This window comes from Sphingomonas sp. 179-I 2A4 NHS, from assembly GCF_045369135.1.
In the GTDB taxonomy this organism is placed as follows: domain Bacteria; phylum Pseudomonadota; class Alphaproteobacteria; order Sphingomonadales; family Sphingomonadaceae; genus Sphingomonas.
This window is the reverse complement of the sequence record NZ_JBIQFL010000012.1, coordinates 1-54,549: the sequence shown is the minus strand read 5'-3', so window position 1 is coordinate 54,549 and position 54,549 is coordinate 1. Positions and strand designations below refer to the sequence as shown.

At 64.6% G+C, this 54,549-nt stretch carries 60 protein-coding genes and 1 pseudogene (1 of these 61 only partly in view); 18 read left to right on the top strand and 43 right to left on the bottom strand.

What is annotated here, in order from left to right:
• From ACH0CP_RS16220 to ACH0CP_RS16115, 22 genes are all read right to left on the bottom strand, one after another.
• On the bottom strand, positions 1-290 hold the 5' portion of the coding sequence (locus tag ACH0CP_RS16220) for a hypothetical protein (RefSeq protein ID WP_197419142.1). 238 nt of this gene lie to the left of the window's left edge; the window shows 290 of its 528 coding nt (coding positions 1-290); the start codon lies at positions 288-290; its stop codon lies off the left edge, out of view.
• A gap of 113 nt (positions 291-403) precedes the next feature.
• Positions 404-922: a hypothetical protein gene (locus ACH0CP_RS16215; RefSeq protein WP_024310585.1), complete on the bottom strand. Its 519-nt coding sequence runs from the start codon at positions 920-922 to the stop codon at positions 404-406.
• A gap of 23 nt (positions 923-945) precedes the next feature.
• On the bottom strand, positions 946-1,203 hold the full coding sequence (locus tag ACH0CP_RS16210) for a hypothetical protein (protein ID WP_156444631.1): 258 nt from the start codon (positions 1,201-1,203) through the stop codon (positions 946-948).
• A gap of 29 nt (positions 1,204-1,232) precedes the next feature.
• The gene (locus tag ACH0CP_RS16205; RefSeq protein WP_231729953.1) at positions 1,233-3,053 is read right to left on the bottom strand and encodes a reverse transcriptase domain-containing protein; all 1,821 of its coding nucleotides are present in this window, start codon (positions 3,051-3,053) and stop codon (positions 1,233-1,235) included.
• A gap of 827 nt (positions 3,054-3,880) precedes the next feature.
• On the bottom strand, positions 3,881-4,075 hold the full coding sequence (locus tag ACH0CP_RS16200; protein WP_024310583.1) for a hypothetical protein: 195 nt from the start codon (positions 4,073-4,075) through the stop codon (positions 3,881-3,883).
• Positions 4,072-4,620 (bottom strand): hypothetical protein, encoded by a 549-nt coding sequence (locus ACH0CP_RS16195; protein WP_037447332.1) that lies wholly within the window; start codon positions 4,618-4,620, stop codon positions 4,072-4,074. Before ACH0CP_RS16195 ends, ACH0CP_RS16200 begins: the two co-directional genes overlap by 4 nt.
• Positions 4,621-4,644: 24 nt before the next feature.
• Positions 4,645-5,766 carry a phosphoadenosine phosphosulfate reductase family protein gene (locus ACH0CP_RS16190; protein WP_037447334.1) on the bottom strand — a complete coding sequence of 374 codons (1,122 nt, stop codon included), beginning with the start codon at positions 5,764-5,766 and terminating at the stop codon, positions 4,645-4,647.
• A gap of 6 nt (positions 5,767-5,772) precedes the next feature.
• Positions 5,773-6,489 carry a hypothetical protein gene (locus tag ACH0CP_RS16185; protein ID WP_037447337.1) on the bottom strand — a complete coding sequence of 239 codons (717 nt, stop codon included), beginning with the start codon at positions 6,487-6,489 and terminating at the stop codon, positions 5,773-5,775.
• A gap of 44 nt (positions 6,490-6,533) precedes the next feature.
• Positions 6,534-7,043 carry a hypothetical protein gene (locus ACH0CP_RS16180; protein WP_010409093.1) on the bottom strand — a complete coding sequence of 170 codons (510 nt, stop codon included), beginning with the start codon at positions 7,041-7,043 and terminating at the stop codon, positions 6,534-6,536.
• A 64-nt stretch (positions 7,044-7,107) separates the two neighbouring features.
• Complete coding sequence (locus tag ACH0CP_RS16175; RefSeq protein WP_010409090.1) at positions 7,108-7,422, bottom strand: hypothetical protein; 315 nt, start codon at positions 7,420-7,422, stop codon at positions 7,108-7,110.
• A gap of 16 nt (positions 7,423-7,438) precedes the next feature.
• A complete protein-coding gene (locus tag ACH0CP_RS16170) occupies positions 7,439-7,732 on the bottom strand; it encodes a hypothetical protein (protein ID WP_024310661.1) in 294 nt (97 codons plus the stop codon).
• Positions 7,733-7,809: 77 nt separating this feature from the next.
• Positions 7,810-8,616 carry a hypothetical protein gene (locus tag ACH0CP_RS16165; protein WP_037447341.1) on the bottom strand — a complete coding sequence of 269 codons (807 nt, stop codon included), beginning with the start codon at positions 8,614-8,616 and terminating at the stop codon, positions 7,810-7,812.
• Between the two features lie 11 nt (positions 8,617-8,627).
• Positions 8,628-9,632, bottom strand: a complete 1,005-nt coding sequence (locus ACH0CP_RS16160) for a hypothetical protein (protein ID WP_024310660.1) — start codon at positions 9,630-9,632, stop codon at positions 8,628-8,630.
• 50 nt (positions 9,633-9,682) lie between these two features.
• Entirely contained in the window at positions 9,683-10,042 is a 360-nt protein-coding gene (locus ACH0CP_RS16155) for a DUF3768 domain-containing protein (RefSeq protein ID WP_024310659.1), read from the bottom strand.
• A gap of 43 nt (positions 10,043-10,085) precedes the next feature.
• Positions 10,086-11,051, bottom strand: a complete 966-nt coding sequence (locus ACH0CP_RS16150) for a hypothetical protein (protein WP_051749606.1) — start codon at positions 11,049-11,051, stop codon at positions 10,086-10,088.
• Positions 11,048-11,242, bottom strand: coding sequence for a hypothetical protein (locus ACH0CP_RS16145; RefSeq protein WP_024310657.1), 195 nt, complete (start codon positions 11,240-11,242; stop codon positions 11,048-11,050). Before ACH0CP_RS16145 ends, ACH0CP_RS16150 begins: the two co-directional genes overlap by 4 nt.
• Position 11,243: 1 nt before the next feature.
• Positions 11,244-12,941 (bottom strand): ATP-binding protein, encoded by a 1,698-nt coding sequence (locus tag ACH0CP_RS16140; RefSeq protein WP_037447345.1) that lies wholly within the window; start codon positions 12,939-12,941, stop codon positions 11,244-11,246.
• Positions 12,942-13,034: 93 nt separating this feature from the next.
• Positions 13,035-13,220 carry a hypothetical protein gene (locus ACH0CP_RS16135; protein WP_024310655.1) on the bottom strand — a complete coding sequence of 62 codons (186 nt, stop codon included), beginning with the start codon at positions 13,218-13,220 and terminating at the stop codon, positions 13,035-13,037.
• A complete protein-coding gene (locus ACH0CP_RS16130; RefSeq protein ID WP_051749607.1) occupies positions 13,217-14,491 on the bottom strand; it encodes a hypothetical protein in 1,275 nt (424 codons plus the stop codon). Before ACH0CP_RS16130 ends, ACH0CP_RS16135 begins: the two co-directional genes overlap by 4 nt.
• Positions 14,488-15,693, bottom strand: a complete 1,206-nt coding sequence (locus ACH0CP_RS16125; protein ID WP_010408937.1) for a helicase HerA domain-containing protein — start codon at positions 15,691-15,693, stop codon at positions 14,488-14,490. The genes ACH0CP_RS16130 and ACH0CP_RS16125 overlap by 4 nt, the downstream gene beginning before the upstream one ends.
• Positions 15,694-15,709: 16 nt before the next feature.
• A complete protein-coding gene (locus ACH0CP_RS16120) occupies positions 15,710-16,264 on the bottom strand; it encodes a hypothetical protein (RefSeq protein WP_010408935.1) in 555 nt (184 codons plus the stop codon).
• Between the two features lie 11 nt (positions 16,265-16,275).
• Positions 16,276-16,944: a DUF7007 domain-containing protein gene (locus ACH0CP_RS16115; protein ID WP_010408933.1), complete on the bottom strand. Its 669-nt coding sequence runs from the start codon at positions 16,942-16,944 to the stop codon at positions 16,276-16,278.
• Between the two features lie 171 nt (positions 16,945-17,115).
• Here ACH0CP_RS16115 and ACH0CP_RS16110 point away from each other — a divergent pair, with 171 nt between their 5' ends.
• The gene (locus tag ACH0CP_RS16110) at positions 17,116-17,298 is read left to right on the top strand and encodes a CsbD family protein (protein WP_010408931.1); all 183 of its coding nucleotides are present in this window, start codon (positions 17,116-17,118) and stop codon (positions 17,296-17,298) included.
• On the opposite strand, the gene ACH0CP_RS16105 is transcribed toward ACH0CP_RS16110, so the two are convergent.
• Positions 17,250-17,705: a hypothetical protein gene (locus ACH0CP_RS16105; protein WP_126059502.1), complete on the bottom strand. Its 456-nt coding sequence runs from the start codon at positions 17,703-17,705 to the stop codon at positions 17,250-17,252. The genes ACH0CP_RS16110 and ACH0CP_RS16105 overlap by 49 nt on opposite strands.
• 43 nt (positions 17,706-17,748) lie before the next feature.
• Positions 17,749-19,056, bottom strand: a complete 1,308-nt coding sequence (locus ACH0CP_RS16100) for a hypothetical protein (protein ID WP_037447350.1) — start codon at positions 19,054-19,056, stop codon at positions 17,749-17,751.
• A 75-nt stretch (positions 19,057-19,131) separates the two neighbouring features.
• Here ACH0CP_RS16100 and ACH0CP_RS16095 point away from each other — a divergent pair, with 75 nt between their 5' ends.
• On the top strand, positions 19,132-19,656 hold the full coding sequence (locus tag ACH0CP_RS16095; RefSeq protein ID WP_016510268.1) for a hypothetical protein: 525 nt from the start codon (positions 19,132-19,134) through the stop codon (positions 19,654-19,656).
• Positions 19,657-19,719: 63 nt separating this feature from the next.
• Here ACH0CP_RS16095 and ACH0CP_RS16090 read toward each other — a convergent pair whose 3' ends face one another.
• The 12 genes from ACH0CP_RS16090 to ACH0CP_RS16035 form a co-directional block, all read right to left on the bottom strand.
• A complete protein-coding gene (locus ACH0CP_RS16090) occupies positions 19,720-20,238 on the bottom strand; it encodes a thermonuclease family protein (RefSeq protein WP_037447358.1) in 519 nt (172 codons plus the stop codon).
• Positions 20,235-20,480 carry a hypothetical protein gene (locus ACH0CP_RS16085; protein WP_081873262.1) on the bottom strand — a complete coding sequence of 82 codons (246 nt, stop codon included), beginning with the start codon at positions 20,478-20,480 and terminating at the stop codon, positions 20,235-20,237. Before ACH0CP_RS16085 ends, ACH0CP_RS16090 begins: the two co-directional genes overlap by 4 nt.
• On the bottom strand, positions 20,477-21,100 hold the full coding sequence (locus tag ACH0CP_RS16080) for a DUF6927 domain-containing protein (protein ID WP_037447360.1): 624 nt from the start codon (positions 21,098-21,100) through the stop codon (positions 20,477-20,479). The genes ACH0CP_RS16085 and ACH0CP_RS16080 overlap by 4 nt, the downstream gene beginning before the upstream one ends.
• 37 nt (positions 21,101-21,137) lie before the next feature.
• Entirely contained in the window at positions 21,138-21,782 is a 645-nt protein-coding gene (locus tag ACH0CP_RS16075; protein ID WP_037447363.1) for a hypothetical protein, read from the bottom strand.
• A gap of 76 nt (positions 21,783-21,858) precedes the next feature.
• Positions 21,859-22,344, bottom strand: coding sequence for a hypothetical protein (locus tag ACH0CP_RS16070; RefSeq protein WP_037447366.1), 486 nt, complete (start codon positions 22,342-22,344; stop codon positions 21,859-21,861).
• 34 nt (positions 22,345-22,378) lie between these two features.
• Positions 22,379-22,576: a hypothetical protein gene (locus ACH0CP_RS16065; protein WP_037447380.1), complete on the bottom strand. Its 198-nt coding sequence runs from the start codon at positions 22,574-22,576 to the stop codon at positions 22,379-22,381.
• Positions 22,573-23,061, bottom strand: a complete 489-nt coding sequence (locus ACH0CP_RS16060) for a hypothetical protein (protein WP_037447383.1) — start codon at positions 23,059-23,061, stop codon at positions 22,573-22,575. Before ACH0CP_RS16060 ends, ACH0CP_RS16065 begins: the two co-directional genes overlap by 4 nt.
• A 15-nt stretch (positions 23,062-23,076) precedes the next feature.
• Entirely contained in the window at positions 23,077-24,015 is a 939-nt protein-coding gene (locus ACH0CP_RS16055) for an ArdC family protein (protein WP_037447385.1), read from the bottom strand.
• A 125-nt stretch (positions 24,016-24,140) separates the two neighbouring features.
• Positions 24,141-26,189: a ParB/RepB/Spo0J family partition protein gene (locus ACH0CP_RS16050; protein WP_037447387.1), complete on the bottom strand. Its 2,049-nt coding sequence runs from the start codon at positions 26,187-26,189 to the stop codon at positions 24,141-24,143.
• 164 nt (positions 26,190-26,353) lie between these two features.
• On the bottom strand, positions 26,354-30,568 hold the full coding sequence (locus ACH0CP_RS16045; protein WP_037447389.1) for a strawberry notch family protein: 4,215 nt from the start codon (positions 30,566-30,568) through the stop codon (positions 26,354-26,356).
• A gap of 58 nt (positions 30,569-30,626) precedes the next feature.
• On the bottom strand, positions 30,627-31,466 hold the full coding sequence (locus tag ACH0CP_RS16040; RefSeq protein WP_037447391.1) for a toprim domain-containing protein: 840 nt from the start codon (positions 31,464-31,466) through the stop codon (positions 30,627-30,629).
• A gap of 456 nt (positions 31,467-31,922) precedes the next feature.
• Positions 31,923-32,552 (bottom strand): ParA family protein, encoded by a 630-nt coding sequence (locus ACH0CP_RS16035; protein ID WP_029623217.1) that lies wholly within the window; start codon positions 32,550-32,552, stop codon positions 31,923-31,925.
• A gap of 222 nt (positions 32,553-32,774) precedes the next feature.
• Here ACH0CP_RS16035 and ACH0CP_RS16030 point away from each other — a divergent pair, with 222 nt between their 5' ends.
• Positions 32,775-33,692, top strand: coding sequence for a lytic transglycosylase domain-containing protein (locus ACH0CP_RS16030; RefSeq protein WP_171007652.1), 918 nt, complete (start codon positions 32,775-32,777; stop codon positions 33,690-33,692).
• Here ACH0CP_RS16030 and ACH0CP_RS16025 read toward each other — a convergent pair.
• The 3 genes from ACH0CP_RS16025 to ACH0CP_RS16015 form a co-directional block, all read right to left on the bottom strand.
• Positions 33,659-33,934 (bottom strand): hypothetical protein, encoded by a 276-nt coding sequence (locus ACH0CP_RS16025; protein WP_010408871.1) that lies wholly within the window; start codon positions 33,932-33,934, stop codon positions 33,659-33,661. The two genes, ACH0CP_RS16030 and ACH0CP_RS16025, sit on opposite strands and share 34 nt — an antisense overlap.
• Positions 33,935-33,968: 34 nt before the next feature.
• Positions 33,969-35,762 (bottom strand): thiamine pyrophosphate-requiring protein, encoded by a 1,794-nt coding sequence (locus tag ACH0CP_RS16020; RefSeq protein ID WP_037447408.1) that lies wholly within the window; start codon positions 35,760-35,762, stop codon positions 33,969-33,971.
• Positions 35,763-36,014: 252 nt separating this feature from the next.
• Positions 36,015-37,154 (bottom strand): tyrosine-type recombinase/integrase, encoded by a 1,140-nt coding sequence (locus ACH0CP_RS16015; protein ID WP_010408866.1) that lies wholly within the window; start codon positions 37,152-37,154, stop codon positions 36,015-36,017.
• A gap of 116 nt (positions 37,155-37,270) precedes the next feature.
• Between ACH0CP_RS16015 and ACH0CP_RS16010 the strand changes: the two genes are divergently transcribed.
• A complete protein-coding gene (locus ACH0CP_RS16010; protein ID WP_205499236.1) occupies positions 37,271-38,293 on the top strand; it encodes a hypothetical protein in 1,023 nt (340 codons plus the stop codon).
• A 1,574-nt stretch (positions 38,294-39,867) separates the two neighbouring features.
• The gene (tnpA, locus tag ACH0CP_RS16005; protein WP_010408862.1) at positions 39,868-40,287 is read left to right on the top strand and encodes an IS200/IS605 family transposase; all 420 of its coding nucleotides are present in this window, start codon (positions 39,868-39,870) and stop codon (positions 40,285-40,287) included.
• A gap of 363 nt (positions 40,288-40,650) precedes the next feature.
• On the opposite strand, the gene ACH0CP_RS16000 is transcribed toward tnpA, so the two are convergent.
• The 3 genes from ACH0CP_RS16000 to ACH0CP_RS15990 all read right to left on the bottom strand — a co-directional run bounded on the left by ACH0CP_RS16000 (position 40,651) and on the right by ACH0CP_RS15990 (position 44,118).
• On the bottom strand, positions 40,651-41,766 hold the full coding sequence (locus ACH0CP_RS16000) for a replication initiator protein A (RefSeq protein WP_029623214.1): 1,116 nt from the start codon (positions 41,764-41,766) through the stop codon (positions 40,651-40,653).
• 79 nt (positions 41,767-41,845) lie between these two features.
• Positions 41,846-42,925, bottom strand: coding sequence for a ParB/RepB/Spo0J family partition protein (locus ACH0CP_RS15995; protein WP_010408848.1), 1,080 nt, complete (start codon positions 42,923-42,925; stop codon positions 41,846-41,848).
• Positions 42,922-44,118, bottom strand: a complete 1,197-nt coding sequence (locus ACH0CP_RS15990; protein ID WP_037447415.1) for an AAA family ATPase — start codon at positions 44,116-44,118, stop codon at positions 42,922-42,924. The genes ACH0CP_RS15995 and ACH0CP_RS15990 overlap by 4 nt, the downstream gene beginning before the upstream one ends.
• 537 nt (positions 44,119-44,655) lie before the next feature.
• Between ACH0CP_RS15990 and ACH0CP_RS15985 the strand changes: the two are divergent.
• The 6 genes and pseudogenes from ACH0CP_RS15985 to ACH0CP_RS15960 all read left to right on the top strand — a co-directional run.
• Positions 44,656-44,982, top strand: a pseudogene (locus ACH0CP_RS15985) (virulence-associated protein E); the annotation flags it as partial.
• A 71-nt stretch (positions 44,983-45,053) separates the two neighbouring features.
• Positions 45,054-45,314: a hypothetical protein gene (locus tag ACH0CP_RS15980; protein ID WP_164522010.1), complete on the top strand. Its 261-nt coding sequence runs from the start codon at positions 45,054-45,056 to the stop codon at positions 45,312-45,314.
• A gap of 81 nt (positions 45,315-45,395) precedes the next feature.
• Positions 45,396-45,977 carry a hypothetical protein gene (locus ACH0CP_RS15975; RefSeq protein ID WP_137787967.1) on the top strand — a complete coding sequence of 194 codons (582 nt, stop codon included), beginning with the start codon at positions 45,396-45,398 and terminating at the stop codon, positions 45,975-45,977.
• A gap of 3 nt (positions 45,978-45,980) precedes the next feature.
• The gene (locus ACH0CP_RS15970; protein WP_125962616.1) at positions 45,981-46,397 is read left to right on the top strand and encodes a hypothetical protein; all 417 of its coding nucleotides are present in this window, start codon (positions 45,981-45,983) and stop codon (positions 46,395-46,397) included.
• On the top strand, positions 46,397-46,807 hold the full coding sequence (locus tag ACH0CP_RS15965) for a hypothetical protein (protein WP_037447418.1): 411 nt from the start codon (positions 46,397-46,399) through the stop codon (positions 46,805-46,807). The genes ACH0CP_RS15970 and ACH0CP_RS15965 overlap by 1 nt, the downstream gene beginning before the upstream one ends.
• 99 nt (positions 46,808-46,906) lie before the next feature.
• Positions 46,907-47,617, top strand: a complete 711-nt coding sequence (locus ACH0CP_RS15960; protein ID WP_156444654.1) for a S1 family peptidase — start codon at positions 46,907-46,909, stop codon at positions 47,615-47,617.
• A gap of 379 nt (positions 47,618-47,996) precedes the next feature.
• Here the strand turns inward: ACH0CP_RS15960 and ACH0CP_RS15955 are convergent, their stop codons facing one another.
• Positions 47,997-48,314, bottom strand: coding sequence for a hypothetical protein (locus tag ACH0CP_RS15955; protein WP_125962618.1), 318 nt, complete (start codon positions 48,312-48,314; stop codon positions 47,997-47,999).
• Positions 48,315-48,557: 243 nt separating this feature from the next.
• On the opposite strand from ACH0CP_RS15955, the gene ACH0CP_RS15950 reads away from it, so the two are divergent.
• From ACH0CP_RS15950 to istB, 7 genes are all read left to right on the top strand, one after another.
• Complete coding sequence (locus tag ACH0CP_RS15950) at positions 48,558-49,127, top strand: MobA/MobL family protein (protein WP_051749614.1); 570 nt, start codon at positions 48,558-48,560, stop codon at positions 49,125-49,127.
• A complete protein-coding gene (locus ACH0CP_RS15945; protein ID WP_231729951.1) occupies positions 49,090-49,482 on the top strand; it encodes a type II toxin-antitoxin system RelE/ParE family toxin in 393 nt (130 codons plus the stop codon). The genes ACH0CP_RS15950 and ACH0CP_RS15945 overlap by 38 nt, the downstream gene beginning before the upstream one ends.
• 122 nt (positions 49,483-49,604) lie before the next feature.
• On the top strand, positions 49,605-49,910 hold the full coding sequence (locus ACH0CP_RS15940) for a HigA family addiction module antitoxin (protein WP_205499322.1): 306 nt from the start codon (positions 49,605-49,607) through the stop codon (positions 49,908-49,910).
• A gap of 294 nt (positions 49,911-50,204) precedes the next feature.
• Positions 50,205-51,545, top strand: coding sequence for a S1 family peptidase (locus tag ACH0CP_RS15935; protein ID WP_156455409.1), 1,341 nt, complete (start codon positions 50,205-50,207; stop codon positions 51,543-51,545).
• Positions 51,546-51,562: 17 nt separating this feature from the next.
• A complete protein-coding gene (locus ACH0CP_RS15930) occupies positions 51,563-51,970 on the top strand; it encodes a hypothetical protein (protein ID WP_037447536.1) in 408 nt (135 codons plus the stop codon).
• A 178-nt stretch (positions 51,971-52,148) separates the two neighbouring features.
• Complete coding sequence (gene istA / locus ACH0CP_RS15925) at positions 52,149-53,660, top strand: IS21 family transposase (protein ID WP_406893929.1); 1,512 nt, start codon at positions 52,149-52,151, stop codon at positions 53,658-53,660.
• On the top strand, positions 53,647-54,375 hold the full coding sequence (gene istB / locus ACH0CP_RS15920; protein ID WP_406893928.1) for an IS21-like element helper ATPase IstB: 729 nt from the start codon (positions 53,647-53,649) through the stop codon (positions 54,373-54,375). Before istA ends, istB begins: the two co-directional genes overlap by 14 nt.
• Positions 54,376-54,549 lie beyond the last annotated feature (174 nt).

Here is a 54,549-nt window from a genome sequence, read left to right as displayed (position 1 = left end):
ACGGGCGCGACCGCGGGGGTCAGCAGCACGGTATCGCGCGGCGTTTGCGCCTGTGGGACCAGCGCGGGTGCGGGCGGCTTGCCGAGCGACGGCATCTTCGGGATCGGCACGAGGCCGTTCACCGCGTCCTGCGCCATGTCGGCCGCCATTGCGGTCGCCATGAAGATGGCGGTGCGCGCGAGATCCTGGGCGATGGCTTCGCGGTGCGGCTCGGTCAGCGTCGGCAGGAGGTGGCAGAGTTTGGTGTCGAGCGCGAAGGCGACGGGCTCGGCGTTGGGATCGATGCACATGATCGTGACCTTTCGGCAAAATGCCCGGACCCCATGTCCAGGATGCCGATCCGGTCCCTCTCTCCTTCCGGCGCAGCCGGTGCCGGCATCGTCGCGGGGCGATGCCGTGTCGTTCAGCGAGGCGGTCGCGGATGTCGCATGAGGCGCTTCCTGGCGCTCGACAGGTGATCGATCGAGCGTTGCAGGAAGAAGGCGTGCGCGCTGTCGGATTCGAGTGAGCCCAACCGGTTTTCGAGCGTCTTGATGCGGTGGTCGATCGCGTCGATCGTCAGCATGATGTCGTCGAACGAGAGCGCGACGACGGTCTGCGGATAGGGATAGGGCAGCGCCGGCGCGACGAAGGCGAGGAAATGGGGCTGCACGGGCAAATGGTGCAGGAGGGCGGTCGCGACCGCGCGGCGGATCTGGGAGGCGCCGTGGACGAGTTCTGCTAGCAGCACGTCCATCGCCATCGGGCGGACGATGCGCAGTGCGCCGGGGTCTAGGGTGACGGCGATCGGATCGGTCGAGGCGAGACCGATGACGCCCTCCGACAGGATGGCGAGAACGTCGCCTTCCTCGATGCAGGGACCGTCATCGAGACAGGCGTCATGCGCGGCTTCGCTGGTGTCGAAATAATGGACGCGGTACATGCGCTGGTCCTTTCTCGCTGGGATCAGGAATATTGCGGGCGACGCGCGGGAAACCGCGCGGGCGGGAGGCCGGAGAAGCTGAAGGCGCGGAAGCGTCCGCCGGTGTAGGCGGCCGAATCCACCGGCGGGCGATGCCGCTGCAGGCGGTCGAGCAGGCGATTGGCGCGGCGCATCGCCGCGACCGCGGCCTTGTCATGGTAATGGAGGGCGATCACGCGGACGAAGGTGCCGGTATCGTACCGTAGGGTAGGCAGGGTGGCGTCTACGAGAGAACACCCCACTGCCCCCCTCCGAACCGGACGTGCAACTTTCACTGCATCCGGCTCTCCGCTCCGGGCACTGTAGAACGAAAGTCCGGCAGCTTCCCTGCATGAAGGAGTTGATGACAGGGCGCGCAAAGCGGCCTCGTCTTCCGGGCCCGTTCGGCGTGAAGCCTCCGGAACACCGGCCCATCCCTCATGCGACGCACGGGGTTGCTGTGGTGAAGATGGAACGGTCCATCGGTGCCGCCACATGCGGAGCATGCTTGGGCGAGCACTCGGTCAGTCAGGTTGGTCCTGCTTAACCGAAGAGCTTCCGTGCGAGGCGTGTTGTCGACCGACGGCCAGAACACCGGCCTACGATCGAGTTCCGCCAGTCGCCAAACCGCGATCCTCCTCTCATCCCTCCCAACGCCGATACGCACTACGTACCTGCCCGGGCCAACCCTGAGGCGCCGGAGCGAAGCCATTAGGCTTGTCCGATGCTTGTGCGCGAGCGTCTTGAACAGACTACCGCGCCAGAGAAACTCGAGCTTGTTGAGTGCGCCTTTCACATCCACGGCCAAGGCATAGTAATTTGCAAAGCCGCGAAGTTCGGCGTTGTAGACCTTGACGATCTCCGCATCATCCATGTGAAGCAGGCCCGGACGGTGCACAGCCCGTCCCAAGTCGAACTGACCATAGCCGTGCCTCTGGCTGAACGATTGCACCTTGTCGCGCGGGACCAGCAACTGAATTTGATCCGTCACCGTCCGCTTGACTGCGACGATGCCCGTCCGTGCCCGTTGTTTGACGAGCCGGTCGGACGCCGTGCGAGTGCGCACGTCGTAGCCAAGGAACCTTGCTCCCTTCCGAGCCTCGCGGATCCCGCTTTTCAACGGGGACGTTCGGAGCTCAAGCTCGCTCGCGAGGAAGCCCTCGATGGCGGCCTTGATCTCTTCGGCCTCGGCCCGGCTGCCGATAACCCCCAGAAGGAAGTCGTCGGCGTACCGGACGTAGCGAAGGCGTCGAAAGTCTGGATCGAACGGGTCCGTCGCGGGTAGCTTGCGCATCGCCGCGAGCGTCTCCTTTATTCGGTCCAGCCATGGTTGGATTTCATCAACCTGCCCTTTGTCACGCAGCGCAGCCACGCGCTTCCGGGCGTACTCGGAACGGCGCTGAAGGTGCCTGTATTCCGCCGATTTGCGACGTTGGGCACCCTTGTCGAAGCCAGCGACGAGCCCTTCCACATAATGGTCAAGCTCGTGCAGGTAGACGTTCGCGAGCAGAGGCGAGACGATGCCTCCTTGCGGCGTGCCACTATAGGTTTCGTGGAAACGCTGCTGCTCCAGATACCCTGCCTTCAGCATCGCACTGATGAGAGCGGTAAACCGCCTATCATCAATGCGACGTTCAAGCAGGCTCAACAATTTCTCGTGAGAGATGTTGTCGAAGTATCCTTCGACATCGACTTCGATCAGCCACTTCACGCCCTTCCATGTCTTGCGGACATGGTCGAGCGCCGTGTGACACGACCGCCCCCGTCGAAAGCCGTGTGACCGATCAGAGAAGATCGGTTCATAGACTTCGTTCAGGATCATCCTGACCACTTCCTGCACCAGTCGGTCGGTTGCAGTCGGGATGCCGAGCGGTCTTGTTTTACCGTTGGTCTTGGGGATGTGGACGCGCCTGACCGGCTGCGGGCGATACGTGCCCGCCGAGAGTTGCGCGATCACCGCATCGATCCGGCTTTCGTCGAGATCGGTTACGGCCTCACGGTCGATGCCGGGGGTCTCTGCCCCACGGTTCTGTTGGATGCGGCCCAAAGCTTCCACCCACAAGGAGCGGGATAGCAGCAGTCGGAACACACCGTTCACACGTTTGCCGGTCAAGGCAATCGTTCCAAGTGATTCCAGCCTTTTCAAGGCGGCACAGGGTTGCATCAGCAGACCTCCGCCCTGGTTCGATGCTGGATCGAAGCTGCCGCACTTCCCCCGCTCGGTTGCGCTTTCGCTCGGGTCACCCCGAACTTATACGGCCGACCGTCCCTCACCGAGGCAAGGGCTGTCCCGGCAATTACGCCGGGTGTTCGGGTAATATTGCGGCTCCGCCGCCATACAGGTCGATAACTCGACCAGCTACAGGCGGTCCCGTAGTTACGCGTGAAAGGAGATAAGCTAACGGTCTTAGGTGGCCTTTTCATCTCTAGTCCTCCGAAGGAGGTCACGCCGACAAGGTTGGCCGGTCAAGTCGATGGTACGGACTTGGCCGCTTCTCGGGTCCGAGCTGGTAGAGTGGACCCGACGCGTCGGTGCGGGGTTTCAGTCGCTTTCCTCGCCGCCAAGGGTTTAGGCCGCGAGAGATTGGGCTTCACGCAGTGTAGCGTTCACCATAACCGTCTTGCCCTGACCCGTTGCTTCAATGCGACTATTCACTTTGGGCCTTTTCCGAGCATGCTATGGTCCCGTTCTCCTTTCGAAGTTTCAGCCCGAGGGCACCGGTAAGCTCGGTGGGCAGATGCCATTGCCAACAAGCATCACGTCATCAGACGCACTCCTTTCTCGCGCCACAACGGCGCACACCAGCCCCCCTCCTCGGGGCCACCCCACTCACGGTCGATTTCGTAGAAGGCGAGGATGCTGCGCATTGGGTTAACTCCGGTTGTCACCGGGTCGGATGATCCTCCCGGTTCACAACAGCCGGTCCGCCTTCCCCTTCCTCAGACGTCCGGTGCGTCGTCGGGACGCTGGTGGCGCAGCGCACGCGCGAGCGCCCGCTTGCGGGCGGTCGCCGCGGCGCGCGACGGATAGGCGCCCGAGAGGCGCGAGGGGTGCGAAAGGCTGTTGTCGAACACGACCCACCCCGTTGCGGTATGGGCGACGTGCATGCCGTCGCTGCGCGAGGGCGCGGTCATGACGGCCGCGCCCGCCTGACCGCGGCCTCGGCCGTGAGTTGGCCGGCAAGGGCGTTGCGATCCGAGGCGATCCGGCTGTCGGGCGCAGCCACGACTTCGGCCGCGCGGGTCAGCAGAGCCGCGAGGTCGGTGTCCGACATCGGCGCCGGTTTGGTCGCGGATCGCGCGGGTTCTTCCCCAGCCTTGTCGAGCATGAGCACGAGGATCGAGGGCTTGATGTCCTCGTCGAGCGGGCGACTGTCGGCGACGAACCTGCCGCCACGCGTGATCGCGAACGCGTTGAAGGTGGGTGATACCCCGTTATCGGCGTTGGGGATCGTGGTGCCGCGATCGTGGAACTGGATGTCGATGAAACGCGGCGGGCCACCATAAGTCTTTTCGAGAAAGCAGAAGGTCACGCGGCGACCCTCGCTGGTCTTCGCCGTGATCGTGAACGCGCCGTCAGGCACGTCGATGGGCTTGTGCGGCACGTCGTTGTAACCGGCGAAGCCCGCGGCGATCGCGTCGTCGCGCGTCATGACGGGGAGATCGGTGATATCGGCCATGTCGGGACTCCTTGATGATGGGGATCAGGCGGCGCGTTTGACCGTGATGAGGTCGGCGAAGCGGTCACGGACCGCGCAGGCATCGGGATAGAGGTTGGCGAGACCGTGCCGAGCGAGGATCGGCGCGCGCGAAGCGGCGACGACACCGGCCTCCTCGATGGTGGGGACGCGCGGTGGCCAGCCTCTGACGTAGCGAAGGTCGGGCGGCATCGCGCTTTCGAGCCGTCGCCGTTCGGCCGCATCGGCCTTGGCAACGGTAATCCGGTTCCTCAAATTACCTGGTATGTGGCGCGGTGCGACGTCGGCGAGCCAGCGCGCGGGCTGGAACGAGAAGGTCGAGGTCGCCTCGAGGTCGACCAGGTGAAGCAGCGCGGGACGATTTGCCGGTGCCGAAGCCGATGCCTGGGCGTCGCCGAGCGACTGGAGGACGCAGAAGCGGCACGACAGTCGCGACGACTGGTAACAGGTGTAGGCGACGTGCAGCGGGATGCCGAGCGTATCGTGCGCGGCGAAGACCTGTGGTGTCGTCCAGTGCGCGATCGGGTTCCACAGCATCATCGCGGTGCCGTGGGGATTGCCGGCAGCGGCGTAGCGCGCGTCTGCTTTCCATTCGGGTGTGCGTGACCGAGCGATGCTCTCGTCGCGGCGCAGTCCCAGCACGTTGATGATAGTCTGGCCGCGCAGCAGTCTGGCGAGGTGCGGCCCGATGACATGGGCCTTCATCTCTGAGGTGCAGAAGCGCAGCGCCGAGGATGACCAGGGACCGATCAGATTATAGGTTTCGAGTGCCTCGTAGCGCGCCTTGCCGTTGGCAAAGCGCGTGGCCCAGCGGTCGAACAGGTCGCCGGCGTTGCGCCGGACGATCGTCAGCGGGACGCCGGCGTGGGCCGCGAGATCCTCGACCGTCGCGGGCGTTTCGTCCCATTCGGCACGGCCGAGGTCGGCGTGAATGGCGATACGCCGCTCGCGCGGATGGCCGAGCGCATCGAGGATCAGGTTGACCGCGAACATCGCGGCCGAGCTGTCCTTGCCGCCCGAGAGGTTGAAGACGATCCATGCGCCGCGTTCGACCGCGTCGAGGATGGCGGGCGGCAGGGCGAGGGCCGGAAGGCCGGCGACCAGGCCGCGTCCGATGTCGATGAACATGGCCGTTCAGGCCGCGAGCGGCGCTGGCAGCGCCAGCCACTCGGGTTCGTCGTTGGCGATGACCGGATCGTGTGCGCGGGCCTCGGCTTTCGAGAACACGGTCGCGCTGGCGAGTGCCCCGAAGCCGTCGTCGTTGTTCCAGAAGACGGCGTGGCCGTTCTGGTCGCGCGAGGCGAGCACGAAACCGAAGCGACCCTCGTGACCATGGGTGTCGGGATCGGCTGCGGCGCTGCGCGCGGCGCGATCGAGGATGTCCTGGGTGCTGTGGAACGTCAGCCCCGCGTCGGTAATGATGACGCAGCCGCCTCCGAACTCGCCGGGGCGCAGCCGGTCGCAGTCGGAGATCCATGCGAACCCGCAGGGGAGCGCGGACTTGCAAGCGCGGAAGATGAGCTGGGCGACCTGTTCGACGCCGAATTGATCGCCGCTGAAGAATACGCGCGCGTTCCCGTCTTCGCCTTTCCAGTCGATGTCGATCGCGCAGTCGAGATAAGGGAAATGCCAATCGTCGAATATCTCGAGGAAGCTTTCGAACTTCATCGGCCCCTTCGCCGGGAACACGGCGTGGAACGCGGGATCGAGCGCGTCATATTCGTGGGCGAGGTCGGCATCGTCGCCGTTGGTGTCGAGGATATCGACTGCCTGTTCGGCAATGGTCAGCAACGCCGCGTCGGCGTGGCTCATGGTCAGCGTGAACGCGGCCTTGGTGTAGGTGTTCGCCATGGGAATGCTCCGAAATGATGGGAAATCGCTCTGTGCGGTCGCGCTCAGGCGTCCGCGGCCTCGGCGAGACGCGCGTTGGCGGCCGCGGCCTCGGCGGGGTAAGCCTGCGTGAGATTGCCGTGCAGGACCGCGAAATCCGGGATCGGGAAAAGACCGTTCGGCCCGGGCCGGGTAATCAGCAGCGCGCTGATGACGGCATCGGCCGGATCGGCATGGACGATGGTGGGCGTCTCGCCGTTATACTCGACCGGCGCGGTGAAGCCCGCCTCGCGCCAGGTGGCGAGTCCCTCCTCGACGCGTGTCGCATAGTCGGCGACGGCCTCGTCGAGCTCGTTCTCGATATGGAGGACGAGTTCGACATAGCGACCGAAATCGTGTCGGTTGGACAGGCCGGCGAGGCGGCATCCCGGGGGCGGCGGGCCGTAGCGTGCGATCAGCGCGGACTTGTAGACCGCGATTTCGAGGCGGTTGAGGCTGTCGAAGTTGGGCGACTGGCCGAGTTGCGCGCAATCCTCCTCGGCGGGACCGGCACCGAGATCGATGAAATAAGGCATGGGGCTCTCCGTCGATCGTCATTGATCGACGCGCCCCATCCCCCTCCCCTTTCTTGTCGGGTACTCAGTCGCCGAAGAAGCGGCGCTTGATGGCGATCTGCGCCTCGCCATCGGACTGGCCGAGGGTCATCAGCCGGTCGGTCTCGAGCGTGATCGCGAGATCGGCGGGAAGATCGGCCCAGCGTGAGGCGATGGTGACCGCGGCGGCCGCTGTGGTCAGCTCGCCGGGGTGCGCGCCATGCCATGCGACGGTTTCGTCCTCACCCGTGAGATGCGGGTGCGGGCGCAGCACCTGGACGAAGAAGGTGCCAAGCGGGCGGTCCCACCCGATGCTGACGCTGGTGCCGGGTTCGATACCGGGAAACTGGTGGCGGCTCATGGCGATCCTTTCAGGGTCAGTGCAGCGAGATCCACTCGGCGTGCCAGGGGCGCGGGTGCGGGTAGAAGCGAAGAACGCCTGGAACATCGGTTTCGCCGCTGGCGAGGCGTTCTTCCAGCCAGAGGATGTAGAGCGCGGCGTCGGCGAGATCGCCGGCGAGCAGATCGTCGAGCATCGCGGCCTCGCGCGCGGTCTGTTCGTCGAGCGCGGACCAGTCCAGCGCATCGAGGAAACGGTCGCGTCGATCGGTGTAGCGCGCGATGCGGGCAGCGTCGGCCTGGACGCTGGCGATGGCGAGATGGATATCCACGGGCGGTGCTCCTTCCGGCATGTCGGTGACATGCCGCCCGCTCCCGCTCCCCTTCCCTCGCGCCGCTGGCGCGGGGATCATGCCGCGAGGATTTCGCGGATCGCGTCGCTCCGGCGCGGATAGGCAAGCCGGGGCAGATCGCGCGCGGTGCGCCGGGCGTCGCGCGTCAGCTCGAAGCAATAGGTGAACAGCGGGCTTTGCCGGTGCGGGCGGAGCAGATTGTCGGCACGGAGCCGCGCGAGCCAGTCGGCGGGGTGTTCGTGCGCCTCCGGCCTCGGCGCACCGAGCCGCACCAGCTGGTCGATCGCCCCGGCATGGCCGGATTCGAGGTTGCGGATCTTCGACAGCGTTCTCTCCGAGATCATCTCGCCGGCGATGCGCAGCACCGTCCGCGGCCTCGTGCGGCCGCGATAGGCGCCCGACAGCGCGGCATAGACGACGCCGCAATGGCCGAAGGCGGGATCGGAGAAGCTGACGACAGCGTCGATCCGGGGCTTGGCGAGGCGCAGGAGGCGGAAGGCGCGCGACGTGAAGAAGCTTTCGCCGTTCGCGGCGACCGAGGGCAGGCAGATGAGCCGTTGCAGTACGCAGCCCCGAGCGGGATCGGCATAGCCGGTGTGCCGGGTGATGACCGCGCCGGTCGCCGGCACGCCGAACACGATGAGACCGACCAACGCGGATCTGCCCGGGTCGCCCGGACCGAACAGCCCGCAGGCGAGCTGGGCGGCGGGATAGCGCGGGAGGTAATGATGGTCGGCGAGGAATGCGCGGGCAGTATCATGGGCGACGACATCGACGGCGTAGCGGCGCGGGTCGATCACGCTGTCGCCGGCAACGAACAAGCTGCGCCGGTCGCGCCAGCGCTGGGAGCGGTCGGTGAGCATGGTTACCTCCGTCAGGCCGCGTCGGCGTAGATCTCGGCCGCCCAGGTCTCGATCCATCCGGTGGTGATCTCATCGTGATCGAGGTCGCCGCTCTCGATCAGGGCGCGGATCTCGGCGCGAGCCTGCGCGATCGCGCGTTCCCAGGGGTCGGCGGTTGGTGGCGGTGGAGTAGACGCCGCGGCCTCGGGCAGGTGTCGCGGTGTTTCGAGCGTTCGCGCGCATTGCGTGCGATACCAGCGTTCCATGAAGTCGGCGCCGAGCGCGTCGGTCTTGGCGATGCGATGCCTGAGCGCGTGCTGTCGCACGCCTACGCCCCATCCCTGGCTGTCTATCGAGGCGATCCAGCGTGCGAACGGCGTGAGGTACGGCAGGGCATCGCCTTTCACCCCGAAGAGGTGCGCCTTGACGCCGATCGGCAGGATGCGGGTCAGCCGCTCGACGACGGCGATCAGCCCTTCGGGACCGTGGATCGGTCGCCGGCACATGCTGCCGATGCCGACGACGGTGCCGGGCAGGATCAGACCGCCGATCGCGTCGAGTGAACGGACGTAGTCGTCGGGCACGCGGCCCTGCAGCACGGGCATCAGCCGGTCGCGGATGGCCAAGTCGTCGGCGCGGGCAAAGCATTCTCGGTTGGTGGCGGTGGTGCGCGCGATGCGGTCGAGCACTTCCTCGCGGTCGTGGGCAACGCCCTCTTCGCAGCAGTAATCGACCGACGAGATGCGTCGGAACGGCCATGACGCGGCGAGCGCCATGTAATCGGCGATGCTCCAGGGAAGCCCGCCATAGCGGACCATCATGGTGTAACCGGCGGAATCGAGGTCGACGCTGGCGAGCGGTCGCGCGTTGGCGAGCGTTCCGGTGCGCCATCCCGACCACTCGCGCCAGCCATCGGCCTTGCGCCAGCGCGACAGACAATTGGCCGAGATCAGCACCGGTGCTTGCAGCGCGACCGCGCGCTGAAGGATAGGCCCGTTTGCGAGATGCGGCAGGCCGAGGATGATCTCGATCGTCATCGTCTAGCGGCCAGCTAGCTGATAGCTGTCGGCCATTCCGACAATACGCATCACAGATCCTCGCGCAGCATGAGCGTGAGAACACGGCGCGTGATGCTGGCGTCGGCGGGGTCTTCCGATCCCCATTCCAGCGCCACGTCATAATAATCGATACGGAAGTGTATCGTCTCGCCTGACAGCTCGAACTGGCCGCGATCGCGCTCGGGACAGTCGGCGGGGAAAGTGTAGCGGCGCAGCGCCTGCAGGACATGCGCCTGGGCGACGGCTTCCGAGGCGAGCGAGCCGTTCGACAGCGCGCCGAGGCACGCGCGGGTCATAACGATCTTCGCGGTGCGGTCGAACCCCTGGCGGCAACGGTCGTTGAGCCTGGCCACGGCTTCGAGGCGCGTTTCGGTGGCGGTCAAAATCATGTGACGATCCTCCGTTGGGTCGATAGCGATGGTGGCGGGGACTTCAGGCGGCGAGCGCGTCGCTTTGTCCCCGGCCTCGTTCGGGAAAGGCCGCATGGAAGCGGTCGAGCCAGTCGCCCATCGTCGGGCGCTCGCCGAGCGGGATGACCGCCGCGACGTCCTGGAACCGTATGAGGTCGAGTGGCGCATCGCGGATGATGCGGTCGATCTCGTCGGCCGGCAGGAGGTGTTCGTCGCGGATGAAGGCGGTCATCGATCCGGGGCGCGCGCGGGTCGATCTGCGCCACAGGCCCTCGACCGTGTGCAGCCGCGGGGCTGCGCGTGCCTCGACCAGCACGATGAGCCGCAGGCACCATTGCGGGAGGCCGCGGATTTCGTCCGGATGATTGGCGATGCACAGCCAGCACGCCGATTTGGGGGGCACCGGCAGACCCTCGGCCTGGATGCGGGCGACGCAGTCGGGCCGGTCCCATCGCCATTCGCGCAAGGGATATTGGCAGTCGTACAGCGGATCGTCGATCGACAGCGCATGGTTGGCGCGCGCGGTGTCGCGCGGACCGGCGTCATAGCCGATCAGGCGGACGACGCGCTGCCCGCGCGCCCATGCGTCGACCGCTGGTTGCCAGGTCGACAGGAATTTGTCCTGCGGCGCCTTCTTGTATTTGAGGCTGCAACTCGACCCGCCGAGCGACTTGCTCGGCAGCGTGGCGTTGGTCAGGCACATCTCGAGGATGCCGTAATAGGGCGGCCAGTGCTTGAATCGCCTCGGGACATAGCTGACCAGCTCGAACCGGATGCCGCGATCGCGCATCCAGGGCCGGATCACGTCGAGATATTCGTAAGTGGCCGGTTTCTCGACCGAGGTATCGGCGGTGAGCACCAGGTCGGGCGCTTCGCCGCGCGCGTGCTTTTCGATCAGCAGCGCGGTGCTGTCGACGCCGATGCCGTAGGCCAGCACCACTGGTGGTGGCGGCGGCAGGGGCGCGACCGGAACTGCCGCGCCGGTCATGGTGCATCCTCCGGTTCGAGATAGGTGTCGTAGGGCGCACCGGCAGACTCGACCCAGCTACCTTCCTCGTCGAGGTTCTCGATCCGTGCGAGCAGCGCCTCCTTCAGCTGGCGCGCGTCGACGTCGTGGCCCTTGTCGTCGTTCGAGACGAGGCTGAAGGCGATCGTATAGGCGTGGTTGTAGCGTGCCATGTCACGCGCCCTCCGCTGCGGCCTCGGGCGCGGCAGGCACCGCGCGGGCCGTTATCGTCACGTCGAGCCTGTCGCGATCGATGACGACGGTGACCGTCCGGTCCTCGGGGACGAGGAAATAATGCCCCGCCAGCTTGTCGCGAATGCGGTTCTCAAGCGCGGCATCGTCGCCTTCGAGCAGGCCGATGATTCGTTCGGCGGCATCGGCCTGGAAGCGCTCGAGCTGCGTATCGTAGCTGTCGGCATCGCTGTCGTCGCTGGCATAGAAGATCGCGCTTTCGAGGATGTCGGCGACGCCGAGCGCGGTGATTTCGCTGCCCCGGCGGACGAAGACGGACGTCTCGTCGACCGAGTTGCACGACCATTGGTCGGGTGCGAAGGCGACATCCGCGTCGGTCGATACCTCGATGAATGCGCCGGCGTGGCTCATCGTCGCCTCGAGCGTGATAGCCTCGACCCAACCGTTTTCCGCCTCGGCGGGCGCTTCGCGGCTGTCGGAGACGATGAAGGTGCGGTCGCCCTGGGTGACGCGGAACCGCATATCCTCGACACGGGCGAGGATATCGTACCAGCCATAGCCCTTGAACGCGTCCTGGGCCTCGACCAGCGGACCACCGAACGGATTATGCTTCGCGATCGCCGCCTGCGCGGGTTGGCCGATCAGCGCATCGAAGTCGGGCATCAGCACCATGCCGGTGTCGGTCACGCGTGCGCCGCTCTCGTAGTTGCGCGAGCTGTCGGCCGCATAGGCGGTCCATGCGAACAGATAGGGCTCGGCTTCGGGTAGTGCGATACCGAGCGAGCGCGCCTCGCGCCAGTCATGCGCCGACAGCCGGTGCGTCCCCGCGGCCTCGATCGCGCGGTAGATCGCGAGCCGGACCGCATCGCGCAGGGCGGCGATGCCGGTGTTCTCGACCACTTCCTTGCGCGCCGGGAGGACGAGCTGGATTTGCGGCGCGTCGAAGATGTCGACCCGCGCGATCCAGTGGCCGCCCCGGTCGACTTCCTGAACATACGGCAGGTCGCACGGGATGGTCAGCCCGTGGAAGTTGAGGCGTCCGTCGCGCGAGGAATAATGCGAGGGGTGTTTCTGGAACACGCCGATGCGCACGCCGTACCATTCCTCGACATGGACCGCGTCCTTCAGCCAGTCCTCCTGCGGAAGGACCGCGCCGTTCCAGGTCACGGGAACCGGATAATGTTTGGCGGCGCGGGCCACGTCGCGCTCGAGCGTCTTCAGCCACTCGTCGGGCACGCGCACGGTGATCGCGGTGCCGCGCATGATCGGATCGGGTTCGATCGCGATCGGGCGGCTCGTCTCCCACGCCGAGGCCGGGATATGCGCCATCCAGCCCTGGCGGTCGGGTTTCGAGAAGGAGCGGATGATGACGTCGCGGCCTGCGAGGCTGAACACGCCCATGCCGGCGGGATCTTCGGCGCGGCGCGTCTCGTCGGACCAGCCCGAGCGGCCGAGCGTGACGATGCTCACCGGATCGGCGATGCCGTGGCCGTCATCGGTGATGTGCAGGAAGTGCTCGGCGCCGGCGCCGTTCAGCGCGAGCGCGACGCCGGTCGCACCGGCGCGGCGCGCGTTCTGGAGGAGTTCGCAGATGACGTCGAACGCGGTATTGTTGAACAGGCGCGTGACCTTGGCGATCGTCTCGGGGGCGACCGCGGTCGCGATGGTGGCGGGAATCATGGGAGTGCGCTCCTGGAAAAGGGCTCAGGCGTCCGTCACGCCTTCCCTCCCCGCTCCCTCTCTCCTTCATCGGCGCATCGGGCCGAGCCCTGGTCAGCCTGCCTTGCCGTCGCGGAACGCGCCGACCACGGTGCCCGCGTCCCAGTGACCGCTGAGGATACCGCGACGCGGGACCGAGTTGATCGCATAGCGCCGCGCCGCGAGGAGGCGGGCACGCCGGGTGTCGCGGTCGATCGGCGCGCCGGTTGCGATATCGCGGGCGAGGCGAAGCGGCGTCATGGCTTTTCCTCATCGATTGTGCCGGGGATGGCAACATGGTCGGTGACGCCCGTTCCCGAAGGATCGAGCGCGATAATTTCGGCGAGCGTCCAGGGGGTTGCGCGGCGCGGGCGACGCGAGAAGCGAAGCCCGTGCTTTTCGGCATATTTGTGGACCGCTGGATATTTGCGGTCGATCGCTGCCGCAAAATCAGGCAGCGCGACGCCGAAGTCATGCGCGATGCGTAGCGCCCGGATTTCCTCGTCGGTCCATTTCCGGTGATAGCCGTGGATCAGGCCCAGGATGTTCGCGCGCGTGAACAGCGAGGCCTTGGTGCGGCCCATTTTCGTCGCCAGGGCGTCCATCGGCATCGTGCCGTAAAGGTCGCGCAGCATGGCCAGATCGTTGTCGCTCCACACCGGGCCGCCCCGGAACCCGTCACGGTTAGCATGGGTGCCGCGCAGCCCGAGATAGTCAGCGCGCCAGCGGATCGAGCACGTCGTGCGACCTAGCCGGGTCGTGAGCGGGGTCAGGCTTGCCCCGTTGGCATAGGCGCGGGTGAGCAACGTGTCCTCGTCGGGCGTCCAGTTGCGTCCCCAGCCCCGGCCATAGCCGAGCTTGCGCAGGTGCGGCCCGAAGCCAGCCTTGGTTCGACGGGGAAAGCCCTCTGTGGCGAGTATGTCGATGATCGCGAGATAGCGAAGCCCCTCGCTGGCGAGCGTCAGCGCCCGCGTCGCCTCGGCCTCGGTCCAGTCAGCCGGCTTGTTCGGGTGGCGCAGGCCGAGTGTGTTGGCGCGGGTCGCCGTGCCCGACAGCGGGCGACCGATCAGCGTGGCGATCTGTGCGATCGGGATCGCTCGCGAGTAGCCGGCGCGCAGCTGGGCATCCTCCCATTCGGTCCATCTTGGAGGATTTCCTTCGGTCAGCCCGAGCACGCCCGCGCGGGCATAGACGCTGGTGCAGGCGCGGCCGAGATCTCCAGCGAGATCGGCCGTGGGGCGAAGGCCATATTCGCGCGTGAGCCATGCGTCTTCGTCGGGCGACCATGGACGCGACGAATTGCGGCGCAGGCCCAGTTTGGCGATCTTGTCGCGCACGCCGGCACGGCCGCGGCCGATCGCGGCGACGATGTCGTCGATCGCGGCGTCATCGCGGAACATGCGTTCGACTGTGGCGATCTCGTCGGGAGTCCAGGCATCGTGCCGGAACGGCATCTCGCGCAGGCGCCCGCACGGCTCGGGCAGCTTCGGACACGCGACCAGCTCGACGATATCGGGCGCGAGGTCGGTCACAGCGACACCACGGCGACGTCGCTCAGCCGCGCGCGCAGCCGTGCATGCAGGCGGGCGATGCGGTCGTCGCCCTTGGGCATGGTGTCGACCGCGGCGATCGCCGACAGGAGGTTGAGCGCGCGGTCGGTGCGCTCGGCGTCGAGCGACAGGTGCCGTGCGAGGTCGCGCGCGGTGCTGGCGTTGGGGGAGATGCGCTTCAGCGCGTCCATGATCGCGGCCGCGTCGGTCGCAGCGGGATCGAGCAGGAACGCGTCGAGCGCGCGCGTGCCCTTGAGGGCGATGGCGGGGCCGTGGTCCGCGACCTCGGCCAGGCCCGCGAGATCGAGCAGCTTCGCCGCCTCGTCGGCATCGACGGACGCGGCGGCACGCAGTTCCGGGGTCTTGCCGAGATGTTCGGTGATGGTGGGATCGATATGCGCCAGCACCGGGGTTGCCGACAGCGCCGGACCCATCGCGAAGAAATCGCCGGGGGCGAGGTTGCGCAGCAGGTCGGCGTCACGCGCGGGAAAGCCGAGCAGGTCGGCCGCGCGCGCGATGTCGCGGTCGAAGACGTTGAGCCCGACCAGCACGTTCTGCAGCTCGGACACGACCGAGGTGGAGAGCTTCGCGAGGCGCTGGGTGGCGATGACGGGGGCGAGACCGCGCTTGCGGCCGCGCGCGCACAGGTCGGTCAGGGTGGCGACGCCGAGCCGGCGGGCATCGGCATCGAGCGCGGAACCGGCGACATGCGGTGCGAGCAGATGGCCCTCGTCGATGCACACCAGCATGGTATGCGCCCAGTCCTCGCGCGGTGCGCCGACCAGGCCGGCAAAGAACGCGGCTGCCTTGATGATCCGCTGGTCGGGATCGAGGTCGGTGAGGTCGATGTGCATCGACAGCCGATGTCGCCGGCTGCGCGTCGCCGCGGCCGTCAGCCCGTCGGCGGTGAGTTCGACCGCGCGGATCGTGGTCGCGCCGATATGGCGGGCGAGGTTCTCGAATTCCCCCTCGGGGTCGACGATCGCAAGCGTCGTATAGTCGAACGCCTCCTCGATGATCCGGCGCAAGGTCCTGCTCTTGCCCGCCCCGGAGCTGCCCTGGATGAGCAGGCGTCCGGCAAGCAGGCGATCGAGGTCGAGGCTGAGCGTGCCGGTCGAATGATGGCCGAGCGGTACGCGATTGTCCGCGGCCTCGGGCGCGCGAATCGGGGTGACACAGGTCATGGCGTGGTCCTCCGGGTCAGGCGGCGTCGGCATCAGGGGGCGCCGGATCGTTGGCTGGGATGGCGGGAGCGTCGGGATCGGGAGCGGGCGCACCATCGAGCGTCCGCCATTCGAGCATGTCGTCGCTTTCGCGCTCGCAGTCCTGGCAGGTGGTGGAATCGTAGGTGCTGAGCAGCACCCAGGCCTGTTCGGGCTCATCCCAGGCCGCGACGGCGTCCTTGGTGACGTTGTCGCTGCCGCAGTCGTCGCACACCGGCTTGACCCGGGAGGCGGCAGGCGAGCACAAGCGATCCCCGGTGCAGATCGACCAGTCACCGTAGAATTTGCCGTCGTAGGGCAAGCAGTCGCCGGCGAGCTGAATGGCGTGTTCGCCGTAGCCGTCGTGGAAATGAATTTCCGTATCCGGGAAGAACTTTTCCAGGATCGCCTCCGCGCCGCGGATCTTCACCTCGCTGCCGTAGGTGGTATGGACATAGTCGAGCGGGCCGATCGCGGGGCCTTCGCAGCCCCAGCTTTCGACGTCCTCGTCGGGCGTGGCGCGGCCGTGGAACAGATAGAGATAGACACTCATGGCGTGTCCTTTCAGCTGGTTGGGAGGAGATGCGCGAGCGCGCTCGCGTCGACCTGCTTGGAGATCGGAGCGGTGCTCTCGACGCGGACCGCGCCGAGACTCTGGAACGTCTCCGGCATCTGGCGGCGTTCGTAGCGATCCTTGTCGACGAGACCGTGGATCGGCTCGCCTTCGTGGCGCGCGAAGCCGAGCGCATCGACGCTGACGACACGGCGGAAGACGCAGCCGACCTTGCCCTCGGGCACCCAGTCCGCCCAGGAACCTGAGGCCGAGACGCTTTCATACTGGCCGATGACCGCCTGATAGGCGGCGCGGCGGCGAACGACATGGCTGTCGTGGATCGACACCTCCTCGCCGGTCAGCGCGGTCCAGCGATCGGGATGCCAGCAGCGGACCGAGCGGCGCGCATTCTCGACCTGCAGGGCGATGCCGGGAATGGGCAGGCGGCGAAACTCGCTGCCAAAGCCGTACAGCACCAGCGCATAATCGACGTCTTCCTCATAGAAGGGATCGTCGCGGCGCAGCGCGTCGGGCATCGCGGCCTGGCGTTCGTCCGACAGGACATAGCCGCCATGACTGGGCGTCCACACGCGCCAGATACCGGGGAGCACCTGGTCGGCGCGATCGGGCGCGTCCCAGGGGGTCGTGTCGGGCTGGGGGCTGGGCTGGAACGGGGTCATCTGTCGTCTCCCTCAATGGAATCGACAGATCCCCTCCCTCTCTCCTTCATCCGGTCGCCCGGATTGCCGGCGGCGGGCAGGACCGATCATGGTGCAGCCGTGGGGGGCAGCGCGGAACGCGGCACGCGCAAATTGTTATCTATCCCGACAATTCACGACAGGAGATCAATCATGGGCGAAGCGACTGACAAGCTGAAGGCGGCGGGTAACAAGCTGGCCGGCAACGTCAAGGAAGGCATCGGCAAGGCGACCGACAATGCGAGCCTCGAAGCCGAGGGCAAGGCCCAGAAGCTGAAGGGGTCCGCTCAGGACGTGAAGGGTTCGGTCAAGGGCACGCTCGGCGACGACATCTGACGCTCGACCTTCGATGACCCGATCGGGCCGCTTCGGGAAACCGGGGCGGCCTTTTCCTTGCGCGGCGGGAATGCGGGATTTCGAGCGCCACCTTTGAAGATCGGCTTGAGACTGCGGGGGCGATCGGCGAGCCGCGCCGCGACCACGGTCATCCAGATCGCATCGCACCCCGTCGACGGCCTCGCGCCCCGTGCCTGATTGCAGCGCAGATGCTTCAGCAGGCCGTTCGACAGTAATCGTCGTCCACCCGCGCTGCGCAGCGTGACATGGTCGAATGTCGGGTAATCGGGATGATAGCGGACGAGGTGCCGGGGACTCGGCAGGGGCATTCCGCATCCGGCGCATAGCGACGACTGCGCCCAGCGCAGGATCCGCCGCTGGTTTCTGGCCTGGGTGGTCGATGCCATGACGCGAGGATGATGGCCCTCGATTAAATTCCTGTGAACGACGTCATCCGATGTGCAGCTGGTCGAGCACGGCGGCCTCGAGCCTGTCACCTTCGAGATCCTCGGCATGGATCGTCACGACGGGGGCGATCTCGCGCAGCTTTTCGACCTGACGCAGTTTCAACCCGAGCGTGTCGGCGTCATCGCCGGTGACGACTTCGAGTGCCGCCTCGATCACCTCGCCGGTGGTGAAGTCGCGCAGGTCGAGAAGAAGGTCTGGACGCATCTCCCCGATCAACGTCGCGATATCGAACAGGAGCCGTTTGAAGCCGACGCCGATGCCGCGCCGGCGAAGCCGGTACTGGAGATCGAGCAGGCCGACGATCGTCTTGCGCTCGGCGAGATTGTGGATCGCGACAAAGTTGGCGGGGCGCGCGATCGGCTGCGCATAGGCGCGCAGGCAGGCATAGCCCTCACGCGGGTTGTGCTCGCCGACGACGGCCAGGACCAGATAGGGTGGCCCGATGTGGCGCTGGTGGACGCCGATGTGGCGGATGCGGTTCTTGACGATCAACTCGCGCCCTTCGGCAAGCGTGATGGTCGAGCCGGAGACGTCGATCGCATAGAGCAGGAGGAAGGCCTGCGGGGCGTGCTCGGTCGGCCATTTCTTCGCCGCTTCGCGCAGTTTCGCGAATACGATGCCGCGTTCGTAGGGGTCGATATGGGTGTAGAGATGGCGCGCGAGCGGGATGCCCGGTGCGATCTGGACCCGCTCGGCCGCGGCGCGCATCGCCGCGAACTCGCTCGCCATCGATGTCGTGCGCGGCTCGCCGACCTCGAGTGGTTCGACGACGTTGACCTGCGCCATTTCCATCAACTGCCACAGCAGGCGCGCGAGGCGCGGGATCGCGACGCCGCGGGTGCGATCGTCGGGTTCGCTGTCATCAGGGAGCTGCGCCAGCTTCTCGGGGGCGAGCCGGTGCGCCGAGAACAGCCCGTCGGGCTCGTGGATCGTGCGCGGGGTGGTGGTCGCCTTCTCGCGGATGCGGGGCGGCGCCTGCTCCCGGAAGAACGGGCAGTCGACGTCATGTTCGGGGCGACGCTGGCGGATGCTGGTGAGCCGGCGCAGGTAATAGGTTTCGGCTTCGGAGAGATAGGCCGGCGAGAGTAGCGGCGGGTCCGTCCCCTCCCCCAGGCAGTCGCAGGCTATCCACTGGTGATGATCGCGTGCCTTGACCACCATGATGACCGAGGCGCGGTGATCGCTGTCCTCGCCTTCGCCTGTGTACCAGCGCACCAGCGCCTCGCGCACCACGTCGGGTACGGGCGAGCGCAGGGTAAGACCCCGGGTATCGCGTGGGACGAGCCACATGGTGGTGAAGCTACTCCATAATGCTTGCCTTGTCGCCTTTGTTCACGTTACGTTCAATGAACAAAGGAGCTGGCCATGAAGCGTTCGGAATTTATCGGAGAGTTCGACCTCGATGCGGTGCTCACCGAATTGTCGGTCGATCTGGATATTCGCGTTACCCGGCGCATGCTCGCGGGGGCGTGCATCGGCAGCAATCCGGAGGATGCGTATCTCTCGGCGCGCGAGTTGCGGGAATCGCTCGAATGGATCCACGAGGGCGAGAACGAGGGCAAGGTCAAGCTGACCACGATCCTCAGCACCGCGTGCGACGATTTCCAGCGGTGCCTCTATTATTGCGTCGCCGGCAAGGGCGTCGTGACCATGCTCGACGATCTCGTCTGGCTGGAGAAGCTGCTGGAGGCGCGCGGTCGCATCGCCGGGCACATCTATCGCAACAAGCTGCCGGTGAAGCCGCTGGTCAATCCGTATGTCGCGGCCGAGCCGGATGGTCCGTTGGGCCGCTTCGACCCCGCGTTCGCGATCGGCGCGTCCTGGTCGCATGACCCGGGACCCGATTACGATTCCGACGATCGTGGCCCCGGTCCGAAGCTCAAGGGCTGACGACAAAAAGAAAAGGCGGTTCGGCAAGGGAGCATGCCGGACCGCCTCTTCCAGGGGGGGATATCAGTAACGCGCCTCGCACGCGAGCCGTTCCCCGCGCCGCCAGCGCGCCGGATCGATGAATTCTCCCGCATAGGCGCCGCGGCCCGCTGATCGCGCCTGTTCGGCCGCAGCGACATAGCGCGCGGCGCGCTGCGGATCGCCGCGCAGATATTGCGTCGCCGGCACCGCCAGACCCTGCAGGATCAGTTGCTCGCCCAGGTCGTAGCCGTCGACCGTGACGATGGCGATCGGACGGCCGTAGCTGCTCGCGCCGGTCATGCGGATCGTGGCGACACTGCTCTTGAGGATACGCGAGGCGGAATCCTGCGCGAACTTGCCGCACGGATAGCAGGCACCGTCCTTCGAGCACATCTGCTTGCGCTCGAAGGCGTCGGCCCCCGACAGGCGGAAATCGACCGAGACCGTGTCGCCGTCGATCGCCCGCCCCTCGCCGGTGATCGTCGCCCCGTCGCGGCCTTGGGGTTCCCCTGCCCCGCAGGCGGCGAGCGCGGCGATGCCGAGGAGCAGGGCGCCCCTCATGCGTAGCGCAATTCGACTTCGACGTTCGGTCCGTCGACGATGATCGGCAGAACGCGGAAGGGTTGCAGCGGATCGCCGGTGCGCACGATCGAGACCTGGCGTGCGCCGGCATCGAACATCCGCATGGCGACGCGCTGGGCATGGGCGCGGCTGCAGAGCTGCGACCGCTTGGGGCTGGGCGTGACGGGGGGATACGGGGCGGACATGGCGATGATCCTGACGTGGGGGATGTCGGCGATCAACCGAACACCGTCTTGTGGACGCGGGTTTCGGGCTTGGGCGGCACGAGCGTCCACGCCCATTTGCGAAGGTTGCCGATCCGATATTTCGGGTAGCCGTTGCCGGGGATCGCGAGCGAGATCTTGCGGCCGCGCTTGTGGACGATGAACTCGTCGCCCTCATAGCCGTCGACGAAGGTGACCTTGCTCGGCAAGCGGATGTGCATGCCGTGTTCGAGCGGGCGTACCGGCGTCGCGAGCCGCTCGAGGCAGCGTCGGCGCCAGTTCAGGGCACCGGGATCGTCGGTGTCGCCGAGCAGCGACAGGATGCGCTCGGGGCATTCGGCCTCGCATGGCCCGGCGTGTTCGGTCATATCCTTGTAGGCGAACACAAATCCGTCCTTGGCGCGCGGGTTCCAGCTGACCATGCACACGGCCGCGAAGGCGGGTTCGTCGTTGCCATCGGTGGACGGCACCACGGCTGCGTACCAGACCTTGTTGCGCAGGCACGAGGAGGCGATGACGCGCAGCGCCTTCCCCTTTCCGTCCGCGTCGCGGTTGTCGTAGGTGAATTGCGCGTCGAGATAGGCTTTGGGGCCTGTGTGCGGGAACATCGACGACAGCGGCATGCTGAGCCAGCCCATGATGGCGGTCCTTTCGCGGGTGTGGATGGGTGATCGATCAGCCGAACAGGCTGACCGGCTCGGCGACCGGCGCTGTGAGCCGCAATTCCTTGCGCAGCCGCACGGCGAACCGCTCGGGTGCGAGCAGGTCGCGGATCGAGGCGTAGCAGTCGCGCTCCCCGAGGTGGTCGTGACGGCCGCTGACGCGGCGGTAGATGACCTCGCGATCGGCCATGGTGCCGTGGAGCGATAGCTGCATCCACAGCTCCTCGCCGTGTAGGGTGATCTCGCCCGATCGCGACGCGTGGCTGCGGTTCGAGCGCAGGTCATAGTGCGCGGGGTCGAGTCCCAGCGTGTCGGCGAGCCGGCGCAGCGCCTTGCGTCCGTCGCTGTGGAAGCGATCCTTGGCGGCCGCGTCGTGCGCGACGCCCCGCACCGCGAGTGTCAGCAATGCCGGGTGCTGTCGCAACTCGGCGATGCGGTCCATGCAGCGCCGCTTGAGCAGCGCGTCCTCGGACTGCGGCGCGGTAACGCTCGCGAGGTGACGGGCGAGCAGGATGACCGCGGGATCGGTTTCGAAGGCGATCCCGGCGTTGCGGCAGTCATCGATCGCGCGGGTAATGGCGTGGAGGCTCGCTCCGATCGTGACCAGCGCGCTCGGGTCGAGCGCCTGCTGGTGGCGGAAGGCGACGTCGTATGGCATCGATGGGCTCCCTGAGCGCCCTATGCGCTCAGCCCATCCCGTCCCTCTTTCCTTCTTGCCTGGAGTACGGTCAGGATCAGTCCGTGTGCCCGCGATGCCGACCCAGGCCATCCCTGAGCATCGAAACGCAGGTGGCAACCAGCGTCACATTGAGCGCCATCGACACGATCACGGCGATGACGCCCATCGTACCCGACTGGATGCCGCAGAGATTGCGCACGTCCCAGAATTGCGGTTCAAGGCTGCGATTATAGGCCCACATCGCATATTGCATCCGTGGGCTCTCCAGCGTCGCGTGCGCGAAGACCGTCAGGGCGGCGCCGATGGCGAGCAGGGCGAAGCGCAGCCAGAACAGCGACGCTCGGCCGAGCAGCGCGAACAGCAGGACGGGATAGGCGATGAGGCTGAAGGTGAACGGTGTCACCATCGCGCGGAACGGCCATCCGCTGTGATCCACGCGCAGCACATGGTCGGCATGGTGAATGACGGCCAGCACGATCGCCAGAAGAAGGAGATTGCGTGTCGACCGCGAAAGGCCGGTTGTCGGGTCGAAGCTCCGCATCGCATCAGCGCCCTCGGGTGGTAATACGGTCTGGCTATAGCATAAGCCGTCCGGCATCGCCCGACCGACATGCGGCGTCGAACCCGCGTTGCCATGCTGCTTCGAGTCGGCTGCCGCGTCGATGGCAGCAGCCGGTATTGCCCATCACGAAGCACCGCCAGCCCGATTTCTCGGCCTCCCACAGTGGATCGAGCGGCGCCGGCGTCAGCAGCGCCATCAGATCGAGGATCATGCCATGTCCCCTTCGGACTGCGCGATCATCAGCGTGACCGCCTCGTCGATCGCGGAATCGTCCCCATTGACCATTCGGGCCGTCGGCGTGCGCCGCTGGACGTTGGCGAACACCGTTGGCGCTGCCCTGCCCTTCAGCGGATAGCAGAACACCTGGTCGCCCTCGATCGTCACCAGCTTCGTCCGGCATTGCCGGCGCAGCCGCTTCGCTTCCTCGATCCGGGTGATAAGCGCCGCCACCTCGAACTCGAGGCAGTGCGGCATGACGCTGTCGCCGAGCCGCGAGACGGGACGGTTGGCGGCGAGCCAGGCATCGACCGCCTGTTCGGTGACGCTGCCGACGGCATGGTAATCGTCCGCGGCGCCATGCCCGCGGTTCGACGCGAGGAAGGCGCGCTGCCCATCGATCCAGATCTCGGCCGAGTAGCAAGTCGTTTCCTCGGACAAAGCGTCGACCACCTTCAGCTTGCGCAACTCGATGTGCATGGTGAGATCTCCGGGTCATGCCGCGAGGGCTTCGGGTTGGTCGACCTCGGCCGCGCCACCCACGGCGGCGTTGTGGAGCCAGGTCACCGCCTGCTCGGCTTTCGCCGCGGCCTTGATGATCGCGCTCGAATCGCCCTTCAGGATTTTCAGCCAATGGTCGACGTAGCTGGCGTGATTGTCGTGCAGCTCGCCGGGCAGATTGAGGTCGGCGCACACCAGACACTGGCCGATGCAGGCGACCAGCTCCTCGAACGCATAGGCGTTGTCGCCGAACTTCTTGCCGAACTCGCGGTTGAGGCGCTGCGGCGCGCCCGAATAATGGACATATTCGTGCGCGAGCGTGCTGGCGTAATGATCGTCCGAGCGAAACGCGCCGCGCTGCGGTAGCTGGATATAGTCGCCGATCGGCGAATAGAATGCCTGATCGCCGCCATGCCGCACGGTCGCCGGCAGGCCTCCGAAGAAGGCATCGATCGCGGCGCGGTGCCGGCTCTCGATGCGCGGTTCGGGCGGTGCGGGCACCGGATAATAATACGCCGGGAGACCGTCGATCTGATCGACGTTGAACACCGTGTACGAGCGCAGGAACCGGATATTCTTCGTCGCCGCCTCGCCGGTGACGCGGTCCGCCTCGGTTTTCGAGAAGGTTGAATAATAGACGCTGTGCGCGCCATGCTCGCCGCGCCGTACCTGTCCGCCCAACTCGGTCGCCTGTCGGTAGGTCATCCAGTTGCGGCCAGAGAACCCCTGGGCGTCGCCGATCGCCCAGAGATAGAGCGCGTTGATGCCGGTGTAGGGCGTGCCGCAATGCCGCAGCGGTCGCCCCCCTGCCCCGGTCAGTCCCCAGGGGCGCGACCAGGGCAGGACGCCGGCTTCAAGCTTGGCGATTATGAGGTTGGTGATCTCGGCCGCGACATCGCGGCGTGGCGCAGTCGATTTGCGGTGAAAGGTCATGGGAAAGCTCCCTCGATGCGCGGGCCACGCGTGACGGTCCGCGGGTAAAAAGAAGGCGGCCGCCCCGGTGAGGGACAGCCGCCAAGGTGTGCCCGGGAGACGAACGGGCCGGGGGTATCGGGGGGCTATTCGGCCGCGATCAGCGCCTCGTCGCTGTCGATCCCGGCATCGTCGGCACCGAGATCATCGGTGTCGCCGTAGTCGTCGTCGTCGAAGCCCTCATCGCCGGGCTCGTCGTCGATTGCCTCGTCGGCACCGGCGACCGACACGAGATCGAACCGCATCGCGTCGGGCACCCAGGCCAGCGCCGCGTCCTTGGTCTCCGCCTCGGTGATCGCTTCGCCGGCGAACAGCTTCTCGCAGCTGGTCGAGATCTCGCCCTTCTTCGAGGCCATGTAGCGGGCCGCGAGCGGCGCGCCCCCGACGTTGGTGAGCAGCGCCAGCAGCGTACCCTTCGACACGCGGTCGAAGAAGTTCGCCGAGGTAGGGCGCCACCATTTGGCGGGTTCGATCTCGAGGATCGAGGCGAGCCGCGCATGGAGCGGGTTGGTGGTGACCGAGCTGTAATCGGGCTTGGCCTCGAGCGAGGTCGCCACCACGACCGCGAGCCAGGCCGCCTTGGCGTCGTCGCTGAGCGCGCGGAACGCCTCGAACCGCTCGACCGGGTTCGACCCTTCCGTCCACGACGTGTCGAGACCCTCGCGGGCTTCGGCGATCGCGACCTGCGCCTGCGTGGCGGGCTGATCCTTGGGCATCTGCGGGTCCTGCGGACGCCCTGCCCGAACCGTCGTCCCGTAGCGGCCGTAGCCGTGGCTGGGGTCGGCGAGGCAGAACAGCATATAGTCGAGCGCGAGCCCCGGATCGCCGAGGATCGAGGCGGCGAGGATGTCGCGGCGCTGGACCGCCAGTTCGTCATGGAGCCGCGCGCTGAGCGGCTTGCCGCCAGGAGCGACCGCCTCGGGCGGCAGGTCGGCGGTGCGACGCGACGACGGCGACGACGGCAGCGGCCGATCGTCCCCGGGCAGGCGGATCGGCGTTTCGCTGTAATAGGTCGTGTCGAGCGTCATCTTGCCGTCGCGGCCGAGCGTCAGGAAGACGCCGACCTGGCCCTTGACCTCGTCGGTCAGCTCGGGCGCCTTGTCGTGGATCGCCTGATATTCCTCGCGCAGCCGATCCGATTCCGCATCGAGCGCGGCATAGGTGTCGTCATCGATACCCTCGTCCTCCATATCGCTCTCGATGACCTGCACGCGCTCCTCGATCTTGTCGCAGCGCGTCTGTTCCTCGTCCGTCAGCGGCGCTGCCGGCAGCGTCACGCGGTGGAGGTCGGACGTGATGCCGTAGAGGCTGGTCGTGGCGACGGGGCGCACCCATGCGACGCCCAGTTCCTCGCCGAGCCGCTTGGCCTCGGCCTCCATCAGCGAGGCAGCGAGCGTCTGCGCGAGTTCCGGGTCGGTCCAGCGGTCACCGTCCTCGCTGAACAGTTCGCGCTCGATGCGGCCGCCCGCGGCGACATAGGCATCGGCACCGACCAGGATCGCGATCGGATCCGTCGCCTTCATCGTGTCGTTGGCGATCGCGCGACGGATCTGGTCGGCGTTGACGTAGGACGAGTGACCATACTGCTCGAACACGCGCTCCTGCTTGGCCTTGTCGGCCGTCGAGCCGTAGGCCTTGGCCATCTCGTAGGAGATCTTGCCCGCGGCCAGGGCTTCGAAGATCGGTTCGGCAAGATCGGCGAGGCGCAGCCGTCCCTCGATGAAGCGGCGGGTCTGGCCAAACCGTTTGGCGACCGCGTCGACGTCACCGTCGGTCTTGAGGAAGTGCTGGAACGCGACGCATTCCTCGGCGACGGTCATCTGCTCGCGCTGGAAATTCTCGGTCAGCGACACCTCGCGCAGGTCCGCCTCGTCGCCGGTGATGATCTTGACCGGCACGTCATAGTCGGCGGCAACGATCTCGCCGGCTTCGGCCAGCATCATCGCACCGAGATAGCGGCGATCGCCGGCGATTATCTCGAACATGCCCTTCGGGCGGGCGGCGGTCACCAGCAGGTTCTGCATGATGCCGCGAGCGCGGATGCTGGCGGCCATCGCCTCGATATTCTTGGGCGGGGTGGTGCGCACGTTCTTCTCGGAACGCTTCAGCTTCGCGAGTTTGACGGTCTGGGTCATCTATCGTCTCCATGAGCGGGAAAGTGTCCGGTGCACGGGTGTTTCCCCCGACCCGGACACCCTCCCCGCTCCTTCTCCCCTCTCGTTTCCCGCTTGGGCGGGAGGGCGACTGGGGCTCGCCGACAAGCGGCTACCTTGCTGCTAGCTGGCTGTTATCGTGCCGGTCAGGCCATCAGCTTTGCGAGAACCGCATCGGCCGTCTCGACGGGGATGAAGACGCGCGTCTTGTAGGCGATGATCTCTGTGAAGCAGCCGATCGACTTGAGCCACGCGAGCTGGTCGGCCGGTGCGCCGCTGATCTCGATGCGCGGCTTGGCGTTGACGCGTACGCGCTTCACCTCGCACACGAACGGTCGCCGGATCGTGACCGTCCCGCCCTCCATCGCGGCGCGCGCGACCTCGGCCGGGCTGAGCACGTCGTTGCTGTCGAGGCCCATCTTCGAGAACAGCGCCGGCACGTCGCCCGGGAACACCATGCGCCCGAGCCAGGAGCGACCCTCGGCATCGACCACGCGGTTGACCACGAGATGGTCGCTCGGCAGCGCCGACCAGATCGGCAGCAGAAGGCCGGTCGCGAGCCGGATCGTCTCGACGTCGAGCTTGCCGCGGATCTCGTCGACCTCGGCCGACCATTCCGCCTCGAACCGTGCGCGGCTGCATTCCTCCCAGGCCGTCTCGTAGAGATCGTCGAGTGCGAGATATTCGTGCCGGGTCGGACGCATCAGTTCGATGCGCGACACCGCCACCCCGTCCTCGGTCAGCCAGGAGCGCGCGTTGGTGCGCAGCGCGACCTTGCCCGACTTGCCGTTGCGCACGAACACGGCGGTCTGGTCGGTATCGGCGATGCGCAGCACGCGCTCGAGCGACATGGGGTTGCGGCGCCGGGTCACCTCGATCGTCAGCAGGTGCGAGGTCGCCTTGCTGACCGGGTCGGTGCGCAGGATCGTATCGTCGAGCACGGTCGCGGTCTCGACCGTCATCGTCTCGACGCCGACATCGAGTGTCCCCGCCTCGCGCGCGGCCGCGACCCGTGCCTCGACCAGCGCCAGGAATTCGTCAAAGATGCAGTTCTGGAGCCCGATCGGCAGCGCCAGCAACCGGTTGAGCCAGCGCTGGATGGGCGGGAGATCCTCCTTCAACACGCCGTCGGTATCGAGCAGTTCCAGGCCGGTGCGATGCTGGAAATCGGTGAGGTTGGTGCTGGTCAGCTTCCCCGCGACGAGCAGGTGATACCAGCTGATGAGCGCCGCCTTGGCGTAGTCGCTTTCGAGATTATCGGCCGGGTCGAACAGATTCTGCCCCCCGGTCTGGCGCTGGCCGCGCGTCAGAGCGCCGAGGCTGTCTAGACGCCGCGCGATGGTCGAGGTGAACCTGAGTTCGCCCTTGCAGTCGGTCGTGACGGGCCGGAACAGGGGCGAGCAGGCCTGATGCGTGCGGTGGGTACGTCCCAGGCCCTGGATCGCGCGATCGGCCCTCCAGCCCGGCTCCAGGAGCAGATGCGCGCGTTGCTGCTGGTTCTTCGCATCGAGGCTGGCATGATAAGACCGCCCGGTCCCGCCGGCGTCGGAGAAGACCAGGATGCGCTTGGTGCCTTCCATGAAGGCGGCGGAATCGGCCTGCGTGGCGCGGGCCGAGCGCGATTCGAGCTTCTGCCCTCCCCCGCTCACCGTGATGAGGCGCTTGGTGCGCCCCGTCACCTCGGCGACCATCTCGGTGCCGAACCGGGTGATGATGGCATCGAGCACGGCCGCGATCGGCGGCAGCGCGCAAAGCTGCTCGACCAGATTGTCGCGCTCGGCTTCGGCTTCGGGGTTGGTGACCGGGTGGCCGCTCTCGTCGAACAGCGGTCGCGAGCGCACCTCGCCGGTGTCATCGCGGAAGAAGGTCATCTGCTGGACCGGGAATGCCCGCGTCAGATAGTCGATCACGGCCTCGCGCGGGGAGAGATCGATGTCGAGGTCGGCGCGCTCGTCGGGCGACAGTTCGCCCAGGCGGCGGTCGAGGATCGCCTCGGCGGTGCTGACCAGCTGCAGCACGACCGACTGATCGGCCGCCAGATGCTGTTCGATCGCCGCGATGACGGTCGGGAGCTTCGCTGACAGGAGGAGCGCCCCGAAGAACCGCTGCTTGCAGCTTTCGAACCGCGAGCGCGCCGCGGCCTTCGCGCCCGAGTCGAGCGTCTTGCCCTCGTTGCCGTCGACGACGCCGGTGAGTTCGAGCGCCTTTTCAAGGCCGCGATGGATGATCGCCCAGGCATCGGCATAGGTGTCGTACACCGCGATCTGTTCAGGCGTCAGCTCGTGGCGGAGGATGTCATATTCGACCCCGGCGAAGCTCAGCGCGCGCGCGGTGTAGAGGCCGGTCGCCTTGAGATCGCGCGCGACCAGTTCCATCGCCGCGATCCCGCCCTGCCGGATCTGGGTGATGAACGCCTCGCGGTTGGCGAAGGCGGTCTCCGGCCCCCACAGGCCGAGCCGCACGGCATAGGCGAGGTTGTTCACCTCCGACGCGCCGGTCGCCGAGGCGTAGAGCACGCGGGCGTCGGGCAGGTGGTTCTGCAGGAGAACGCCGGCGATGCCCTGCTGCGAGCCCTTCTTGGTGCCCATCGACCCTTCGCCACCCGCGACGCCGCCCATCTCATGCGCCTCGTCGAACGCGATGACGCCGTCGAAGTCGGCACCGGCCCAGGCGATGATTTGATCGAGCCGGGTGGCGTCGCCGCGGTTGGAGCGCAGCGTCGGATAGGTCACGAACAGGACGCCCTCGTCCATCGTGACGGGCTCGTCGATCTTCCAGCGCGAGAGCGGCTGCACATCGGCCGCGAGACCGCCGAGCGCGGTCCAGTCGCGGATCGCGTCGGCATGGAGCGCCTCGTTCTTGCTGATCCAGATGTTCTTGCGACGACCCGCCAGCCAGTTGTCGAGGATGACGGCCGCGACCTGCCGCCCCTTCCCTGCCCCGGTGCCGTCGCCCAGGAAATAGCCCTTGCGGTACGCGCGTCCGTCGTCGGAGAGCACCAGCCCCACGCCCTCCTTGTCTGGCTTGCTCAGGCCCGGGATATACTGGGTCCAGGCATGGCCGGCGTAAACGACGGTCTCGAGCTGCGAGGAGGACAGGAGGCGTTCGGTGACGGTGCGTTCGGGCAGCGACGGAACATGGACGGGGATCGGCGCGGGGATCGAGCCCATCGCGATCGATTCCACCAGCGCGGTCGGATGCTCGCCGGCAGCGTCGAACACGATACGGCTCGGCCGATAGGGCAGATAGACGCCGGACTGCTCGGCGAGTGGCGCCGGCGTCTCGAGTACCTGGTAGCCGACCGGGAGAACCTCGTTCCTGGCGAGAGCGCGGAAGATGCGCGGGGTGGCAGCGGGCTTCGATCTCACGCTGCGCAGGAGGGACAGCCCCCCGCCCCGCTTGACCGGCGCCGGAGTGGCGGCCTCCGGGATCAGATCCTGCCGGGGCGGGATGACCAGCGCCTCGACCAGGTCGCTTACGGCGCCGCGCTGGAGCGTGACCGTCGTGGTATCACCCACCGTCTTGTCGATGACATAGAGTCGCACCGCGACTCCGGTGCCGTGCTTGCCATAGGCATGGGTCAGCCGGATCGAGGTGCGCAGCGCGACGCTCGCCAGCGTCGTCGACCAGATCGTGCCCATGCGCGCGGAGTTGAAGAACCAGTCGGGCATGATCGCGACGACGCGCCCGCCAGGCCGCACACGCTTGATCGCCGCCTGCAGGTGGCGGACCGCAGCGAGCGCGTCGGCACCGCGGCCGAGCGAGCGCGAGAAGGGCGGGTTCATCAGGATGAGGCTGGGGCGCTCCGCGGATGCCATGACGCTGGCGATCTGCGCGCCGTCGTGGCCGGTAACGCTGGCTTTCGGGAAGGTGGCCGACAGCCGCTCGCGGCGCGCGGGATCGATCTCGTTGAGCTGGAGCGCCGCGATCGGCGGGAGGCCCGCTACCAGGAGACCGTTGCCGGCGCTCGGTTCGAGTACGATGTCATCCGCGCGTGCGTTCGCGAGCATGACCGTGATCGTGGCGAGATCGAGCGGGGTCGAGAATTGCTGCCAGTCGATCTGCTCCTCGCTGCGCACGGTCTGGGTAGGAAGGCGCGCCATAAGCCCGATCGCGGCGTCGACCGCCGGCGTGGTGCCTGCTGCGCATACCGCCAGCGCGGTCGCATGCTCCAGCACCTCGAAGCTCTCGCGCTGGGTCCAGTGACCATCGGCGTCGGTGCCGCCATAGGCGCGGATCATCGCGTCGTTGAGCATCGCTCGGGTGATCTTCGCGTCGCCGGCGATCGCGGGGAGCAGCAGGCGGGCGGCAGCGGTGGCATGGTCGGCGCGCGCGGGCGCAGGGTCGAACAGGTCGGTCATGGGGGTCTCCGGGTCTGTGGCTGCTCGTGCAGCTCACGACCCCGACCCCCCTTCCCTCTCAGGCTCCGGGTTTCACGACGTCGGCCCAGTCGCCATAACGTGAGGGTGGCGGTATCCGCTTCAGCGTCAGCCCGCGCGGCCGATAGGCGGCCCACGCCTTGCGTCGTGCGCGTCGGCCCTCGAAGTCATTGTCCTCGGCGAAGATCAGCGTGGTGACGCTATCGGGGATGTGGACACGGTCGAGCCGCGCCGCGCCGAGCGTCGCCCAGCACGGGATGCCGTGGATCTGGGTGAAGGCGGCCGAGGTCTCGAACCCCTCACCAAGCGCCAATGTGTCGGTGACGCGCATGCCCTGCCAGGTCGCACCTCCCGGCGTGCCGAGCGTCGCCTTGTCGAGATAGCCGCCATGCGCGAGGTCGAGGAAGATGCGCTGAATCGAGCGCAGCGTGCGCCCCTCCCGCGCCGCGATCAGCAGCGCCGGGAGGAACCGGGTATGCGGTTTCGGTCCCCACGGACAGCGCGGGTGGTAGCTCAGGTCGTCGAAGGCGCCGGTGATGCCGCGAAAGCGGAGATAGGCTTCCGCGGGCGTTCCGGCGATCGGCAACCCCTCGTTCCACAGCCGTTCGATGTTGGCGGGTCTGCCGGTGCGCTGTTCAGCGGGTGGGTCGTAGGTGCGTCCGGGTCTGATGCGCGCGATCTCGCGGAGCACGTCCTCGGCGGTGCAGCCGGCGAAGCAGTGAACGAGGATGCCGTCATGGCCCTGCCGGATCGAGAGGCTGGGATCGCTGTCGGCGTGGGCCGGGCAACGGCACATGGCGTTGTAGCCGTGCCAGGTGCCGCCGAGGGCGCCGACGATGTCCACGATGGTCTGGGTGGGTTTTAGCGCAACGAGGGGCATGACCGATCCTTTCTCGCTGCCTCTGACCCCCTTCTCTCTCTTCCTAGGTGACTCAGTAGCTGCTGGCTAGCAGCTAGCGGAAGATCCCCGTGTTAGCAGTTAGACCTCCGCTATCTAGCGTTGAGATGGCTGGTATCTAGCGGCTAGCTACCTTTGAGCTAGCAGTTTCTCATAAGCGTCGAGTGCCTTCTCGAGCACTTCTGTAAGAAGCAGACCCTCACGTTGAGCTATTTCGCGGATTCGATTGTCCCATTCGGGTGTGACCCTAGTCGCAAATTGTTGAGTGCGGTTAGTCTTGCGCGAACTGCGGGCATCAATGCGGGTTGCGGTTATCAGCGGTGCAGCCGGAGGGGCGGGGGCTACTTCGGGTGCATCCAAATTCTGGCTCGCCTCACTGATTGGTGGGGGTGAACCCAAACGAGTAGCCTTCTTTAGCTTCGAGATATCGGCCATCATTCACCCCGCTACTTTGTCGATTAGGGATTGGATCAGAGTATCAGCACGCTGGTTAAGGCCGGAGAATTTGGTTTCGGTAATTGACAGGCCTTGGTTCTGCGCTTGCCGGTATGCTGGTCGTTCCACGATCGAACCGTCGAGGACATTATACCCCGCTTCGGTCAAATACGCCCGCGCGTCATTTTCTTCAGCCGAAGTTCCAATGCGGTTGAGCGCAAAAACGAGCCGTCCAGTCGGGATACCCTCCTTAACAAGGGCATGGTATTCGCGGACGGCAGGCCTGAGATCGTCCAAGGATGCGCCGGTGGGTTGAACCACGAGTGACGATGACCGTGCAATTTCAAGTGTAGCTTTGCTGGTCCGAGCGGGGCCGTCGATGATAAGCAGATCGAAGCCGTCTGCAGCGGCCAGGGCCTGAGACGCGGTTTTGAATGCCTCAACCGACACAATCGGCTCGATGGAGATGCCAAGGCGTGCTCGGTGCCAATCGACCGAAGTGCCCTGTTGAGTATCGAGATCGGCGATTTTAACCCGCAGTTCGCCTGCCGCCGCCTCGCGAGCAAGGGCTCTTGCCAAGGTGCTTTTTCCTACACCGCCTTTTTGTGAGACGAATGCTACGACAGCAGCCATGACCGATCCTGTGATAGTTCGAACGACTGGATAGCTAGCCGCTCTCTAGCAGTTTGGCAACCGCTACCTATGTGATAGCTAGCTGATACCCAACCAGCAGATATCTGTGAGCTAGCTGCTACCCACGGGGGTTTGCCTGACCTAGTCTGGATCAAGCACTGGGAGATAGTGGAATTTTTTTCCACGTTGTGCGGTTGATCGAAACATGATGTTCAATGATCGATGAACACGCGATCGAACTCGAGCTTATGCGTAGTGGGTAGTGTTATGGCACTGCTATGGGCGCAAACATCGGCAGCTAAGCAGGCCGAGGTAATGACATTTGATGGGCAGGCAGTTGAAGCCGTCATCGATGTGGGCCCGAGAATGCGGGGTATGCCAACAGACGGAACGCCGCCAGTACCAAGCATGGAAGCCGTTTTAGGCAATGACTTCAGATCATTCGGCAGCCCCGTAATGGAACCCCAAGAGGAGGCAATAAGCACGTCGCATATATCGGTGCCCCTTTGGATGCAGACTGGCCAGGTTTCGGGGGGAGCTGGCCGGGCAGCGATGTCCGATATGGCAAGTTATCTCTACACCCCACAGGCTTGCTCAATCACACCCTACCGTCCACGCGGCGATTTTCCAGGCTGGCTCGAAGCTCGGCGGGCTCAATATTACCCCTTGATCCAGGCCGTGGCGTGCGAAGCTGGTGTGCCAGTCGGGCTTTTCGATGCACTGGTGGCCCAGGAAAGCCGCTATGACCCATTGATCGTATCACCGAAGGGCGCCGTTGGCCTTACCCAATTGATGCCCGGTACAGCGCGTGGACTTGGGGTTTTCAATTCGAGAGATCCGTTGTCGAACCTGAGGGGAGGGGCCAGATACCTCCGCGCGCATCTGGATGAGTTCAAGCGGGTCGATCTAGCCTTGGCCGCGTACAATGCAGGTCCAGGACGCGTTCGATCGATGCGCCGTATTCCGCCGTTTCGCGAGACGATGGACTATGTCGCAGCGATCACTCGAGGGTGGAGCACCGGATCGTTCAGGACAGCATCGATTCAGACCGCCGGTTTGGCAGTGGGTCGACAGGAATTCCGGGGCAGGGGGGTCCAGTTACTCGCTTACACATCTACAAGAGTATCGAACCCGAGGTAGTGCGCGTAATAGATCGCAATTCCGAGGATCGCCGGCGCGCCGAGCAGATAGTTGATCTGCCAACGTATCCACAACCGGGGTGCAACGAGTACCTTATCGAGGACGGTCGCAGTTGGGAGTTTCCTAGTTCCCAGACGATAATCGTAGGCGGTCTTTATCATCGCGAGGACAGCGCACAGCGCCACCATGACGCCGACCGCGGCATAGAGTGAAAGCCAGGCCTGAAGTGTCGCTTGGGGCATGCCGACCACCTAGCAGCAAGATGCTGACGGTCCATTAACCGCTGAATCGCGCATTAGTTACCAGGAGCTGGCGCGCCGTGTCGGCGATCATCGTGCCCAGGCCCTTGTCTCCCATCACCATCGAACTCATCAGACCCTTGGCCTGCTCGAGCGTCAGTTGCGGTGGAAACGGCACGACCTCGGGATCGGTCTTCACCTCGATGAGCGTCGGGCGATCGGCGGAGAGCGCAACTTCCCACGCCGGCCCAAGCGCGGATGGATCATCGACGTAGATGCCGCCAAGCCCCAGCAATTCCGCGAAGCGCGCGTAGGGGACGTCCGGAATATCCTGCGTCGTCGGGAAACGCGGATTGCCTTCCATCACCCGCTGTTCCCACGTGACCTCGTTGAGATCGCCGTTGTTGAAGACGCAGACGATGAAGCGCGGATCGCGCCACTGCTTCCAATATTTCTGGACGGTGATGAGTTCGGCCAGATTGTTCATCTGCATTGCGCCGTCGCCGACCAGCGCCACGACGGGCCGATCAGGATAAGCAAACTTGGCCGCGATCGCATAGGGAACCGCAGCGCCCATAGAGGCTAAACCGCCCGAGAGAGAGGCACGCTGCCCGACCTTCACGCGATAGTCGCGCGCGTACCAGTTGGCGCATGAGCCCGAATCCGAGGTGACGATCGCGTCGGCGGGCAGACGCGGCGACATTTCCCAGACCACGCGCTGGGGATTGACGGGCTTTGCTTCCGCCATGGCGCGTTCCTCGAGCGTCTGCCACCACTGCGCAGTCGCCTTCTCGATGCCTTCGCGCCAACTGCGATCATCCTTGCGCTGGAGCAGCGGGATCAGCGCTTTCAGCGTTTCGGCCGCATCTCCATGCAGGTTGACCTCGACGGGGTAGCGCAGCCCCAGCATCGATGCGTCGATGTCGACCTGCACGGCCCTCGCCTGCCCGTCTTTCGGCAGGAACTCGGCCCAGGGAAAGCCCGTGCCGATCAGCAGAAGCGTGTCGCACTCGCGCATGAGGTCGGACGATGGCTTGGTCCCGAGCAAGCCGATCGCCCCGGTCACGAACGGCAGATCGTCAGGCAGGACATCCTTGCCGAGCAACGCTTTGGCGACGCCGGCGCCAAGCAGGTCGGCGACCTCGGTCACCACGGCCGACGCGCCGCGGGCTCCCGCCCCAATCAGGATAGCGACCTTGGCGCCTGCATTCAGTACCTCCGCCGCGCGCGCGAGATCGGCGGGCTGCGGGACGACGATCGGATGTGCATAGCCGGTGCCCGAGCGGGTGAAGCCGTGCGCCTGGCCCGGCTCCTCATATTTCGTATCCTGTATGTCCTTGGGCAGCACGATGGTTGAGACCGCGTTGCCCGCGACCGCGATCCGGATCGCGCGATCGGTCACATGGCGGACCTGCGCCGGCGCGCTCGCCTCCTGCACATAGGCGGCGACGTCGGCAAACAGTCGGTCGAGATTGAGCTCCTGCTGATAGCTTGCACCGCGCACGGTGCTCTCGGCCTGGCCCGCGATCGCGAGGACCGGGACATGGTCGAGCTTGGCGTCATAGAGCCCGGTGATCAGGTGGGTCGCGCCCGGACCGCCGGTCGACAGGCAGACGCCGAGCTCGCCGGTGAATTTCGCATGCGCCGTCGCCATGAAGGCCGCCATCTCCTCGTGGCGGACCTGGATGAACTCGATGCCCGAGCCTTCCTTCTCGGCGCGCTGGAGCGCCCCCAGCACGCCATTGATGCCATCGCCAGAATAGCCGTAGATTCGGCTCACGCCCCAATCCTTGAGGCGCTGGACGAAGAAATCGCTCGACATGCGGGCCATGCCGCCCTCCACTTTGGGATTTGGTTTCGAGCCGGAGAGGTTCAGTCACGCATGCTCGCGCTGACGAGAAGAACGTCGCAGTGCGCACAGGCGTTCCCGCCGGTCGGCGGCTTCGCCCCCATCGGTGCGCGCTAGGGCCGGCCCGACGGCGAGCTCGCTTCTTCGGTCGTTGAGGCATGTCGGTGTCGCTCACTGCCCAACCGCGCCAGGTCATCGGTTTGCGACTGTCCAAACGCGGACAGCTAAAACCTGTCATTCACCGCCGAAACGCTTCGCGAGACGCGCACTCGCTCCGCTCTTGGCCGCCAGCTTCGCGCCATAGCGCATGACCGTCTTGGGATCGCGCCAGCGATAGGCCTGCATGATGGCGGGCAGGCTCTCTCCTGCCGCAAAATTGTCTTGCGCCACGCCAACCCGGATCGAATGGCTCGACACGGCCGCGACCCAGCGCTCGAGCTCGGCCTCGCTCATCGCCCCCAGCAGTTTCTTGTCGAATGCCTGGCGGATCAACCGCTTGTAGATGAGCGTGATCGTGCCGGGGTTGAGCGCCTCCTCTCCCACACCGCGGATCGAGCCATCGAACCAGGTTTCGACGCGCCGGAACAGGGCCCCGCGCGCAATCCCGGCCTTGTCGCACCATTCAGCGATCGCGCGCATGGTCGCGGGCGAGAGATAGGCGAGAGCCCCCTGCCCTTCCTGATCGGTCTTGCTGCGGCCGATCTCGACCACCCCTGCCCCGTCGACGTCGGGCCCGTCGATATGCTCGATACGCATCGCCGCGAGTTCGGAGCGCCGGCAGCCGGTATCATAGTTGACCTGCAGTAGCGCGCGATCGCGCGCGCCCAGGAGATCGCGGCGCGTGGCCTTGAGGAGGACCGCGAGGCTCACGCCGCTCGCCGGCGCGTCGAGATCGCTGACATCGCCCTTGTAGCGGATACCCCGCGCCTGCGTCTGGCGGGTGCCGAGAAGCTTGCGCGCCGCCTTGTGCTCGAGCTGCACGAGCGGGGCTGCGGTCGGATCGTCCAGCCCCGCCATGCGATAGGCCCAGCCGATATTGACGAGATAGCGCGCGATCGTCGCGGCCGCCCTCTGCGGCGTCGCCCGCGTCGCCTCATCATGATCCTGACCCGACAGCGCGCGGACATAGGCCGCGACGGTCTCGGCGGTCGCCTCCCCTGCCCGCACTCGGGTGCGCCGGCACCAAGCATCCCAGAGCTTCATGTCGGAAAGGAACGCGCGGATCGTGTTCGGCGACCAGGCCCGCGCCGCGGCCGCGATGACCTGCGGATCGACCGCCGCCTTGTCGATAGCCAGCGCGCGGACCTCGCCCACGACGTCGTCGGCGCCGGCGGGCGGCGTGCTTTGCCTGCGGGTGAGGGCCGTTTTCGCCATGACGGCGAGACATAGCCCGGTCCTTCTCATAATAATAGGGTCGTGATAATCTCCCATTATCACGACTACGCATACGAGCCAATTTGACTGAGAGCAGCTCTGGGTTAAAAGACGGCGTGGACGCGCCTCTCTCGAACAGCCGCTACGGCCCCGCCTACAGCGCGAAGATGGTCTCCGCGATCGCCTCCTGCACGGCCGCCATTACGCGTCTCGATGCCCGGTTTTGCGTTAGTTCGGTGGCATCGGCCTGGGCACGCCGCGCCGCCTGGAGTGGCTACACCCGGGCCCTGCAACTGCAATCGGCCGAGATCGACGAAATTGACGTATTTTCCTGGGGCTGCGGGCTGCAAATCCCCGGCCGGCCGCTGCGGTCGACCAACCTCGACCTGTTCGATCGCTTTCCCGCCTGGGAAGCGGCGCTGCGCGATCCCGACCCCCTCGCCTGGCGCGACGCGCTCCCGACCGCGATCGGCGAGATCGAGATAGCCGCGGACCATTCGCCGCTGATCCGCGCGCTCGATCGGGTCCGCCAGCATGCGCGTCTCGACAGCACCGCCCTGCCCTGGCTCTCGCTGCCCTTCGCTCTGCGCGACAAGGGGATGGTGACCACTCCCCTGCCCTGCCTCGTGGGCGGCGTGAAGGCGTTTAGGCTGAAGCGAACTGTCGGAGACGAGGACTGGTATGCGGCCATGCGCAGCCTTGAGGCAAGCGCCACCGCAAACCTCGCACGGTTGCACGAGCTGGAAAAGCTCCATCGCGCGGCCCAGCATGCGATCGTCGCGGAATATCGACCTGGCCACCTCCCGGGGCTCGCGGCCCTCCTCCATCACCGGCCACTGCTCTCGCCTCAGTCGCTGGCGGAGCTGCTCAGCATGAGCGTTGCCGGCGCGAGCAAACTGCTGGGCCGTGCCGTCGACTGCGGCTTGCTCGTGGAGATCACCCAGCGGCGGACCTGGCGCGTGTTCCTGAGCACGGACCTTGCCATCGAGTTTGGCTTTGCAGCGCCCAAGCGTGGACGGCCGCGCAACGTGGTCCCTCCCCCGCCAGCGAGCCGCGAGCTGTCGGAGGTCTTCGATGCCTTCGATCGCGAGATGGAGAACATCGACAAGCTTCTCCAGCATCGCGCCGAGAGTTTGTGAACGACAGTCCGTAGGAGGATCTTTCGCTTGCCGCCCGGTCTGATGAACCGGTCTATCAACCGGAGCATCCTTCTGTCGAACGATTGGAATGTCGTCGGCTGGCCGGGGCCTCTCTACCGAGGTGCGCCGGCAAACCTTTCACCAAAGGGTAGCTGCCTCCCCTCCCCTGTTCGCAATTCATAGCGCTGGATGCAGCAAGAACTGATTTGCCGGCGAGCGCGGTCTCGTTCCCCTTGTCCCAGTGGTGAAACACGAGCTCTGCAGTCGGCGGCTATCGTCTATCGATAGTTGAAGGCGGTAGCTGCAATGTCCAGTCCACGGGTTCTCTGACCCACAACGGCATGCTTCTCGTGATCAGGCTTGGCAGGAAGGCCCCACAGCGGCCTTCTGGGCGCTTTGCTTGCCGTGGGGATAGCCGAGAGCGGAAACACGCTGTGCGGGCTGCTGGCGGCGCTCAGTGCAGGTCGGACTTCGTTCGGGTCTTGGAAAATGGCTCCTGTCACGGTGCCCTCGGCGACCTGAGCGTAGTGAGGTGCTCCGCGATGGCTGGCTTGCAAGGAGTCTAGGCGCCGCGATAATCGACGTCGATCTGCGGTCGGGTGTGTGAGGCGACGCACGCGACGGAGCTTTTTGGGTGGACGACGTGCTTAGTGCGCGGCGATCGTCCCTTCCCCTTCTTCCCAATCAATTCTTCAAAAGAAGGGAGCGCCGCAGGCGGGTTAATCTCTTTAGAGAATAGGATAAAAAGTTAAGCTGTGGATGGATCTTTCGCGACTCGCCGATTCAGCGCGAGTCGGGAGTTCAGCGCCGTTCCCATTATACCGTTTGGCCGTTCCTGAAATACCCTGCGGGGCGTTCCCATTGAACCGTGATTCGGTTCCTCATGTACCGTGCCCCGTTCCTGAAATACCGTGGGCACGGCGCGGGCCACAGGACGTCTCCAAGGGAGTAAAACGCGTTTTACTCGTCCGCAAAGTGGCTGTTTTCCGTGCCTTTCAGGCATGTTACACCCGGCAGCGCTCGTTGTCGAACTATAGGCGTCAGGCGAGGCCGCCCTGTGTTCGGAGGAGTCGAGCGGCATTTCCGCGGCCCTCCCGAGTCCTTGGGCGAATCATTGACGGTCTTTTAGGAACGGGACCCTGCGGAACTGACCTAAAACGGCGATGATCTCGACGTTTTGTTGCCTTGAGCGCATCCCGCTCGGCTGCCTGGACCGCGAAGTTTCGAGGTTTCTCGGGAGCCGGCCAGTGATCTCGACGGTACATTGAGAACGGGGCTTGGCCAGGCGATGGGCGCCGATTGTGGATGTCTAGCGCTCCCGGAGGCGTTTGCAGTCGAAGCATTCACGGTATTTCAGGAACGGCATCGAAGCAGCGAGGATGACTCCCCCTCCCCTCCCCAGCCTCTTTGGAGCGTCGACAGTTTGACCTTTAGAGTCCTCTAGCAAGGAGGAACCCCTCCGACTTCAGTCGGATACTGGCTTCAGCCACAGACTCGCGTGCTAGCCTGTAACCTCGGGAAAAGCGGAAGCCGCCGAAGGCGTGAAGCTTCCGCTTTTCCCGAGGTTACAGGCTATGGCGTATCGGTCCGGTTGTCACACCACATTCCATCATCGCTACCATCTCGTTTGGGCGCCGAAGTATCGGTACAAGGTGCTGATCGGCGATGTTCGGCTACGGGTGCGCGAGATCATCCGTCAGGTCTGTGCCGAGATGGGCGTGAAGATCATCAACGGCGCGCTGTCGAAGGACCACGTACACATGTTCGTCGAAATCCCGCCGCACGTCTCGGTCAGCGACTTCGTGCGCCGGGCCAAGGGGCGCTCATCCCGCAAGATCCAACAGGAATTCGAGCACATCCGCAAACGATATTGGGGCCAACGCTTCTGGCAGCGCGGCTACTTCTCGACCACATCCGGCAACATCACCGATGACATCATCATGCGTTACCTCGACCGACATACCCACAAGGACGGCTTCAGCCCCACCGCTTGATCCTACCGGCGTCAGCCGGTCAGTGATTCAGCTATCAGATCCGGGCAATCTGATCACAAATCCCACCCTATAAGCGCCGTTCTCTAAGTACCGTGACGGCTGCCTGGAGAGGTGGAACGGGCGATCCTCCCGCTGGCGCAGCTGTGCCCGGCAAAGCTCATCCGAGAAGAAGGCTGGCAAAGGATCGCGCGTGGTTGGATCTTCGCAGCCCACGCACATTTGATGGGGCGCCATACAGACGGGTCCGGGGCCCGGCTCGTTACTTCGGGAACGGTCCACACGGATAAGTTGACGTGCGCGCGCGAGCCATTCTCGACCCTGTTCCTGAAAGACCGTTTTGGCGGATTGCGCCTACGGCGTCGATCAGTTGACCGGACGCTGCTTCGCGCAAAAGGTCGCGAATATCTGTGTGATGTTCTTCGCGTCGAACGCTATCTCGCGCTGCCGGAGGAAGTTCCGGAAATCGTCTCCAACGAGACCGTGGTCGCGTTGGGGGCTGGGCAGGTTGGCGCGGGCGATCGCACCGAATGCCGAATGCGAGATATGCCCGCTCGAGGGGAAGGAGATAGCCGGTTCCTCGGGCGCCTTTTCCTTGACGGCCGCAGGCGAGGCTTGGGCGAGGGCAGGGGAGGGCTTGCCCTCCTCGGACGGCTCGCGATCGCGCCTGGTCATGCGCAGCAGCGGTTCGGCATCGTCACGCTGTTCGATGTCCAGGGAGTAGCCTGGCAGATCGTTCTCCCGAGCGATCTTGGTCATCTCGAACTTGAAGCGCCGATAATCGCCTTCCGCGCCGGATTTCTCGAAGAGCGTTGGCATCGAGATGGCGAAACCGTCGCTTCCGGCCCCACCCGCATGTTTGCGCGCGACCCGATAGAGCCAGCGTTCGCGCCCGCCTGTGAGCGAGAAATAAGCCGGATCGATGGCGAGCACGCCGCCGTCCATCAACACCCCGTCGTAGAACCATTTCGCGAGGGTAATTCTCATTCCCCGCACGTTTCCGGACCGATCCTTAAGCTGGCTGTGACTGTCGATCCAGGAGAAGGTGGTCTCGACGGCATCTCCTGAGCGGATGTTCGTCTTCACCGTGGTCGATTGGAGCCTGTCGAGGGCATTGCCCAGAAGATCGTAAGCGCGTCCACCAACCTCGCGCTTCAGAGTCTTCAGCATGTCGTATGGGACGACGTGGAGCGTCTGCGGGATGTCGTTGGCACCTCGCCGCTTGTGCTCGATCAAAACTGACGCGCAGTAAATCAGTATGTCGAGGTCGTAGATAGTCGCCAGACCATATTCCGAATTAGCGGAGACATGGACGGTGATCTTACGATCCGGACTGACATAGTCGATCGGCTTGAGTCGCTTGCGCTTCGACAGCGAGAAAAAGGGCCGCTCCATCGTTTCGCGCTGATCCCGAAGAGGAAGCGCAGTCAGCTGAGGGAGAAAGAGGTCTACTTGACCGTCTTCGCGGTGATCCTGTTGCATCTCGTGTCCCGTGGCATCGGTAAAACGCATTTTACCGGGAGCCAACTAATTGAAAATAAAGCGTTAAACTAGATTTTACTCAATTTCGACTGAACTTCGCACTCTCAAGGGCAGGGCGGAGCGCTTCGAGGATCTCGTCGACCGACGCTGTGCCCTTGGGGTTGATGTTGATCGTAATTCCCTTGGCCCGTGTATCAGCAAGAACCTGTCCGATCTCGCGACCCGAGGCGGCGGTGAGGGCCGGCTTGGCACGGGGTACAGGCTTCTTCGACGCCGCGGGAGCCACTGCGGCTGCGGCCAGGCGCTCACAGACCTTGATACCCTCAATCTTGTCGCTTCCAGCGTCCTTCAGCGCCTGTTGCTCGGCACCGAGGGCTATAGCTGCGGCGATGATCGCGTCGCGGTGCTGTTCGTTCTTCAGCAGGGGCGAGAGCCGCATGCCGTGTCGGACCTTGAGGTCTCCGGGCTCGGCGAACGCTGCCACGACCTCGTCCGGCAACTCCGCGAGCTGGAGGAGGTTGTGGAGGTTCTGCTTGGCGATGGCCAAGCGATCGGCCATCTGCGTGCGAACCCCGTTGTAATATGCGTCGACAGCGTGCCTGTAATTGCGCGCACGCTCCAAATCGGTGACGTCCTCGCGCTCTCGATTTTCCAAATCGGCGAGCCGGAAAGCGGCCTCGTCATCGAGCGTCTCGATACGCGCTACGAGCTCGATTTCGCTATGGTTGTTGGCATTCAGCCAGGAAACCGAGAAATGCCGGCGGGTGCCGACGATCAACTCGTAGGGGGTCTCGGCGTTCGGCGTCCGCCGCACCACAACCGGCTCGCGGTTCGTCCCCTCCTCGCGGATGGAATCAATGAGCGAGGCACAGCGTTCGTGGCTCAGCGCCGCATGATCGCGAGCATTGCCCGGCCAGATGGAGCATTCCGAGGGCTTCAGACGGATAGTCGGACGTTTGACCGTGCGGGCGATTTCATCGAACGCAATACCACGCCGCTCCAGGAATGAGGGCGTCGAAGGTTCGTCGACCGGCTTATCGCGATCGACCAGCGCCTCGGCATCCGCGACTTCGGCCACGGACGTGGGGGCAGGGGTCGTGCCGATGCTTTCGATGGCATTCGCCAGTAGGCTGCGACGCCGGCCCCCTGCGCTGCTCATGCCGCCTCCGTCAGTCTGTCGGTGCCGACCTGCGCCATACGCGACGGCCACTGCTTGCAAATATCCTTTTCGATCTCGCGAAACACCATGTTGAGGTTGTCACGGCACCGCGTGTACGTCTGGTGCGACCCATATGGTTTGTTGATTTCGTAGATCGACGACATCGACAACCCGGCATTCTTGATCTCTTCCGACAGGAGTATCGGCGTCGACAGCATCTGGCCAGCGTAGGTCTTCTCCATGACCTGAAGCATTTGAGCCTCGTTGGTCCTGTTGGGCTGGAACATGGTGCAGACGACGCGAATGAACCCGTAGTCGATCGAAGTGTCGAACTTCGAGACGAGGTCCATCGCTTCGCGACAGGTCTGCATGAAGTGGATTGTCGAAAGATAATCGAGTTGCCGAGCCGGCACGGGGATCAGCAAGCCGTCCGCGGCCGTCAACGTGTTCACGCCCAAAAAGCCCATGGCAGGGGGAGGATCGAGGATAACGACGTCATAGTCGTGCCGGACCTCTTCCAGGCCAATTCTCAGCATGCGGAACGCGCCGGCAATGGCGGTAGGGCCCTCCTCGATGGTTGCTGTCAGTTCCCACTCGGTGTCCTGGAGGCCCAGGTTGGCGGGGCAGATATCGATATTCGGCCACGAGGTCTTTTGGATCGTCTTTCGCAGCGAATCGGCTTCGTCGATTCTGGGGGAGAGGAAGTTCGAGAGCGTGTGCGTCTCGTCCACCAATGCCTCTAGATTGACGTCGAACATAACACTCATCGACGCCTGGGGATCGCAATCGACAACAAGAACGCGATATCCCCGCAGCGCAAGGTAATCTGCAAGATGCTTGCCCGTCGTCGATTTGCTGACGCCGCCCTTGAAGTTCTGCACGGCGATGACGACCGCGCGCTCGGAGGGCAATTTACCCATCTTGATGCCGAGCTTCTCGCGAATGGCGATCAAATCTTCGACCGTGTAGAATCGGCGTCCGTTGGTGGCCGTCTTGGGGGCGGGCAAGCGTCCGCGCGCCTCAGCCTTGGAAAGCGCTTCCGGCGTTCGGCCGAGCAATTCAGCGGCGACTGTCGCCCCCATTGAAATGTTCAGCGTTTTGCGATCGGATGGATCAATGGCCGCCTGTCGCAGCACGGTCTTGGCATTCTCGCACGAGGTAATCATCGCATCGAGAATCTGACCCGACAGCATGGGCATGTCCCCTTTTTGAACCCAAACCGGCCACGGTTCGTGAAAAGCACCGCATAATGGCCCCTAATCCCGGACAGATATGCCAAATGCAGGGTGGTTAGTCAAATAGGGTGACCTGACCCGGCGTGCGCAGGGACAAGTCCTCTTATTGCCCCCGAGTCCCGGACCATCCGCGTGTGTATCATTTCGCCTATAAACCCGGACGAAAATCAAGATGAGTCACTCGCCAGCACGCGCCGCTTGAGGACTTATCCTCAAGTCTTGTCCGACTTTGAAGCTCAGACAACGGGCATTCACAGCAACGCGAATCATCTCAAAGATGATTGGCGGGCACAGCGTCAGAGATGGAACCTCTCAGTCCACGGCGATTCGGCTCGAGCCGGGACTATTCGCTCCAACAACTGCTTTCGAGACATGAAAAGAGTCGCGTCTCGCACGACCCATCGCGCGATCTGTTCCGTCTTGCTTCTCCGATAACCTCTAAAACGGTGTTCGTGGAGAAGGGGAGGGGGGCCGAGGTTGTGAAAGGAGCCGATCATGGCCCTCACAGCCGAACGACCTTCGCAGCAACTCATCGATCTTGTTGGCGCACTTGGCGGCACATGGCACGGCAGAACCGCCATGTGCCTTTGCCCGGCGCATTCCGACAGCACCCCAAGCCTGTCGATCCGCCAGGGCAATCGCGGAATTCTAGTGACCTGCTTCGCCGGATGCGACCGGGAAGACGTTCTGCGTGAACTCCGACGCGTGCCCATTCGCGACCATTTCAGCTATACCGATACTCCTGCCGTCTCTTCCGGCAATGCCAGCCGGCTATGGGATGACGCCCTTTCCCTCGGAGGCACGCTGGCAGAACGCTATCTATAGCGGCCTGCAATGATGCTCGACCAAACGCGCAATAGAGGGGAGTTTTCGGCGCAGATTAGTTGAGACGGATGGCGTTGCTCGACGCACATTGCGTGAGACGCAGCGCACGATCGGTGAGACGGACGCACAATGCTGATACGCTGACGCAGGATGCCGGTTTGGCGCCATCACAGCGGCAACCCTGCCGCCCTCATCTCGTCGGTGAGTTCACGGGTCCGCACCGGGTCGAGGCCACCATGCAGCAGCTTTCGGAGCTCGGCGAGCTTGGTGTAAACCAAATCGGGTCAACCTCCACCAAGGCCTTTTTCAGCGATCTTCAACTGCTGTGACATCAATTTGAAGCAAACGTGCTGTACACATCGCATGTTAAAGCCTGGAATTAATATCAAAGCTAATCGGAGCCTGCGGTGATGGAAAGGCGCAAGTCACCTCGGCTACTAGGCGTTTTGGCTATTGCCTTGGCGGCGCTTGGCGTTGTCAGTTCCCTGGTTCTTCGTCAATCTGGATCCTATAGCGATAAGCGCGGCGAGGTCCAGGTGGTCACCGGCTCCTCTGCATTGCCTTCCCTGACCCCCAGCGCTATCTCCTCACGCGTGGCCGATACCACAGAGGAGAAGAGTAGCGCATTCGATATTTCAGGCGATCCGGAACGGGTCCGGCGTTCCCTTCACAGCCAAAGCCGCGATCTCGCATGGGCACCGGGTACCGAAGGCAAGATCAGAGAAGTATTTGCCTCGGCTGGCGCTCCCACGCAAATTTCCGTAGATTGTCGATCAGCCGGATGCGAAATCAAGGGTGAGCTTTCGGGCCTTAGCAGCTCAAACTTGCCGCAAGTGTTAAATCGGATCGCTGGCGAACCAGTCAACAAAGCTTTGCGCGCAAGCGGCTTGACGCCAGACAAAAGTCCAACATACAGCATTATTTCAAACGACCCGGTGAGGGTATCGTTTAGCAGAGTCGTCTCGCGTGATATCGCTCAGGTGGAGCGATAAGAGATGCCGTTTCGCTTTATCATACGATCCGTGGCTCTCAAGGGATTGTTTGTATTTACCGGCTGCATTCAACTTTCTGCATGCTCAGCTGTAGCGCCGTACGTAGCGGCATCTCCACCTACCGATATCGTGATCCCGGAACATTTAAATGGCCGGCTGTCGTACCGCGGCAACTGTACCTACCTTATGGTTTCTGGATCAAAGCGGACGCTGATCTGGCCTCATGGTCATGTGTGGGACAGCACCGCGAAGGCAGTGAAGGCACCCGATGGCCGCCTCTTCAAAAGTGGAATGCAGGTTACGATCCGCGGCGGTGATGGGTCGATCGAGTTCCTGCAAGGCGATCCAGAGGCATATCAGCAGCTCCAAGCATGTGGAGGTCCGTACGTAACCAGTAGCTATGTTGAAGGAGAAGGGTGATGAAGAAGCGTGCTTTTCGGCTTGGCGCAGCCTGCGTCCTCGCCTCGGTCGCGATTTCGGCAGCGCATGCCGTATCGAACACGAAAACCATTCGACTTGCAACGTTTGACGAACCGTTCAACGATCCTGACGATGCGACTGCCAAACAGCTCTCGAAGACGGAGGGCCTTACTGTTGCAGAGGCGTCGCGACGTTTGCGGATCATGGGAGAGTTGGGGCGTCTGGCGCCCGCGCTCTCGGCACGTTTTCCCAAAGGCTTCGCTGGGGCCGAAGCGACTACGGGATCCGACTTCCGTGTTGCTATCTATGGTGTAGCTGCGGACCTCGAAGCGATCGGTAACGCCGCACGTCAGTTCGCCGGCAAAGGTGAACTCGCCAGCGTTCTCGATGTTCGCACTGCACCAGTATGAGAGTCTGAGATAGGGGCGCAGGCGCGGGGATATCTCTCATCGCTCGGCTCAAACGCTACGATCGCCACCAATGCGCGAACGGGGCAAATCAAATTATTGGTGAAAGATCCCACTTCCGCCCTCGCGGCGATTGTTGGCGGACGATTTCGTGCGGCGCCTGGAACGCAGATAGAGCAATTCGACGGCATTGCTCTCACGGCAACGGAGGTTCCGGGCGGCCAGAACTATCGCGGCACGTTCTCTAACGGCGACATCAATGAATGTACGCGAGGCTTTAACGTCAAACAAACCAACGGCTCGCTCTATGGCGTGACGACCGCAGGCCACTGCGAGAATAATGGCAGGGATGAAACCACCGGGGTTTCACTCGCATTTCGCCAAGAATGGGTGTCAAACGGCGTGGATAGCCAGTGGCACACATTCTCCGGCGGAAACAACTATCTGGTTGTTCCGAAGTTCTATAACGGTGCTGGGGTCGTTACCGTCACTGGAGCGCAAGGTGTCGCGCAAGGGCAGTATATTTGCAAGTATGGCCGATCGACAGGTCAGACATGCGGTTACACCGACCCATACACCTATACGGATAGTTACGGTGCCTTCTATAGAATGAACAGTAACTCGACCTATCCGCGGCAGAGCCTTGAAGGCGATAGTGGTGGCCCGGTCTTCACCGGGTCGATTGCGCTCGGACAGGTTCACGGACGTGACGGGGGAAATCCGACGCCCGGCCCTGTCACTAACATGTATTTCACCCCGCTGACGGCTTGGGCACCGAACAACGTGACGGTCGGTGTTACCTGCTACTGCTGACGCTCCAAATTGAGCCGTCGTTGAAAGATTAAACAGGCGGAGACTGGCGCCGCTTTCTCGATAGGCGAGGAAGCGGCGCGCTATTAAGGCCCGCCCACGCATGAGTATATAGCGGCAGCCCCAAAACTTGCCGACGAGTTGCCGCAACCAAAATGACCTGTGAGGAGGCCGTTCCGGGAAAGGCGTCCATCAGGCTTGTGGCACGCTACAAAGTAATCAGAAAAACGACCGGGGCTGTTGAAAAATGCGCCGCTGGTGGCTGGGTCCGGTTGGGGGCGGAATGACACCCCAACGCGTAGCGATCCCGTCTCGCATGGGATCGAGAAATGGGAAAGTGACTATCCCTCCCGTTGCGGCGGCAGCCTTCGATATGTCGCTTTTACTTTCCCGGCCGCAAGCCATCTGGGTAGTCGTTCATTGTACCTCGGCGCACAGCGATATGGAAGAACCCAGATCGCCGCACGATCGCTTCAGCCTTACGAACGCAACTAGCTGCCCGCTTGTCGTCTGAAACCAAATCGATTTTCCGTTGCTTATCTGGCAATTCTCTTAACCAATCGCGAACTTCTCGCTCTTTCGACATGACCATATCTTGGATTTGAAAATGGCATACCCCCTCTTCGACATGAACATAAACGGGATAGCCAAGAGACTGTCCTGCTAACGATAGCGCCAGTGCCATGTATGTATTGGTCATGCGTACACGCCTAACACGTATGATCGGCTCCGCAATAATGCTGTCTGCTCGCCGCCTATTCCCGATTGGGAAGCGTGAGCAGGAATCTACGCTGATTGCGAGCAAGACAAGCTGTAAGCGTGGCCTGAGGGCCGCCTTGCCCGTTTGGCCGTAGCCGGGATGCTTATCGTCTTTGACGAGGGCGCGGGCGGTGCGGGAAGTTTTCGGTTCTGAGACTGGTCGTACGAGCGCTCGACGGCCTCGGTGGAGGTGGAGGCGATCCGCGAGCGGTGGGCCGGGATGGTCAACAGCGCGCTGGAACACGCCCAGGTAGCCGAGCGGGTCGATCACCGCAGTTACGAGCGTCAGGGGCTGGATATCGAACCGACCGTGAAGATGGGCCATGCGTCGGCCGCGATCGAGCGGCGCGCGTCGGCCGAGCAGATCGCGGCCGGCAAGGAGCCGCACGCCGTTACCCCGCGCGGGCAGATGAACGAGGCGATCATGGAGAAGCGGGGGCTGGGCTTCTACATCGAGCGTGGTCAGGAGCGGATACGGGAGTGGTCCCACCAACTCCGCGAGCGTGCCGATCTAGCGATGCAGGGCATGTCCAGCTTGGTCCAGGGCGCAGCGCGGGCGATGCGATCGGGGCTACAGACCAGCAGCGAGGGCGGGTTCGGGGCGGTGCCGGCGCTCGACCAGTCACCCCAGCGCGACCAGGTGCCGGCGATTGAGCTGGACCAATCGGGGCAGCGTGGGCGCGATCGGCAGCGAGAGCAGGAGCTAGACCGTCAGCGTGGACGTGACGGGCCGGATGTCGGGTTCGGGCGGTAGGGTCGCTGTCGAAGAATCGTTTTCGGCAGAGTGTAAGGTAATGCTTGACAAATGTCAGGAAATGCCTTACAATGTGTCTATGATTAAAACATACACCAGCAAGGCGCTCGAAGCCTTCGCCACCAAGGGAGATGGCTCAAAACTTCCCGTCCAGAACCACAACCGCGTTCGCCGCATCCTGCTCACGCTGGATGCTGCCACGAAGCCCGAGGACATGAATGTTCCGGGCTTTCGCTTTCATGGGTTGAGCACCAAGCCCAAACGATATGCGGTCGATGCCAGCGGCAATTACCGGGTCACATGGGCTTGGGATGACGGCGATGCGATCGACGTGAACATCGAGGACTATCACTAGGAGGGTGTCCCCCCTCCTAAAAATCTGTCAGTCATTGCTTGACATGTAAGGCTTTAGTTTACACATAGGACTTACACAGAGACGCATGATGATCCGGGATCGGCCCGGACAGGAGACAGATGATGAACCAGCTCGTATCCGGCCTTGCCCCGATGCACCCCGGTGAGCTGCTGCGGGAGGACATTCTGCCCGCGCTCAACAAGCCCAAGGCGGAGATCGCCAGGCTGATCGAGGTGTCGCGGCAGACCCTCTACGATATCCTCGCTGAAAAGCAGGATGTCACCCCGACTATGGCGCTTCGGATCGGCAAGCTCACCGGCACCACGCCCGAAATGTGGGTGAACATGCAGCGCAATTACGACCTGCGCGTGCAGGCCGTGAAGGATGCCGATATCATCGCGCGTATCCCGACCTTGGAAGCCGCCTGATCCTTTCTCGATTTCCCGTCGAGGTCGAGCCATTTCGGGAAAAGTGAATTGGGAACAAATTCTGGGAAAAGCCCGCCTCGCCGCCCGCTTTACGCCGACAGCGAGGCGGGCTTTCTCATACGCCCTCGTTTCAGAGAAGCGCAGGTCGGACCTGCAAAAAGGGCTTGCAATGTAGGATTCTAAATCGTTCACCCTTTGTTCCGCACTCATGGTGAGTCGGGCTTGGGTGGTCCGCCGCAACGGTCGGGCCGTCCATGCTGTAGATGATCGTCATCAGGAGAATGCATGCGTACGTTGCTTACCGTCATTTCGGCCCTTCTCTGCACCACGCCGCTCGCGGCGCAGGAGATGAAGGCTCCCCCACTCCCGACACCGCAAAACTCCAAGGGGTCGGGCAAGGACCTCCAGGTCGAGTACCTAGCCCAGCAATACGGTATCTCGGCCGCGGAGGCGGCAGAGCGTGTCGACGTCCTCCGCGATGTCCAGCAAATCGTGGACGTCGCGGTCGCCAGCGATCCGGACGGCTTCGCGGGCCTGTGGGTGGAGCACACGCCGACGTTCAAGATCATCGTCGCATTCACCGGCCAGGACGAGCGCAAGGCGTTCCTGGATCAGATTCCGGCGAAGCTGCGGCGCTATGTGCAGCTGCGCAACGCGACCAAATCGCTCGCGGCGGCGCAGCAGGACCTGGATGCGATCTTGAAGGCCATCACCGCCGCCAAGCTTCCCTTCGAGACGTATTTCGAGCCGAGAAGCCAGAATTATGTCGTCACGGTGAAAGACCAAGCGGCTGCTCAGACGGCCCGGGGCTTGATCCCCCCGACGTTGCGCTCGGCCGTGAAGGTCGAGGTGGGGCCGATTCTACAAACCTTCCAGACCAACGTGCGGCCAGGCGATGCGGTCTATGGCGGATGGGAGCTGGTCGACTCGACCGGGCGCGCGACCTGTAGTTACGGTTTCGCCGGAAGGGACAGCAACGGCCGGGACTCGATCCTGACCGCCGCCCACTGCCGGACGAACCCGCCCTACGTGGTCGGGTCCGATGGTAGCCACCTGGTGCAACTGCCGGCCGCAACGGAGACGCGTTATGGCGACCTCTATGATTTCCGTTATCATCCGGTGGTCGGCCTTAGCACCGGGTACTGGGTCTATTTCCAGAACTCCAAGGCGGTGACCGATTACCCGTCCTACGTGAACACGGTTCCGGGCTTCTATGGAGATGGCTATTTCACCACCCGGGGTACGCTCAAGCAGTCGTCCTACAACTCGAACCACTATATCGGAATGCCCGTGTGCAAGAGCGGCATGACGACCGGCTTCACCTGCGGCACCGTCCAGTCAAGCTCGGTGTCGGGCACCGATGATCGAGGCGTGAGTTATTCGAGCTTCGTGAAGGTCAGCGGATCGAGCCAGCAGGTGATCGCCTTCGGCGGCGACAGCGGGGCGCCTGTATTCTCATACCCGAACGGCTCGTACGAGATCGTCGCCTATGGCATTCTCAAGGGAGGCAGCACCGACGCTTATGGGCGTCCCTGCACCGGGAGCGCTTGTTCGTTCTCATATATGCCGATCGATCGGGTGAACGACAGGGTTCCCTTCCTGATCCACACCACCCAAGGGCTATTGGTGCCTTGAGCGCCCGAGCGGTCCCGATGATGTTGGCGTTAGGGGCGCTCGCCGCCTGTAACGCTGACCGGGAGAAGAAGGTATGGCCGTTCGCGGTTGGCCAAAGCTCGGGCGTGACGGTCGTGACCGAGCTGCCGGAGGCCGCGAACCGGTTGCGGAACGCCACACGGGATTATGGCACCTTCTTCGTGAAGGATGGCTGCCTTCAGGTCCGCGTCGGCTCCACCGTCCTGACGCCGGTCCTGCCGCTAGGATCGACCCTCGACGCTCGCGGCGACGCGATCGTCGTGGGAGGTAGGCGGTTTCCGATCGGGCGGGAGTACAGCCTGTCCTTTGCTTCGGAGGTCGGCGCCGAAGCCGGCGAGGCGGCCGCCTCGATCGGCTTGCCCGATAGATGCTCTCAACGGCTCCTTAGCATGGGCTCGCCCGGGTAGGTGTAGGGGCTTGCAATCGTAGCGGTGTCTGCTCGCCAACAGCGCTATTTCCTGCTCACGCTTGTGGATCGGCGTGGAAAAGGGACCCCGGTAGCGGGGTGATCGACGTCGAAAAAGGACCCCTCATCCCGGTGGTCTAGGGTGCTCGCTTGGCGGTGTGTCAGGCGGCGAGATCGGGATGCTGGTATTGGAGACGGTGTTGAGGATCCGGCGCGAGCACGCGTCGGGGAAGGCCATCAAGGCGATAGCGCGGGACCTGCACCTGTCGCGCAAGGTGGTGCGCAAGGCGATCCGGGCGCCGGAGGCGGACATGGGCTACCGGCGGGAGGTGCAGCCGCTGCCGAAGCTGGGGCCGTTTCAGACGCGACTGGATGCGTTGCTGGAGGAAGACGAGGCACGGCCGCGGCGCGAGAAGCTGCGCCTCACGCGTATCCACGATCTGCTGCTGCGCGAGGGGTTCGACGGCTCATACGACGCGGTGCGCCGCTATGCGGCCCGCTGGCGGCAGGCGCGGCGTCGCGACGTGATGAATGCGCCGGCGTTCATCCCGCTGCTGTTCCGACCAGGCGAGGCGTATCAGTTCGACTGGAGCCACGAGGACGTCGAGATCGCGGGCAAGCCGATGCGCGTGAAGGTCGCCCATGTGCGGCTGTGCGCTTCGCGGGCCATGTATGTGCGAGCCTATCCGCGCGAGACACAGGAGATGCTGTTCGACGCGCATGCGCGGGCATTCGCCTTCTTCGGAGGCGTGCCGACGCGCGGCATCTACGACAACATGAAGACGGCGGTGACGAGCGTGTTCACGGGCAAGGAGCGGGTCTTCAACCGGCGCTTCCTGGTCATGGCCAACCATTACATGGTCGAGCCGACCGCCTGCTCACCGGCGTCGGGCTGGGAGAAGGGTCAGGTCGAGAACCAGGTGCAGACCGCGCGTGGCAGGCTTTTCCAGCCGCGCTTGCGCTTTGCCAGCATCGAGGAGCTGAACGGCTGGCTGGAGGCGGAGTGTCGTCGCTGGGCCGACATGCACCGGCATCCGGAGCAGAAGGAGCTGACCGTCGCGCAGGCATGGGCTGCCGAGCGTGGCGTGCTCCAGCCGGTCGTCGCGCCCTTCGACGGCTTCCATGAGAGCGAGCACGCGGTGAGCGGCACATGCCTCATCAGCTTCGACCGCAACCGCTACTCCGTCTCCGCCCGGGCGGTTCGGCGGGCTGTCCAGGTCCGCGCCTATGCCGACCGCATCGTCGTGCGCTGCGACGGCCAGGTCGTCGCCGACCATCCCCGGTTCTTCGGGCGTGACCGGACCATCTACGACCCCTGGCATTACCTGCCGGTGCTGGTGACCAAGCCGGGCGCCCTGCGCAATGGCGCGCCGTTCCAGGGCTGGGAGCTGCCGCCTGCGCTGTCACGACTGCGGCGCAAGCTCGGCGCCGGTGACGATGCCGACCGGCGGTTCGTGCGCGTGCTGGCAGCCGTGCTCGACGACGGGCTGGAGGCGGTGGAAGCGGCCGTGCGCGAAGCATTGCTGGCGGGCACCGCCAGCGACGACGTCATCGTCAACATCCTGGCCCGCCGACGCGAGCCGCCCCGGCCGCTGACCATCGTCACGCCCGAGGACCTGGCGCTGCGCCACCCGCCGCGTGCCGACTGCACCCGCTATGACAGCCTGCGAGGCCTCCATGCAGCGGCATGAGATGATGACGGCCATGGCGGACCTTGGCCTCAAGGGCATGGCTGGCGCCTTCGACGAGGCCGTCACCACCGGGCTGCAGCGCAAGCGCACGACCATGGAGATCCTGACCGACCTGCTGCGTGCCGAGGCAACGTACCGCCATGCGGCGTCCGTCCGCTACCGGATGTCGGCCGCCAGGCTGCCGGCGGTGAAGGACCTCGACGCCTTCGTCTTCGACGACACCCCCATCAACGAGGGCCTGGTGCGCTCGCTATACAGCGGCTCGTTTCTTCCGGGCCGGCGCAACGTCGTGCTTGTCGGTGGGACGGGCACAGGCAAGACGCACCTCGCCACCGCCATCACCACCAATGTGGTACGGGCCGGCGCCCGGGGACGCTACTTCAACACGGTGGACCTGGTGAACCGGCTTGAGGAGGAAACGCGTCTTGGCAAGGCCGGCACGCTGGCAGCCCAGCTCTCCCGGCTCGATCTGGTGGTGCTCGACGAGCTTGGCTACCTGCCGTTCGCCCGCTCGGGCGGCCAACTGCTCTTCCACCTCGTCAGCAAGCTCTACGAGCAGACCTCGGTCATCGTGACCACGAACCTCGCCTTTGGCGAGTGGCCGACCGTCTTCGGCGACCCCAAGATGACCACCGCGCTGCTCGACCGCATTACCCACCACTGCGACATCGTCGAGACCGGCAACGACAGCTGGCGCTTCAAGCACCGCAGCTAACGCCCGGAACACCCGGCAGAGAACGCTTCGCGCTGGTTGCGCCTCCGGTCGGGCTACGCCCGCCCTACGCCGCAACCAGCGCGAACGGTGCGCCCGTCATACCCGTCACGCTGCTCGACGAAGGGGGTCCCTTTTGCACGCCGATAGGGGGTCCTTTTTGGACGCCGATTGACA

Excerpts from the sequence above, each read along its gene's own strand:
- ACH0CP_RS16215 (WP_024310585.1), bottom strand. The coding sequence starts at position 922 with ATGTACCGCGTCCATTATTTCGACACCAGCGAAGCCGCGCATGACGCC.
- ACH0CP_RS16200 (WP_024310583.1), bottom strand. The coding sequence starts at position 4,075 with ATGACCGCGCCCTCGCGCAGCGACGGCATGCACGTCGCCCATACCGCA.
- ACH0CP_RS16195 (WP_037447332.1), bottom strand. The coding sequence starts at position 4,620 with ATGGCCGATATCACCGATCTCCCCGTCATGACGCGCGACGACGCGATC.
- ACH0CP_RS16190 (WP_037447334.1), bottom strand. The coding sequence starts at position 5,766 with ATGTTCATCGACATCGGACGCGGCCTGGTCGCCGGCCTTCCGGCCCTC.
- ACH0CP_RS16185 (WP_037447337.1), bottom strand. The coding sequence starts at position 6,489 with ATGGCGAACACCTACACCAAGGCCGCGTTCACGCTGACCATGAGCCAC.
- ACH0CP_RS16180 (WP_010409093.1), bottom strand. The coding sequence starts at position 7,043 with ATGCCTTATTTCATCGATCTCGGTGCCGGTCCCGCCGAGGAGGATTGC.
- ACH0CP_RS16175 (WP_010409090.1), bottom strand. The coding sequence starts at position 7,422 with ATGAGCCGCCACCAGTTTCCCGGTATCGAACCCGGCACCAGCGTCAGC.
- ACH0CP_RS16165 (WP_037447341.1), bottom strand. The coding sequence starts at position 8,616 with ATGCTCACCGACCGCTCCCAGCGCTGGCGCGACCGGCGCAGCTTGTTC.
- ACH0CP_RS16160 (WP_024310660.1), bottom strand. The coding sequence starts at position 9,632 with ATGACGATCGAGATCATCCTCGGCCTGCCGCATCTCGCAAACGGGCCT.
- ACH0CP_RS16155 (WP_024310659.1), bottom strand. The coding sequence starts at position 10,042 with ATGATTTTGACCGCCACCGAAACGCGCCTCGAAGCCGTGGCCAGGCTC.
- ACH0CP_RS16150 (WP_051749606.1), bottom strand. The coding sequence starts at position 11,051 with ATGACCGGCGCGGCAGTTCCGGTCGCGCCCCTGCCGCCGCCACCACCA.
- ACH0CP_RS16145 (WP_024310657.1), bottom strand. The coding sequence starts at position 11,242 with ATGGCACGCTACAACCACGCCTATACGATCGCCTTCAGCCTCGTCTCG.
- ACH0CP_RS16140 (WP_037447345.1), bottom strand. The coding sequence starts at position 12,941 with ATGATTCCCGCCACCATCGCGACCGCGGTCGCCCCCGAGACGATCGCC.
- ACH0CP_RS16135 (WP_024310655.1), bottom strand. The coding sequence starts at position 13,220 with ATGACGCCGCTTCGCCTCGCCCGCGATATCGCAACCGGCGCGCCGATC.
- ACH0CP_RS16125 (WP_010408937.1), bottom strand. The coding sequence starts at position 15,693 with ATGACCTGTGTCACCCCGATTCGCGCGCCCGAGGCCGCGGACAATCGC.
- ACH0CP_RS16120 (WP_010408935.1), bottom strand. The coding sequence starts at position 16,264 with ATGAGTGTCTATCTCTATCTGTTCCACGGCCGCGCCACGCCCGACGAG.
- ACH0CP_RS16115 (WP_010408933.1), bottom strand. The coding sequence starts at position 16,944 with ATGACCCCGTTCCAGCCCAGCCCCCAGCCCGACACGACCCCCTGGGAC.
- ACH0CP_RS16110 (WP_010408931.1), top strand. The coding sequence starts at position 17,116 with ATGGGCGAAGCGACTGACAAGCTGAAGGCGGCGGGTAACAAGCTGGCC.
- ACH0CP_RS16105 (WP_126059502.1), bottom strand. The coding sequence starts at position 17,705 with ATGGCATCGACCACCCAGGCCAGAAACCAGCGGCGGATCCTGCGCTGG.
- ACH0CP_RS16100 (WP_037447350.1), bottom strand. The coding sequence starts at position 19,056 with ATGTGGCTCGTCCCACGCGATACCCGGGGTCTTACCCTGCGCTCGCCC.
- ACH0CP_RS16095 (WP_016510268.1), top strand. The coding sequence starts at position 19,132 with ATGAAGCGTTCGGAATTTATCGGAGAGTTCGACCTCGATGCGGTGCTC.
- ACH0CP_RS16090 (WP_037447358.1), bottom strand. The coding sequence starts at position 20,238 with ATGAGGGGCGCCCTGCTCCTCGGCATCGCCGCGCTCGCCGCCTGCGGG.
- ACH0CP_RS16080 (WP_037447360.1), bottom strand. The coding sequence starts at position 21,100 with ATGGGCTGGCTCAGCATGCCGCTGTCGTCGATGTTCCCGCACACAGGC.
- ACH0CP_RS16075 (WP_037447363.1), bottom strand. The coding sequence starts at position 21,782 with ATGCCATACGACGTCGCCTTCCGCCACCAGCAGGCGCTCGACCCGAGC.
- ACH0CP_RS16070 (WP_037447366.1), bottom strand. The coding sequence starts at position 22,344 with ATGCGGAGCTTCGACCCGACAACCGGCCTTTCGCGGTCGACACGCAAT.
- ACH0CP_RS16065 (WP_037447380.1), bottom strand. The coding sequence starts at position 22,576 with ATGATCCTCGATCTGATGGCGCTGCTGACGCCGGCGCCGCTCGATCCA.
- ACH0CP_RS16060 (WP_037447383.1), bottom strand. The coding sequence starts at position 23,061 with ATGCACATCGAGTTGCGCAAGCTGAAGGTGGTCGACGCTTTGTCCGAG.
- ACH0CP_RS16055 (WP_037447385.1), bottom strand. The coding sequence starts at position 24,015 with ATGACCTTTCACCGCAAATCGACTGCGCCACGCCGCGATGTCGCGGCC.
- ACH0CP_RS16050 (WP_037447387.1), bottom strand. The coding sequence starts at position 26,189 with ATGACCCAGACCGTCAAACTCGCGAAGCTGAAGCGTTCCGAGAAGAAC.
- ACH0CP_RS16045 (WP_037447389.1), bottom strand. The coding sequence starts at position 30,568 with ATGACCGACCTGTTCGACCCTGCGCCCGCGCGCGCCGACCATGCCACC.
- ACH0CP_RS16040 (WP_037447391.1), bottom strand. The coding sequence starts at position 31,466 with ATGCCCCTCGTTGCGCTAAAACCCACCCAGACCATCGTGGACATCGTC.
- ACH0CP_RS16035 (WP_029623217.1), bottom strand. The coding sequence starts at position 32,552 with ATGGCTGCTGTCGTAGCATTCGTCTCACAAAAAGGCGGTGTAGGAAAA.
- ACH0CP_RS16030 (WP_171007652.1), top strand. The coding sequence starts at position 32,775 with ATGAACACGCGATCGAACTCGAGCTTATGCGTAGTGGGTAGTGTTATG.
- ACH0CP_RS16025 (WP_010408871.1), bottom strand. The coding sequence starts at position 33,934 with ATGCCCCAAGCGACACTTCAGGCCTGGCTTTCACTCTATGCCGCGGTC.
- ACH0CP_RS16020 (WP_037447408.1), bottom strand. The coding sequence starts at position 35,762 with ATGGCCCGCATGTCGAGCGATTTCTTCGTCCAGCGCCTCAAGGATTGG.
- ACH0CP_RS16015 (WP_010408866.1), bottom strand. The coding sequence starts at position 37,154 with ATGGCGAAAACGGCCCTCACCCGCAGGCAAAGCACGCCGCCCGCCGGC.
- tnpA (WP_010408862.1), top strand. The coding sequence starts at position 39,868 with ATGGCGTATCGGTCCGGTTGTCACACCACATTCCATCATCGCTACCAT.
- ACH0CP_RS16000 (WP_029623214.1), bottom strand. The coding sequence starts at position 41,766 with ATGCAACAGGATCACCGCGAAGACGGTCAAGTAGACCTCTTTCTCCCT.
- ACH0CP_RS15995 (WP_010408848.1), bottom strand. The coding sequence starts at position 42,925 with ATGAGCAGCGCAGGGGGCCGGCGTCGCAGCCTACTGGCGAATGCCATC.
- ACH0CP_RS15990 (WP_037447415.1), bottom strand. The coding sequence starts at position 44,118 with ATGCTGTCGGGTCAGATTCTCGATGCGATGATTACCTCGTGCGAGAAT.
- ACH0CP_RS15980 (WP_164522010.1), top strand. The coding sequence starts at position 45,054 with ATGGCGTTGCTCGACGCACATTGCGTGAGACGCAGCGCACGATCGGTG.
- ACH0CP_RS15975 (WP_137787967.1), top strand. The coding sequence starts at position 45,396 with ATGGAAAGGCGCAAGTCACCTCGGCTACTAGGCGTTTTGGCTATTGCC.
- ACH0CP_RS15970 (WP_125962616.1), top strand. The coding sequence starts at position 45,981 with ATGCCGTTTCGCTTTATCATACGATCCGTGGCTCTCAAGGGATTGTTT.
- ACH0CP_RS15965 (WP_037447418.1), top strand. The coding sequence starts at position 46,397 with ATGAAGAAGCGTGCTTTTCGGCTTGGCGCAGCCTGCGTCCTCGCCTCG.
- ACH0CP_RS15955 (WP_125962618.1), bottom strand. The coding sequence starts at position 48,314 with ATGACCAATACATACATGGCACTGGCGCTATCGTTAGCAGGACAGTCT.
- ACH0CP_RS15940 (WP_205499322.1), top strand. The coding sequence starts at position 49,605 with ATGAACCAGCTCGTATCCGGCCTTGCCCCGATGCACCCCGGTGAGCTG.
- ACH0CP_RS15930 (WP_037447536.1), top strand. The coding sequence starts at position 51,563 with ATGATGTTGGCGTTAGGGGCGCTCGCCGCCTGTAACGCTGACCGGGAG.
- istA (WP_406893929.1), top strand. The coding sequence starts at position 52,149 with ATGCTGGTATTGGAGACGGTGTTGAGGATCCGGCGCGAGCACGCGTCG.
- istB (WP_406893928.1), top strand. The coding sequence starts at position 53,647 with ATGCAGCGGCATGAGATGATGACGGCCATGGCGGACCTTGGCCTCAAG.